Annotated in this window: 56 protein-coding genes and 4 tRNA genes (1 of these 60 cut by a window edge); 50 read left to right on the top strand and 10 right to left on the bottom strand. The window is 73.5% G+C overall.

The window, feature by feature from the left end; genetic code table 11:
• Positions 1-131 precede the first annotated feature (131 nt).
• Positions 132-1,628 carry a 30S ribosomal protein S1 gene (gene rpsA / locus LFA75_RS01005; protein WP_225231914.1) on the top strand — a complete coding sequence of 499 codons (1,497 nt, stop codon included), beginning with the start codon at positions 132-134 and terminating at the stop codon, positions 1,626-1,628.
• Between the two features lie 12 nt (positions 1,629-1,640).
• Positions 1,641-2,369, top strand: a complete 729-nt coding sequence (locus tag LFA75_RS01000; RefSeq protein WP_225231913.1) for a hypothetical protein — start codon at positions 1,641-1,643, stop codon at positions 2,367-2,369.
• 16 nt (positions 2,370-2,385) lie between these two features.
• On the opposite strand, the gene LFA75_RS00995 is transcribed toward LFA75_RS01000, so the two are convergent.
• Positions 2,386-2,658: a hypothetical protein gene (locus tag LFA75_RS00995; RefSeq protein ID WP_225231912.1), complete on the bottom strand. Its 273-nt coding sequence runs from the start codon at positions 2,656-2,658 to the stop codon at positions 2,386-2,388.
• A gap of 191 nt (positions 2,659-2,849) precedes the next feature.
• Between LFA75_RS00995 and coaE the strand changes: the two genes are divergently transcribed.
• Positions 2,850-3,443, top strand: a complete 594-nt coding sequence (gene coaE / locus LFA75_RS00990) for a dephospho-CoA kinase (protein WP_225231911.1) — start codon at positions 2,850-2,852, stop codon at positions 3,441-3,443.
• Between the two features lie 46 nt (positions 3,444-3,489).
• On the opposite strand, the gene LFA75_RS00985 is transcribed toward coaE, so the two are convergent.
• The 4 genes from LFA75_RS00985 to LFA75_RS00970 all read right to left on the bottom strand — a co-directional run bounded on the left by LFA75_RS00985 (position 3,490) and on the right by LFA75_RS00970 (position 4,343).
• Positions 3,490-3,561: transfer RNA gene (locus LFA75_RS00985), tRNA-Val, on the bottom strand.
• A gap of 44 nt (positions 3,562-3,605) precedes the next feature.
• A tRNA-Cys gene (locus LFA75_RS00980) sits at positions 3,606-3,676 on the bottom strand.
• A 39-nt stretch (positions 3,677-3,715) separates the two neighbouring features.
• Positions 3,716-3,787, bottom strand: a tRNA-Gly gene (locus LFA75_RS00975).
• A gap of 91 nt (positions 3,788-3,878) precedes the next feature.
• Positions 3,879-4,343 (bottom strand): SsgA family sporulation/cell division regulator, encoded by a 465-nt coding sequence (locus tag LFA75_RS00970; RefSeq protein WP_225231910.1) that lies wholly within the window; start codon positions 4,341-4,343, stop codon positions 3,879-3,881.
• A 127-nt stretch (positions 4,344-4,470) separates the two neighbouring features.
• Between LFA75_RS00970 and LFA75_RS00965 the strand changes: the two genes are divergently transcribed.
• The 8 genes from LFA75_RS00965 (at position 4,471) to LFA75_RS00930 (ending at position 9,605) form a co-directional block, all read left to right on the top strand.
• Positions 4,471-5,106, top strand: coding sequence for a sigma-70 family RNA polymerase sigma factor (locus tag LFA75_RS00965; protein WP_225231909.1), 636 nt, complete (start codon positions 4,471-4,473; stop codon positions 5,104-5,106).
• Positions 5,103-5,969 (top strand): anti-sigma factor, encoded by an 867-nt coding sequence (locus LFA75_RS00960; protein ID WP_225231908.1) that lies wholly within the window; start codon positions 5,103-5,105, stop codon positions 5,967-5,969. The genes LFA75_RS00965 and LFA75_RS00960 overlap by 4 nt, the downstream gene beginning before the upstream one ends.
• A complete protein-coding gene (locus LFA75_RS00955) occupies positions 5,966-6,460 on the top strand; it encodes a TIGR02611 family protein (protein ID WP_225231907.1) in 495 nt (164 codons plus the stop codon). Before LFA75_RS00960 ends, LFA75_RS00955 begins: the two co-directional genes overlap by 4 nt.
• A 32-nt stretch (positions 6,461-6,492) precedes the next feature.
• Positions 6,493-6,564, top strand: a tRNA-Val gene (locus LFA75_RS00950).
• A gap of 165 nt (positions 6,565-6,729) precedes the next feature.
• Complete coding sequence (locus LFA75_RS00945; protein ID WP_225231906.1) at positions 6,730-7,179, top strand: hypothetical protein; 450 nt, start codon at positions 6,730-6,732, stop codon at positions 7,177-7,179.
• Positions 7,180-7,349: 170 nt separating this feature from the next.
• Complete coding sequence (locus LFA75_RS00940; protein WP_225231905.1) at positions 7,350-7,523, top strand: hypothetical protein; 174 nt, start codon at positions 7,350-7,352, stop codon at positions 7,521-7,523.
• Between the two features lie 409 nt (positions 7,524-7,932).
• Positions 7,933-8,544, top strand: a complete 612-nt coding sequence (locus LFA75_RS00935) for a hypothetical protein (RefSeq protein WP_225231904.1) — start codon at positions 7,933-7,935, stop codon at positions 8,542-8,544.
• Positions 8,541-9,605 (top strand): helix-turn-helix domain-containing protein, encoded by a 1,065-nt coding sequence (locus LFA75_RS00930; RefSeq protein WP_225231903.1) that lies wholly within the window; start codon positions 8,541-8,543, stop codon positions 9,603-9,605. The genes LFA75_RS00935 and LFA75_RS00930 overlap by 4 nt, the downstream gene beginning before the upstream one ends.
• Positions 9,606-9,771: 166 nt before the next feature.
• On the opposite strand, the gene LFA75_RS00925 is transcribed toward LFA75_RS00930, so the two are convergent.
• Positions 9,772-9,915 (bottom strand): hypothetical protein, encoded by a 144-nt coding sequence (locus tag LFA75_RS00925; protein ID WP_225231902.1) that lies wholly within the window; start codon positions 9,913-9,915, stop codon positions 9,772-9,774.
• Between the two features lie 487 nt (positions 9,916-10,402).
• Here LFA75_RS00925 and LFA75_RS00920 point away from each other — a divergent pair, with 487 nt between their 5' ends.
• The 3 genes from LFA75_RS00920 to LFA75_RS00910 all read left to right on the top strand — a co-directional run bounded on the left by LFA75_RS00920 (position 10,403) and on the right by LFA75_RS00910 (position 12,328).
• On the top strand, positions 10,403-11,023 hold the full coding sequence (locus LFA75_RS00920; protein WP_225231901.1) for an SEC-C metal-binding domain-containing protein: 621 nt from the start codon (positions 10,403-10,405) through the stop codon (positions 11,021-11,023).
• Between the two features lie 160 nt (positions 11,024-11,183).
• Positions 11,184-11,858, top strand: coding sequence for a hypothetical protein (locus LFA75_RS00915; protein WP_225231900.1), 675 nt, complete (start codon positions 11,184-11,186; stop codon positions 11,856-11,858).
• Positions 11,859-12,031: 173 nt separating this feature from the next.
• Positions 12,032-12,328, top strand: a complete 297-nt coding sequence (locus LFA75_RS00910; protein WP_225231899.1) for a hypothetical protein — start codon at positions 12,032-12,034, stop codon at positions 12,326-12,328.
• 207 nt (positions 12,329-12,535) lie between these two features.
• Here the strand turns inward: LFA75_RS00910 and LFA75_RS00905 are convergent, their stop codons facing one another.
• Positions 12,536-13,075: a dihydrofolate reductase family protein gene (locus LFA75_RS00905; RefSeq protein WP_225231898.1), complete on the bottom strand. Its 540-nt coding sequence runs from the start codon at positions 13,073-13,075 to the stop codon at positions 12,536-12,538.
• Positions 13,076-13,175: 100 nt separating this feature from the next.
• Here LFA75_RS00905 and LFA75_RS00900 point away from each other — a divergent pair, with 100 nt between their 5' ends.
• The 18 genes from LFA75_RS00900 (at position 13,176) to LFA75_RS00815 (ending at position 31,086) form a co-directional block, all read left to right on the top strand.
• Positions 13,176-13,556, top strand: coding sequence for an HNH endonuclease (locus tag LFA75_RS00900; RefSeq protein WP_225231897.1), 381 nt, complete (start codon positions 13,176-13,178; stop codon positions 13,554-13,556).
• 88 nt (positions 13,557-13,644) lie between these two features.
• The gene (gene thrS / locus LFA75_RS00895; protein WP_225231896.1) at positions 13,645-15,711 is read left to right on the top strand and encodes a threonine--tRNA ligase; all 2,067 of its coding nucleotides are present in this window, start codon (positions 13,645-13,647) and stop codon (positions 15,709-15,711) included.
• Positions 15,708-16,241: an HIT family protein gene (locus LFA75_RS00890; protein WP_225231895.1), complete on the top strand. Its 534-nt coding sequence runs from the start codon at positions 15,708-15,710 to the stop codon at positions 16,239-16,241. Before thrS ends, LFA75_RS00890 begins: the two co-directional genes overlap by 4 nt.
• Positions 16,241-16,873 carry a phosphatidylinositol phosphate synthase gene (gene pgsA / locus LFA75_RS00885; RefSeq protein ID WP_225231894.1) on the top strand — a complete coding sequence of 211 codons (633 nt, stop codon included), beginning with the start codon at positions 16,241-16,243 and terminating at the stop codon, positions 16,871-16,873. The genes LFA75_RS00890 and pgsA overlap by 1 nt, the downstream gene beginning before the upstream one ends.
• Positions 16,870-17,784 (top strand): phosphatidylinositol mannoside acyltransferase, encoded by a 915-nt coding sequence (locus LFA75_RS00880; RefSeq protein WP_225231893.1) that lies wholly within the window; start codon positions 16,870-16,872, stop codon positions 17,782-17,784. Before pgsA ends, LFA75_RS00880 begins: the two co-directional genes overlap by 4 nt.
• Positions 17,781-19,004: a glycosyltransferase family 4 protein gene (locus tag LFA75_RS00875; RefSeq protein ID WP_225231892.1), complete on the top strand. Its 1,224-nt coding sequence runs from the start codon at positions 17,781-17,783 to the stop codon at positions 19,002-19,004. The genes LFA75_RS00880 and LFA75_RS00875 overlap by 4 nt, the downstream gene beginning before the upstream one ends.
• Before the next feature lie 23 nt (positions 19,005-19,027).
• Positions 19,028-19,552: a LemA family protein gene (locus tag LFA75_RS00870; RefSeq protein ID WP_225231891.1), complete on the top strand. Its 525-nt coding sequence runs from the start codon at positions 19,028-19,030 to the stop codon at positions 19,550-19,552.
• Positions 19,553-19,607: 55 nt separating this feature from the next.
• Complete coding sequence (pdxS, locus tag LFA75_RS00865; RefSeq protein WP_225231890.1) at positions 19,608-20,507, top strand: pyridoxal 5'-phosphate synthase lyase subunit PdxS; 900 nt, start codon at positions 19,608-19,610, stop codon at positions 20,505-20,507.
• Positions 20,504-21,109, top strand: coding sequence for a pyridoxal 5'-phosphate synthase glutaminase subunit PdxT (gene pdxT, locus LFA75_RS00860; RefSeq protein WP_225231889.1), 606 nt, complete (start codon positions 20,504-20,506; stop codon positions 21,107-21,109). Before pdxS ends, pdxT begins: the two co-directional genes overlap by 4 nt.
• A 55-nt stretch (positions 21,110-21,164) precedes the next feature.
• A complete protein-coding gene (locus LFA75_RS00855; protein ID WP_056299502.1) occupies positions 21,165-21,923 on the top strand; it encodes a YebC/PmpR family DNA-binding transcriptional regulator in 759 nt (252 codons plus the stop codon).
• A gap of 75 nt (positions 21,924-21,998) precedes the next feature.
• Positions 21,999-22,589 carry a crossover junction endodeoxyribonuclease RuvC gene (gene ruvC, locus LFA75_RS00850; RefSeq protein ID WP_225231888.1) on the top strand — a complete coding sequence of 197 codons (591 nt, stop codon included), beginning with the start codon at positions 21,999-22,001 and terminating at the stop codon, positions 22,587-22,589.
• Between the two features lie 7 nt (positions 22,590-22,596).
• Positions 22,597-23,244, top strand: coding sequence for a Holliday junction branch migration protein RuvA (gene ruvA, locus LFA75_RS00845; protein ID WP_225231887.1), 648 nt, complete (start codon positions 22,597-22,599; stop codon positions 23,242-23,244).
• Positions 23,241-24,320 carry a Holliday junction branch migration DNA helicase RuvB gene (gene ruvB, locus LFA75_RS00840; RefSeq protein WP_225231886.1) on the top strand — a complete coding sequence of 360 codons (1,080 nt, stop codon included), beginning with the start codon at positions 23,241-23,243 and terminating at the stop codon, positions 24,318-24,320. The genes ruvA and ruvB overlap by 4 nt, the downstream gene beginning before the upstream one ends.
• Before the next feature lie 152 nt (positions 24,321-24,472).
• Positions 24,473-24,841: a preprotein translocase subunit YajC gene (yajC, locus tag LFA75_RS00835; protein ID WP_225231885.1), complete on the top strand. Its 369-nt coding sequence runs from the start codon at positions 24,473-24,475 to the stop codon at positions 24,839-24,841.
• A gap of 1 nt (position 24,842) precedes the next feature.
• Positions 24,843-26,600, top strand: coding sequence for a protein translocase subunit SecD (gene secD / locus LFA75_RS00830; RefSeq protein WP_225231884.1), 1,758 nt, complete (start codon positions 24,843-24,845; stop codon positions 26,598-26,600).
• Positions 26,597-28,000, top strand: coding sequence for a protein translocase subunit SecF (gene secF / locus LFA75_RS00825; protein ID WP_225231883.1), 1,404 nt, complete (start codon positions 26,597-26,599; stop codon positions 27,998-28,000). Before secD ends, secF begins: the two co-directional genes overlap by 4 nt.
• Positions 27,997-28,569 carry an adenine phosphoribosyltransferase gene (locus LFA75_RS00820; RefSeq protein ID WP_318249949.1) on the top strand — a complete coding sequence of 191 codons (573 nt, stop codon included), beginning with the start codon at positions 27,997-27,999 and terminating at the stop codon, positions 28,567-28,569. Before secF ends, LFA75_RS00820 begins: the two co-directional genes overlap by 4 nt.
• An 87-nt stretch (positions 28,570-28,656) precedes the next feature.
• Positions 28,657-31,086, top strand: coding sequence for a RelA/SpoT family protein (locus LFA75_RS00815; protein ID WP_225231882.1), 2,430 nt, complete (start codon positions 28,657-28,659; stop codon positions 31,084-31,086).
• Positions 31,087-31,297: 211 nt separating this feature from the next.
• On the opposite strand, the gene LFA75_RS00810 is transcribed toward LFA75_RS00815, so the two are convergent.
• Positions 31,298-31,921 carry a peptidylprolyl isomerase gene (locus LFA75_RS00810; RefSeq protein WP_225231881.1) on the bottom strand — a complete coding sequence of 208 codons (624 nt, stop codon included), beginning with the start codon at positions 31,919-31,921 and terminating at the stop codon, positions 31,298-31,300.
• A 482-nt stretch (positions 31,922-32,403) separates the two neighbouring features.
• Here LFA75_RS00810 and LFA75_RS00805 point away from each other — a divergent pair, with 482 nt between their 5' ends.
• From LFA75_RS00805 to LFA75_RS00785, 5 genes are read left to right on the top strand one after another with little or no spacing between them, the layout of a single operon-like run.
• On the top strand, positions 32,404-33,087 hold the full coding sequence (locus LFA75_RS00805) for an MBL fold metallo-hydrolase (protein ID WP_225231880.1): 684 nt from the start codon (positions 32,404-32,406) through the stop codon (positions 33,085-33,087).
• Positions 33,084-34,346, top strand: a complete 1,263-nt coding sequence (gene hisS, locus LFA75_RS00800) for a histidine--tRNA ligase (RefSeq protein ID WP_225231879.1) — start codon at positions 33,084-33,086, stop codon at positions 34,344-34,346. Before LFA75_RS00805 ends, hisS begins: the two co-directional genes overlap by 4 nt.
• Entirely contained in the window at positions 34,343-35,332 is a 990-nt protein-coding gene (locus tag LFA75_RS00795) for an aldo/keto reductase (protein ID WP_225231878.1), read from the top strand. The genes hisS and LFA75_RS00795 overlap by 4 nt, the downstream gene beginning before the upstream one ends.
• Positions 35,333-35,383: 51 nt before the next feature.
• Positions 35,384-37,132, top strand: coding sequence for an aspartate--tRNA ligase (aspS, locus tag LFA75_RS00790; protein ID WP_225231877.1), 1,749 nt, complete (start codon positions 35,384-35,386; stop codon positions 37,130-37,132).
• Between the two features lie 36 nt (positions 37,133-37,168).
• Positions 37,169-38,254 carry a pyridoxal-phosphate-dependent aminotransferase family protein gene (locus tag LFA75_RS00785; protein ID WP_225231876.1) on the top strand — a complete coding sequence of 362 codons (1,086 nt, stop codon included), beginning with the start codon at positions 37,169-37,171 and terminating at the stop codon, positions 38,252-38,254.
• Positions 38,255-38,329: 75 nt separating this feature from the next.
• Here the strand turns inward: LFA75_RS00785 and LFA75_RS00780 are convergent, their stop codons facing one another.
• Together LFA75_RS00780 and LFA75_RS00775 are read right to left on the bottom strand one after the other, a co-directional pair.
• Positions 38,330-39,199 carry a hypothetical protein gene (locus LFA75_RS00780; RefSeq protein ID WP_225231875.1) on the bottom strand — a complete coding sequence of 290 codons (870 nt, stop codon included), beginning with the start codon at positions 39,197-39,199 and terminating at the stop codon, positions 38,330-38,332.
• 217 nt (positions 39,200-39,416) lie between these two features.
• Positions 39,417-40,292: an aldo/keto reductase gene (locus tag LFA75_RS00775; protein ID WP_225231874.1), complete on the bottom strand. Its 876-nt coding sequence runs from the start codon at positions 40,290-40,292 to the stop codon at positions 39,417-39,419.
• Positions 40,293-40,355: 63 nt separating this feature from the next.
• Here LFA75_RS00775 and LFA75_RS00770 point away from each other — a divergent pair, with 63 nt between their 5' ends.
• From LFA75_RS00770 to LFA75_RS00710, 13 genes are all read left to right on the top strand, one after another.
• Positions 40,356-41,690 carry a replication-associated recombination protein A gene (locus tag LFA75_RS00770; protein WP_225231873.1) on the top strand — a complete coding sequence of 445 codons (1,335 nt, stop codon included), beginning with the start codon at positions 40,356-40,358 and terminating at the stop codon, positions 41,688-41,690.
• A gap of 97 nt (positions 41,691-41,787) precedes the next feature.
• Positions 41,788-42,213 carry a DUF948 domain-containing protein gene (locus LFA75_RS00765; protein WP_225231872.1) on the top strand — a complete coding sequence of 142 codons (426 nt, stop codon included), beginning with the start codon at positions 41,788-41,790 and terminating at the stop codon, positions 42,211-42,213.
• Positions 42,213-42,518: a hypothetical protein gene (locus LFA75_RS00760; RefSeq protein ID WP_225231871.1), complete on the top strand. Its 306-nt coding sequence runs from the start codon at positions 42,213-42,215 to the stop codon at positions 42,516-42,518. The genes LFA75_RS00765 and LFA75_RS00760 overlap by 1 nt, the downstream gene beginning before the upstream one ends.
• A gap of 54 nt (positions 42,519-42,572) precedes the next feature.
• Complete coding sequence (gene alaS, locus LFA75_RS00755; protein WP_225231870.1) at positions 42,573-45,221, top strand: alanine--tRNA ligase; 2,649 nt, start codon at positions 42,573-42,575, stop codon at positions 45,219-45,221.
• Positions 45,218-45,679 (top strand): Holliday junction resolvase RuvX, encoded by a 462-nt coding sequence (gene ruvX / locus LFA75_RS00750; RefSeq protein ID WP_225231869.1) that lies wholly within the window; start codon positions 45,218-45,220, stop codon positions 45,677-45,679. The genes alaS and ruvX overlap by 4 nt, the downstream gene beginning before the upstream one ends.
• A gap of 4 nt (positions 45,680-45,683) precedes the next feature.
• The gene (gene mltG / locus LFA75_RS00745; RefSeq protein ID WP_225231868.1) at positions 45,684-47,450 is read left to right on the top strand and encodes an endolytic transglycosylase MltG; all 1,767 of its coding nucleotides are present in this window, start codon (positions 45,684-45,686) and stop codon (positions 47,448-47,450) included.
• Positions 47,443-48,252, top strand: a complete 810-nt coding sequence (locus tag LFA75_RS00740; protein ID WP_225231867.1) for a shikimate dehydrogenase — start codon at positions 47,443-47,445, stop codon at positions 48,250-48,252. The genes mltG and LFA75_RS00740 overlap by 8 nt, the downstream gene beginning before the upstream one ends.
• 2 nt (positions 48,253-48,254) lie before the next feature.
• Positions 48,255-48,911, top strand: coding sequence for a prepilin peptidase (locus tag LFA75_RS00735; RefSeq protein ID WP_225231866.1), 657 nt, complete (start codon positions 48,255-48,257; stop codon positions 48,909-48,911).
• 36 nt (positions 48,912-48,947) lie between these two features.
• Complete coding sequence (gene aroC, locus LFA75_RS00730; RefSeq protein ID WP_225231865.1) at positions 48,948-50,129, top strand: chorismate synthase; 1,182 nt, start codon at positions 48,948-48,950, stop codon at positions 50,127-50,129.
• Entirely contained in the window at positions 50,126-50,662 is a 537-nt protein-coding gene (locus LFA75_RS00725) for a shikimate kinase (protein ID WP_225231864.1), read from the top strand. The genes aroC and LFA75_RS00725 overlap by 4 nt, the downstream gene beginning before the upstream one ends.
• A complete protein-coding gene (aroB, locus tag LFA75_RS00720; RefSeq protein WP_225231863.1) occupies positions 50,659-51,762 on the top strand; it encodes a 3-dehydroquinate synthase in 1,104 nt (367 codons plus the stop codon). Before LFA75_RS00725 ends, aroB begins: the two co-directional genes overlap by 4 nt.
• Positions 51,759-52,193, top strand: coding sequence for a type II 3-dehydroquinate dehydratase (gene aroQ / locus LFA75_RS00715; RefSeq protein ID WP_225231862.1), 435 nt, complete (start codon positions 51,759-51,761; stop codon positions 52,191-52,193). Before aroB ends, aroQ begins: the two co-directional genes overlap by 4 nt.
• A protein-coding gene (locus LFA75_RS00710; RefSeq protein WP_225231861.1) for a M24 family metallopeptidase crosses the window boundary here: on the top strand, positions 52,193-52,475 show its 5' portion. Its footprint extends 785 nt past the window's final position; 283 of the gene's 1,068 nt are visible here — the first part of the coding sequence; the start codon lies at positions 52,193-52,195; its stop codon lies beyond the right edge, outside the window. Before aroQ ends, LFA75_RS00710 begins: the two co-directional genes overlap by 1 nt.

Below are 52,475 nucleotides of genomic sequence, written 5' to 3'. Positions count from 1 at the left end.
GTGCGCCAGAGGTCTGTGGTGCCGGCGGCCCCCGGGTCGCCCTCCCACCTCTCCCGTGAACCCCACCCCGGTCATCGCGGCCGGGGCACGTCCCTGTCCCTCCACACCCCCCGTCCGGAGCACTCGACCACATGACCTCCACCCAGGTCCGTCCCGACAGCACCACCACCCCGCAGGTCGCCATCAACGACATCGGCTCCGAGGCGGACTTCCTCGCAGCCATCGACCTGACGATCAAGTACTTCAACGACGGAGACATCGTCGAGGGAGTCATCGTCAAGGTCGACCGCGACGAGGTGCTGCTGGACATCGGCTACAAGACCGAGGGCGTCATCCCCTCGCGCGAGCTCTCCATCAAGCACGACGTCGACCCCAACGAGGTCGTCAAGGTCGGCGACGAGGTGGAAGCCCTCGTCCTCCAGAAGGAGGACAAGGAAGGCCGGCTGATCCTCTCCAAGAAGCGCGCGCAGTACGAGCGCGCCTGGGGCACGATCGAGGCGAAGAAGGAAGCCGACGAGGTCGTCACCGGCACCGTCATCGAGGTCGTCAAGGGCGGCCTGATCCTCGACATCGGCCTGCGCGGGTTCCTCCCCGCCTCGCTGGTCGAGATGCGTCGCGTCCGCGACCTGCAGCCCTACGTGGGCCGCGAGCTCGAGGCCAAGATCATCGAGCTCGACAAGAACCGCAACAACGTGGTCCTGTCCCGCCGCCAGTGGCTGGAGCAGACCCAGTCCGAGGTGCGCAGCGAGTTCCTCAACAAGCTCGCCAAGGGCCAGGTCCGCACCGGTCAGGTCTCCTCGATCGTCAACTTCGGTGCCTTCGTGGACCTGGGCGGCGTCGACGGCCTGGTGCACGTCTCCGAGCTGTCCTGGAAGCACATCGACCACCCGTCCGAGGTCGTCGAGGTCGGCCAGGAGGTCACCGTCGAGGTCCTCGACGTCGACCTGGACCGCGAGCGCGTCTCCCTGTCGCTGAAGGCGACCCAGGAGGACCCGTGGCGTCAGTTCGCCCGGACCCACCAGATCGGGCAGGTCGTGCCCGGCAAGGTCACCAAGCTCGTCCCCTTCGGTGCGTTCGTGCGCGTCGACGAGGGCATCGAGGGCCTGGTGCACATCTCCGAGCTGGCCGAGCGCCACGTCGAGATCCCGGAGCAGGTCGCGCAGGTCGGCGACGAGATCCTGGTCAAGGTCATCGACATCGACCTCGACCGTCGTCGCATCTCGCTGTCGCTGAAGCAGGCCAACGAGGGCGTCATCGCCGAGGACGACCAGTTCGACCCGGCCGCCTACGGCATGGCCGCGTCGTACGACGAGCAGGGGAACTACGTGTACCCCGAGGGCTTCGACTCCGACACCGGCGAGTGGCGCGAGGGCTTCGACACCCAGCGCGAGGAGTGGGAGCGGCAGTACGCCGAGGCCCAGGCCCGCTTCGAGGCGCACCAGAAGCAGATCGTCGCGGCCCGCGAGGCCGACGCCGAGGCTGCGGCCGGTGGCAGCTACTCCAGCGACGCTCCCGAGTCGGACTCCGGTCCGGCCGCGAGCACCGGTGCTCCGTCCTCGGGCGGCGGCACCCTGGCCTCCGACGAGGCGCTGGCCGCGCTGCGGGCCAAGCTCGCCGGCGGCGAGTGACCCGCTGATCGCATGACCGTGCGCCGTCCACCCCACCGGGTGGGCGGCGCACTGTCGTCCCTGGGGCTGGTGGGCCTGCTGGGGACGGCGGGGTGCGCCGGGTTCGCCGGGGCGGCACCGGACCCCGCGCCGACGACCAGCACCGCCCCCACCACCTCGGCCGCCCCCGTGGCGACCACGGCGGCGGCCCCGGCCTTCCAGCTGCCTGCCACCTGCGCCGACCTGCTCACCGTCAGCGAGGTGAACGAGGCGCTCGGGGTGCGGCTGCCGGGCACGTCGACCTACCTGCTCGGGCAGGCCGAGCCCGGGGTCGGCCGCACCGGTCGGGTCACCTGCGGGTACGGCGTCACCCCGGCCACCGGCACTGCCGGGGCCAGTGACCCGCTGCTGCAGGTCACCGTGGCGACCTACACCGACACCGCGTCGGCGGCGGCCCGGCTCGAGCTGGCCGCCGAGTCGGGGCGGGCTGCCGGAGCGGTGGTCGAGGACGCCGTCGTGCCGGGTACCGACGCCGTCCTGGTCGCCGGTCCGGCCGACACCACCCTGGTCGCCGTGGTGGCCGCCCGGACCTACGTGGTCACCCTCGTGCCGGGCCTGCTCGACGCGCCCGGGACCCGGACGGCCCTGACGGCCCTCGCCGTCGCCGCTGCCGGGCCCGCTGCCGAACCCGCTGCGGGGACGACGACGTCCCCGCCGACCGGGCGGCCAGCGGGGACGTCGACGAGCGCACCGACCGGCTGAGCGCCGGCCGTCGCGGTCAGAGGCTGAGGATGATCGCGAACGCCGAGCGCGGTCGGCCACCGGCGTTGCTCAGGAAGTCCCACGTGTGGCGCCCGGTGGGCACCGACGGCAGCAGGGCACGCAGCCAGGCCACCAGGCCCGTGCGCGGCGTCGCGGAGCGCTCCAGGCGGGCGGCCACGGCGGGCAGCTCCGAGCAGCGGACGCCGCCGGCGACGTCGAGCCGGTGCCGACCCGGAGCGCGGCGGTCGGCGACGGCCGACGGGGACTCCAGCGTCGTGGAACGGGACATGGTCGTGCCTACCTCTCTCGGCGGCGCCCTCGGTCGGGGGAGGGAAGGCGTCAGGGAGGAACGTAGGTCGTGTGACGCGTGGGACTGGTGCGACGCGCCGGACTCCTGGGGCTGCAGGGCCCGTCGTCATCGGATCGTGACCTCGACGGCGTGCGGGTGAGGTCCGGGCCGGGGTGTGCGAGGGTCGCGGCATGCTGAGGATCGGGTTGACCGGGGGCATCGGGTCGGGCAAGAGCACCGTGGCCGCGTTGCTCGTGGAGCGCGGGGCCCGGTTGGTCGACGCCGACCGCTTAGCCCGCGAGGTGGTGGCACCGGGCACCCCGGGGTTGGCCGCGGTCGTCGAGGCGTTCGGGGACGGCGTGCTGGGCCCGGACGGCGGCCTGGACCGTCCTGCCCTGGCGGCGGTGGTCTTCGCCGACCCCGAGCAGCGCGCCCGGTTGGACGCCGTCGTGCACCCGCTGGTCCGGGCCCGGGCCGCCGAGCTGGTCGCCGCCGCGCCCGAGGGCGCCGTGGTGGTGCAGGACGTGCCGCTGCTGGTCGAGACCGGCCAGGCCGGCTCCTTCGACGTCGTCCTGGTCGTGCAGGCCGACCTGGAGGTCCGGCTGACCCGGCTGGTGGAGCGCGGGATGACCCGGGAGGACGCCCAGGCGCGGATCCGCGGCCAGGCGACCGACGAGCAGCGGGCCGCGGTCGCCGACGTGGTGCTGGTCAACGACGGCACCAGGGACGAGCTCGCCGACCAGGTGGCCGCCTTCTGGGCGCAGCGGGTCGCCGGCCGGGTCTGAGGACGACGAAGGCCCCGGAGCAGCTGCTCCGGGGCCTTGCGTTCTGTGGGCGATACTGGGATCGAACCAGTGACCTCTTCCGTGTCAGGGAAGCGCGCTACCGCTGCGCCAATCGCCCGTGCTGTTCCCGACCCCCGCCTCGATCACGCCCGGGGGCCGTCGAGGTGGAGACGGGATTTGAACCCGTGTAGACGGCTTTGCAGGCCGTTGCCTCGCCTCTCGGCCACTCCACCGCACACGAGCCCCGATCGTGAGATCGGGGCCCGGTTCCGAGCGGATGACGGGATTCGAACCCGCGACCCTCACCTTGGCAAGGTGATGCTCTACCACTGAGCCACATCCGCAGTGCATCGACAACTCTAGACGACCCCTCAGACGCCTCTGCACAGGGGGGTCACCGGGGGGTGTCCGCCGGGTGAACCCGCAGGTCAGCGGTCAGCGGCCGTCCGCGTCGGGCCGTTCGCAGCGCAGCAGCGCGACGAGCTCGGGCTCGACGTCGACGACCTCGGACTCCTGACCGCGGGGGACCAGCCGCTCGGTGTCGGCCACGAACCCGGCCAGCACGGCGCGGGACAGCTCGAACAGCGCGTGCCCGGAGGGGGCGCGCAGCTCCAGGAAGAGCACGTCGCCGGGGGTGCGGGCCGGCCACAGCCGGATGTCCCCGTCGCCCGAGGGCCGGCTCAGCCCGGCGTGCAGCAGGTCGCGGGCGACCAGCCACTCCACGCCGCTGCCTGCGTCGTCGCCGTCGACGGCCTCGGCGCGGCCGCCGAAGCGGATCCGGACGGCGAAGGGGTCACCGGAGTCGTAGCGCAGGGCCGCCGACACCTCCGTCCACGAGGTGGGGCCGACCAGCTGCAGCGTCGTGCGGGTCGAGCAACCCGGCATCACAGGACTCGCCATGCCCGCACAACGACCGGGCGGCGGGGAGGTGACGGATCGGGCGGCGTGTCCGGCGACCACCCGCACGGGTGGCCCGGGCCGCGCGCTGAACCGGAAAGCGCCCCCGTGGCGAATGCGACGTGTGACCATGGGACTCGTGACCCGACCCCCGAGGCGTGCGGAGGACGCGGCCGCCGATGCAGAGCTGGTGCGCCGCGTGCAGGCGGGGGACCGCGGTGCGATCGACGACCTCTACGACCGGTTCCGCCGTCCGGCCTTCGCGCTGGCCCGCCGCGTGCTCGCCGACGACACCCTGGCCGAGGACGTGCTGCAGGACGTGTTCCTCGCGGTGTGGAAGGACCCGGGTGCCTTCGACGGTGCGCGGGGCAGCTTCGCGTCCTGGTTGTTGGCGATGGTCCACCACAAGGCCGTCGACGCCGTCCGGCGCGAGGAGTCCCACCGGCGGCGGCAGACCCGGGCCGAGGACGACCTGCGGCTGACCGAGCCCACCGCGCACGGCGACGTCGAGGACGAGGCCGCCGACCGGGTGGTCGCCGAGCGCGTGCGGAAGGCGCTGCAGGGGCTGCCCGCCGCCCAGCGCGAGGCGCTGACGCTGGCCTACTACGGCGGCTACACCCAGCGCGAGGTCGCGGCGCTGACCGACACCCCGCTGGGCACGGTGAAGACCAGGATGCTGGCCGGCATGCGCCGGCTGAAGGAGAACATGGGCAGCTCGCTGGGCGGGGCGCTCGGCGCGGCTGCGATCGAGGGGGGTACCCGATGAGCGGGCGGCAGGCACGTCGCGAGGACGCCGACCACCAGCTGTTCGACGAGCTGGCCGTGGGCTGGGCCCTCCACGCGCTCGAGCCCGAGGACGAGGCCGGCTTCGAGGCCCACCTCGCCGGCTGCGCCCGCTGCACCGCGACCGTCGCCGACACCACCGAGGCCATGGCCGCGATGGCGTCCGACCTGCCGGCCGCCGAGCCCTCGCCGGGCCTGCGCGACCGTCTGCGCGCCGCGGTGGCCGAGACGGAGCAGGTGCACCGCCCCGAGGACGACCGGGACGCCGTGGTCGACCGCGGGTTCGCACCCGAGGTGCCCGCGACCGTCGTGGCGTTCCCCGGCCCGGCCGCCCGCGCGGCCCGGCACCGCCCTTCCCGCACCGGGTGGCGGCACGCGCTGCCCAACGCCCTGGTGGCCGCCGGGGTGGCGGCGATCCTCGCCCTGGGTGCGTGGAACGTCGTCCTGACCCAGGACCGCGACTCCGCGCAGGCCACCGCTGACTCCCAGGCCTCGGTGATGTCCTCGCTGCTCTCGCCCGGTGAGGTCACGGTCGCCCCGATGCAGCACGACGGCCGCACCGTGGCCACCGTCCTCGCCCGCGACGGGCAGGCCCAGGTCGTGGTGGACGGCATGACCGCCAACGACCGGACCGACAGCACCTACGTGCTGTGGGGGATGACCCAGGGCACCCCGGTGGCGCTGGGCACGTTCGACGTGGTGGCCGACGGGGTCGACCTGCGGACCGTAGGGTCCGACGCGACCGGGTTGGACGACTACACCGCCTACGGCATCAGCATCGAGCCCGGTCGCACCGCTCCGGCGTCCCCGTCGGAGATCGTCGCGAACGGGCAGGTGACCAGTTGAGCAGCAGCGGGTCGGACACGGCGACCGCACCCGGGGGACGTCGTCCCCGGGAGTCCGCCGACGAGCGCCGGGCGCGCTACGACGGCGACGACACGGTCAGCCTGCGCGAGCGGATCGGCCGCCGGCCGTGGCGGAAGCGGTTGGCCGCCAACCGGACCTCGGACACCGCCTACCGCGCCGGGGTGGGCGTCGTCGGCGGGCTGCTGCTGGCCTTCGGCCTGGTCACCATCCCGCTGCCCGGCCCGGGCTGGCTGACGGTCATCGCCGCGCTGTTCGTGCTGGCCACGGAGTTCACCTGGGCCGAGCGGCTGCTGGAGTTCACCAAGCGCAACGTGAAGGTCTGGACCGACTGGCTCGGCCGGCAGCCGATCTGGGTGCGCGGGCTGGTCGCGCTGGTGACGGCGGCGTTCGTGTACGGCGTCATCGTGGTCGTGCTGCACCTGCTCGGCGTCCCGTCCTGGGTCCCGGGGTGGGTGCCGCTCTGGCGGTAGCCGTCTGGCACACTGTTGCGAGCACCGCAGCCGGGCGATTGGCTCAGCGGTAGAGCGCTTCGTTCACACCGAAGAGGTCACTGGTTCGATCCCAGTATCGCCCACAGCAAGAACCCCCAGGTCAGGGGCCGCATCCACTAGGGTGCGGCCCCTGCTGCGTTCCTGGGCGTGCGCCGCTGGTGCGCCAGGCTCATTAGCGTCGTGCTGGCGGATGGCGTTCCAGGTCGCACGCGGCGAGTCGACCTTGTGGACGAGGCAGTGTCGGTACCGTGCGGGACACCACGACCACGGGGGACTCGATGCGCCGCGCTGCCCTGCTCTGCCTGCCAGCTCTTCTCCTCGCAGCGTGCGGGGGGACCGACAACGATTCCTCCAGCACTGGCCCAACGGTTACGTCCAGCAGCTCGTCGGCCACCACCAGCGCGGCTCCGGAGCCGGTTGAGCCCTATGAGGCCTACACCGACGCCGTCTCGGCTCGCGGCATCTCCCCGGGCATCACCGAGCAGGAGGCCGTCAGCGTCGCAGGCAACACCTGCGACAACACCGTCGCGGACATGTCTGGCCTGGTGACCGGGATGCAGTCGCTCTACACCGAGAGCGAGCTGGCTGAGGTGTTGGTGGACCGGGCCTATTTCATTGACGCCTACTGCCCGGACGCTCGAGTGGTCTACGACGCGGGCACTCAGGCCGCGCTCGGAGTCGTGGTCCCTCCTGCGTGATCACCCGGCCACCCCCGGACAGGAACATGGCGATGCGGTCGACCTGATGCGCTGGCCGCTCAGCCGCTGCTCGTGCGACGGCTGCGCGGCAGCCGGATGCGCGGCCGAGCCGCGCGCTAGCGTCTCGGAACGACCATGACCACGGGGGAACCATGACCAACCCAGCTGGGATGCCCCAGACGTTCGAGCAGTACCAGGCTAGCCACCTGGAGCGGCAGACGAGGGCCATCGAGGCCCAGGCCCGGGACGTGTCGACGATCAAGTTGATCCTGCAGGTCTTCTTCTGGGTGACCGTCGTCGGCGTGCTGCTGGTATTGATCCAGATCGCCGACGCCAACCGGTAGTACCCGGACGATGAGTAAGCCCTACCGACCACCCATGCGGGTGGTCAGTGGGGCTTCGTTCTGTCGGTGACCGGGCATACCGTGGAAGCTGCTCCCGCCGGTTACCCCCGTGGCCGGCGGGAGCCATATGCGAGGTGGTCGTGCAGCAGCTCGAGGCGACGGTGTCCTTCCCGTCCCCGGGCCGGGCCCGAGCCGAGGCCGCGCTTCGGGGCCGGCTGCGCCTGGCCGCCGCCGACGCCGGCGCGCACCCCGATTGGACGTCATGGTCGTCACCGACCTGGACGACGACGTCGACGACCACGGGCGCACTTGGTGGCGGTGGTCAGCGACGGTTGGCCTCCTGCCGCAGGCCTGACGGCTGCCGACGTGGTGGGCGCGGTCGACCGGGAAGAGTGGTATATTTCGCGGTATGATCTACACGGCCTCGCCCGACAACGTGGTGATGCTCCTCGGCGATAAGTCGATGGAGCTCTTCCGGACGGCGGTGGACGGAGCACGCGAGGACTACAACCGGTACGTCGGCGCCTTCCCCGTCTGGGCAGCGCAGGACTGCGGACGGATGACGTTCAACCTGATCCACGAGCGCATCTGGCACCGGGTCGTCGACCTGAGTGAGGACCTCGACGGTCTGCACGCTGTGGAGAAGGGCACCACGCGAAATCTGCACATCGGCAGCCAGTTCCAGGTGCGGTTCAAGCTGCACGACAGCGCCGGAGGGGTGGTCAGCTACCCGACCCAGACCGCGCTCGACTTCTGGGCCGAGCCGCCAGCCACCCTGCCGTCGATGGAATGCGTCAACCTCGCGGTCGGCTACGAGTGGGACAAGAACCTGGGCAGTATGGGCCGGGCCGTTATGAGCTTGCACGTCAGCATGGACAAGCCGCTGTGGGTGATCGAGCTGCCCAGGATCGGCGGCGAGGGCAGCGGCGACATTTCGGTGATCCAGGGCCCGGTCGACGGGCCGCAGCTGCCCACCATCGTGATGCCGAGCGCACCCGCGCGGGAGATTGGCCGAGGATGAGCACGCTCGGAGCGGCCATCGAGATGGCCCGCCGGGCCGGAGGATGGACACAGGGCGAGATCGCAGAGCGCGCTGGCGTGACTCAGGCGACGTTGTCTCGGTGGGAGCACGACCTCCGCACTCCGAGCGACGAAGACCTTCGGTCAATCGCGGCGGCGGTGGGCGTGACCCCCGACATCCTTCTTCGCGGTCGAGACATTGAGGGCGCGCTGGGCGTCGACGTGCATATGCGCAAGTCGAAGACCGCCCCACCTACCAAATGGCGGATGCTAGAGGCGCGCCTGAACCTTCACCGGCTCCGCGCGGGCAAGCTGCTCGAGCAGGTGCAGATGCAGGCGCGAAATACCGTGCCGACCTTCGATCCGTTCGAGACTGCGCCTGACGACGCGGCGCGCATGGTGCGGATGCAGTGGCGGATGCCTGCTGGACCGGTCCGGCAGCTGATGGGGTGGATGGAGTCAGCTGGCTGCGTTGTGGTCGAGGAGGACTTCGGCACCCGTCGGGTCGAGGGCTTGTCGCAGTGGATCGCCGGGCACCCTGTTGCGCTGATCAACAGCACCGCGCCGACCGACCGGAAGCGACTCACCCTGGCGCACGAGCTGGGGCATCTGTGCCTGCACCGCAACGAACCCACCGACGACATCGAGCGCGACGCGTTCGCGTTCGCAGCCGAGTTCCTGATGCCCTCGCAGGCCATCAAGTCACAGCTTCGGAACCCCGAACTGGGCCGACTGCTCCACCTAAAGCGTGAGTGGGGGGTGTCCGTGCAGGCATTAATCGAGAGGGCGGCGAGTCTGGGCACGATCACAGGGCAGAGGCGTTCGGCTCTCTACCGGCAGATCTCAGCTCTGGGGTGGAAGACCAGCGAGCCAGGCAGCGAGGAGGTTGCTGTTGAGCACCCGACGCTGGCCGCCAGCATCGGCGACGCGATGCGCGCGAGTGGGCTGACCACGCAGGACATCGCGGTGATGGTCGGCTACGCGACGGGGGACGACCTCGGCCCTTACACAGGAACGCAGCACCACGGCCTGCGTGTGATCGGCGGCAACACGGTCCGTTAGGTGTCGACCGTGCGCCACCACCACGACGCCAGCGCCCCCGCCCGGCCGTAGCCGAGTGGGGGCGCTGGCGTTGTCCTCACTTCTGTTGTGGCCGGTAGTGGCGCTGGTCTGCCGGCGGCGGGCGGGCTGCCGCCGGCCCGAGGGTCTGGCGGCAGCACTGCCTGGTCTATTCCCCGTTGCCGTCGCGGACGTGCTGTTCGATCTGCGCGGAAGGCACCCGGTCGCCGCAAATGCAGTCGACGCTCTCCGTTGCTTTCTGCGGGTCGTAGGTGGTGTTGGGCTTAATGGCGTGGCGTGCGGTCTCAGTCATGGCCGCAGTCCTACCCCCGGACCCCTATGGGTGTGCAACCCGCGACGGGCGCGTCGTGTCGGGCACAGCCGACCGGAACTGGGCACCAACGGTCGGGCGCAGGATGCCGGAGATAGACGACAAAGCGTCAGCGCAGCAAGATGGTTCCGCGACCGCTCCCCCCTGCGGCTAACTCCCGGTCCTCTCAACCAGAAAGGCCAGTAGGGGGAGGTGGAGGGTGGAGCTCATAGTGCTCTGCTTGATCATTCTGCGGTTTCTGCTTCGCGAGACGAAGTAGGGCAGACGGCGCGGGCGGGGTGGGAGTGCTACGAGGTTCCCACCCCGTCCTAATGGGCAATACTGGACGGCCCAGAAACCTCCGTGCAGGTAGCGTCCGCCCGACAGCAAGGGCCCCGGCGTCGACTGGCATCGACCCGGGGCGTGGCCGATCTGGGGGATCGACATGGGCAAGCTTAGCTCTGAGGGCGTGCCGCCAGAGGATCAGCCGATGATCACGGTCAAGCCCATCCCCGAGGGAGAGCGCACCGACTGGCTGCCGGCGTGGTGCACCAAGTGTGGGCTGCCCTGGGAGACTCAGTTCGCCGTGGACGGCGACGGATCGTTCTCCGAGATGACGATCGGACCCTGTCCTCGCTGCGGCGGAGATGGCGTCGTCTCCGACGGCTACCTGAAGATGACCCAGTTCGCCGCGAAGACCCTGCGGGGCCTCGATCGGTCTCAGCTGGAGGGTCTGCAGTCGGAGCTGCGATCCATGCGGGGGACCGGGGTGAGTCAGGCGGAGCTTGCCAACCGGTTGACGACTACCGACCCGGCTCTCGCCCCGGTGGCCATGTGGCTGTCCAACCAGAACAACCGGATGGAGGTCGGCATGTGGATCAGCGCGGTCATTGCGCTGATTGCGCTGATCATCGCCGCACGATCGCCGGCACCCATCTCGGAGAGGCAAATCGAGCAGATGGTTCGGTCGGTGGTCGAGCAGACCACCGGATCTACCGCGAGCCCGGGACGCAACCAGACTTGCCCGTGCTGGAGCGGGCTGAAGTGGAAGCACTGCCACGGGTCCCCGGTCGTCCGATCCATGCCCAGTACGCCACCTGGACCAGCGTGACCGCGAGCAGGATGACCCACAAGCCCGGCCACCTGTCGGTGTAGACCAAACCCACGAGCGACAGCGCAGCAGTGAGCGCCGCGGCCGTCAGCGCCCGGTGACGCTGCTGGTCTGTACTGGTCACGCAACCCATCCTCTCGGACCGTCCTACGGTTGCACCATGGATGCTGATGACCTGTTCATCGACACCCTCGAAGATCTCCGTCGAAGGACTGATCTGCGGGCGTCCGAGTACGACATGGTCCAGGCCTCCGGGCTCATCCGCCGCCTGGTGATGGATGGTCGGCCGCTGTACGCCGAAGTCAACAGGCAGTTTTGTCTTCGTCTCAGCTTTAGGTGGGGGCGCCTGCGTGTAGCGACCGGAGCCGAAGGGGGAGTCGCGTGGGTGCCGGGTAGCTGGCTTGACCCAATTCTCCTGGATCTGCACCCGGAGATGCAGTCGGAAGAACTTCGTCGCGTCAATGCCGACTCCCCACCCTGGGAGGGGACGCTCCAGCAGTTCCTGAGCCACGACACCCTTGTTCGGGGTGACGAGAAGGTCACCATCCGGGAGTTGATCAAGCACTACGCCAACCGAGAAGGCGGCGTGCACTACGACGCAGCACCACCTGAGAAGGAGCTGCTGGCGCACCTGCGGGCGGAGTCCGAGAGCGCGCTACGGCTGACTGTGCTGGCGGCTGGCCGGATCATCTATCGCGGTCTTGAGCCACTGGCGGCCGCGGTCATGTTGGCCGAGCGGCCCGGCCCGTTTGGATTGAGGACAGACAGCGAAGCGGTGACGCCTTATGTGGCGGAGACCCAGCCACGGTCGCGCTCGACACCAAGCGCCGGCTGAGGCTATGGGACTGAGCGGAGAGCACCCCAGGTCGCCAGCAGCGTGAGATTAGCGTTGTCCCAGCGGGTGTCGGCGTTGGCGTTGCTGCCGGCGTCGCTGGGCTGCTGGCCATCGGGCTCGTCGTCTCCGTACTGATCAGCACCGGCGCGTTCCGCGGCGGCCAGGACGTCGACGTGTCGTTCTCGCTCACCGACTCCGACCTGGGAAAGAGCTGCAACGGCACCGGCGGGTACAGCGACATTGGCTCCGGGACGCCGGTCCGGGTGACCGATGGGGACGGCGCTCTGCTCGGAGCGGCCAGCCTCGGGGACGGCGCGTACATCGGCGGCGGCTGCCTTCGGTCGGTGACGGTCTCTGACCTCGGTGACGCGGCCTTCTACTCCGTCGAGGTCGGCGACCAAGGCCAGATCAGCAAGAGCGCCGCCGAGCTCGAGGCGGATGGCTGGAGCTTCGACGTCTCGCTCGGCTGACCCGGCCCGTGCACCGCTGGTGCGCCAGGACGACGGACAGCGCCTGCATCCCTGACACCCTCGACACCTGAACCGCCAGGTCAGCAGCTCTCGCCCAGGTCAGCGCGGAGGTCCACCAGCGTTCACACCGAAGAGGTCACTGGTTCGATCCCAGTATCGCCCACCGCACACGGCCCCCTCCCGCGCCGGGAGGGGGCCGTCGTCGTCTCAGGCCGGTCCGTAGACCAGGTGCGCGACGCCGTTGCTGAGCCGGTCGGCCGACAGCAGCGACAGCGCGGTCTGCGGCGTGCCCGGCGGGAAGAGCGTGATCCCGGTGCCGACGGCGACCGGGTAGACGAAGAGGTGCAGCTCGTCGACCAGGCCGTCGGCGACCAGGGCCCGCACCAGCGTGGCGCTGCCGCTGACGTACAGGTCGTGCTCGGCGCGCAGTGCCCGGATGCGGTCGGCGTCGTAGCCGCCCAGGACCGTCGCCGGGCCCCAGGACGGGTCGGTCAGGGTCCCGGAGACGACGAACTTCTCGGTGTCGTTGAAGAACGGCGCGCCGGGGTCATCGGCGGCCGTGCGGGTGGACCAGGCCGGGCCGAACATCTCGTAGGTCGTGCGGCCCAGCAGGATGCCCGTCGCGCCGGCGGTGAGGCCGCCGACCGCGGCGGCCAGGTCCTCGGGGAACCCGTAGGGCATCGTCCACATCGGGGCGTCGACCACCCCGTCGACGGTGGTGAACAGGTGGACCTTGATGCTGCCCATGGCGTGCGCTCCCGGGGTCGGTGGGTGGTTCGTCGTCGTCAGGACCGGCACGGGCCCCAGGACTCATCGTCCCCGGCACGCGGCCGCGTCCGGGGGGAGCATGGACCCCGTGTCCGCCCAGCCCGACCGCGCCGCGCGCCTGTCCGCGGCGCTGGACCGGGACGGCCCGACCTGCGTGTGGTGCGGGCGCACGTTCGACCGCTGGGTGCACCCGACCACCGAGCACCTGGTGCCGCGGGTGCGGGGCGGTCCGTCGTGGGCCGAGAACGAGGTCGCCGCGTGCAGCCGCTGCAACGCCGAGCGCGGCCACCGCGGGGCCGTCGAGTGGCTGACCGAGTGCCGGGCCCGGGGCTGGCAGCCCGACGCCGAGCGGGTGGCCCGGGCGCTGGATGCCCTGGCCGCGGCGGTCGCCGAGCGGGGCGGTCAGCGCCGGGCCCGCCCGCACCTGGACGCCCAGCTCCGCCGGCTGCGGGCCGGGTAGGCCGGGGCACCGTCGCGCCGGTCGGGGTGCTGGCGCCCGGCCACTACGCTCGCAGGAGCCCGAACACCCCGATCGTCAGGAGCCCCCTGTGTCTGCCGCGCCCGCCGAATCCGCCGTCGTCACCGTCCTGGTGCCGGCCGGGACCACGGCCACCCAGGCGCTCAAGGACGCCGGGGTCCCGCTCAAGGGTCCCGACGGCGCGGTCGTCGTGCGGGTCGCCGGTGAGCTCAAGGACCTCGCCTGGGTCCCCGACGCCGACACCGAGGTCGAGCCCGTCCCGGCCGCGAGCCCGGACGGCCGCGCGGTGATCCGGCACTCCACCGCCCACGTGCTCGCCCAGGCCGTGCAGGACCTGTTTCCCGGCACCCGGCTGGGCATCGGCCCGCCGGTGGAGAACGGCTTCTACTACGACGTCGACCCCGAGCGGCCCTTCACCCCCGAGGACCTGCAGGCGATCGAGAAGCGCATGCAGGCCATCGTCAAGGAGGGCCAGTTCTTCGCCCGCCGCGAGATCAGCGACGACGACGCCCGGGCCGAGCTGGCGCACGAGCCGTACAAGCTCGAGCTGATCGGCCTCAAGGGCGGGGCCGGTGAGGCAGCCGAGGGTGCCGACGTCGAGGTGGGCGGCGCGCAGCTGACCATGTACGACAACCTCGACCCGAGGTCGAAGGAACGGGTCTGGACCGACCTGTGCCGCGGCCCGCACCTGCCGCGCACCTCGACCATCCCGGCGTTCGCGCTGACCCGGGCGGCCGCCGCCTACTGGCGCGGCAGCGAGAAGAACCCGCAGCTGCAGCGGGTGTACGGCACCGCGTGGGAGTCCAAGGACGCCCTGAAGGCCCACCAGGAGCAGCAGGCCGAGGCCGAGCGCCGCGACCACCGCAAGCTGGGCGCCGAGCTGGACCTCTTCAGCTTCCCCGACCAGGTCGGGTCCGGGCTGGCGGTCTTCCACCCCAAGGGCGGGATCATCCGGCGCGAGCTGGAGAAGTACAGCCAGCGGCGGCACGAGGAGGCCGGCTACTCCTTCGTCAACACCCCGCACATCACCAAGGGCCAGCTGTTCGAGACCTCGGGCCACCTGGACTGGTACGCCGAGGGCATGTACCCGGCGATGCAGCTCGACGAGGAGCGCGACAGCGAGGGCGTCGTCCGCCGGCAGGGGCAGGACTACTACCTCAAGCCGATGAACTGCCCGATGCACAACCTGGTCTTCGACTCCCGCGGCCGGTCCTACCGCGAGCTGCCGCTGCGGCTGTTCGAGTTCGGCACCGTCTACCGGTACGAGAAGTCCGGTGTGGTGCACGGCCTGACCCGGGCCCGCGGGTTCACCCAGGACGACGCGCACATCTACTGCACCCCCGAGCAGATGGCCGGCGAGCTCAAGGCCCTGCTGGACTTCGTGCTGGGCCTGCTGGCCGACTACGGCCTCAGCGACTTCTACCTGGAGCTGTCCACCCGCAACCCGGAGAAGTCCGTGGGCACCGACGAGAGCTGGGAGCGGGCCACCGAGGCGCTGCGCCAGGCCGCCGTCGACTCCGGCCTCGAGCTCTTCCCGGACCCGGGCGGCGCGGCGTTCTACGGCCCGAAGATCTCCGTGCAGGCCAAGGACGCCATCGGGCGCACCTGGCAGATGTCGACCATCCAGGTCGACTTCAACCTGCCCGAGCGCTTCGGTCTGGAGTACACCGCCGCCGACGGGTCCCGGCAGCGGCCGGTGATGCTGCACCGGGCGCTGTTCGGCTCCATCGAGCGGTTCTTCGGCGTGCTCACCGAGCACTACGCCGGCGCCTTCCCGGCGTGGCTGGCCCCGGTGCAGGTGGTCGGCATCCCGATCACCGACGACCAGATCCCGTACCTGGAGGACGTCGCCCGGCAGCTGCGGGCCCGCGGCCTGCGGGTCGAGGTCGACGACTCCGACGACCGGATGCAGAAGAAGATCCGCAACGCCTCCAAGCAGAAGGTGCCCTTCGTGCTCATCGCCGGGGCCACCGACGCCGAGGCCGGCGCGGTGTCCTTCCGCTACCGGGACGGCAGCCAGCGCAACGGGGTGCCCGTCGCCGAGGCCGTCGAGGCGGTCGCCGACTGGGTCGCCCAGCGCCGCAACGACGACCCGACGGCCCCGGCCGAGGTCGCCGCCGCCGAGACCACCGCGTGAACCCGGACGACGGAGGGCCGACGACGGTCTTCGAGCGGCTCTGGACCCCGTACCGGATGGCCTACATCCAGGGCGAGGGCAAGCCGACCGACGCCCACGACTGCCCGTTCTGCCTGATCCCGGCGATGAGCGACGTCGACGGGTTGGTCGTGGCCCGCGGCGAGACCGTCTACGCCGTGCTGAACAAGTTCCCGTACAACCCCGGGCACCTGATGGTCGTCCCGTACCGGCACGTCGCCGACTACACCGACCTCACCGTCGCCGAGGTCGCCGAGCTCGGGGCCTGCACCCAGACCGCGATGGCCGTGGTGCGCGAGGTCAGCGGCGCGCACGGGTTCAACATCGGGATGAACCAGGGCTCGGTGGCCGGGGCCGGCATCGCCGACCACCTGCACCAGCACGCCGTCCCGCGCTGGGGCGGGGACACCAACTTCATGCCGGTGCTCGGGCTGACCCGGGTGCTGCCGCAGGTGCTCACCGACACCCGGCAGCTGCTCGCCGACGCCTGGCCCGCCCCCGAGGCCGGCTGATGCTCGGGGTCAACCTGCGGCCGGCCGTGGCCAAGGTGTGGGCGCCCGTCGTCCGCACCCTGCTGCGGCTCGGGGTCACCGCCGACGCGATCACCCTCCTCGGCACGGTCGGGGCGGTGGTCTCCGCGGTGTTCGTCATCGGCAACGGCGTGCTGTTCTGGGGCGCCTTCGCGGTCACCGTGTTCGTGCTGCTGGACATGCTCGACGGCGCGCTGGCCCGGGCCCGCGGCGGCGGCTCGGTCTTCGGCGCGGTGCTGGACTCCACCGGCGACCGGGCCGCCGACGCGGCGATCTTCGCCGGGCTGGTCTGGTGGTTCTCCGGCGAGGGCGACAACCGCATGGTCGTGTGGCTGTCGCTGACCTGCCTGGTGCTGGGCGTGCTGACCTCCTACGTCAAGGCCCGCGCCGAGGGAATGGGCCTGACCTGCGACGTCGGCCTGGTCGAGCGCACCGAGCGGCTGATCCTGATCCTGGTCGGCACCGGCTTCACCGGCCTGGGCATCCCGTACGCGCTGCAGGTCTGCCTCTGGCTGCTGCTGGTGGGCTCCACGATCACGGTCGGGCAGCGGTTCGCCACGGTCTACCAGCAGTCCCGCGGGCAGGCGCTGCCGGTGACGCCCCCGACCCCGTGAGCCGGGTCGAGGCCCTGCGGGACCGCCTGGTCGACGCCGGGTACGCCGCTGGCTGGGGCGCGGTCAAGGCGCTGCCCGAGCCGGTGGCCCGCGCGGCGTTCGACCGGGCCGGCGGCTGGGCCGCCGGCCGGCAGGGGAAGGGCGTCCGCCAGCTGCGGGCCAACCTCGCCGTCGTCACCGGGCTGACCGGGGACGACCTCGACGCCCTGACCGCCGACGCGCTGCGCTCCTACGCCCGGTACTGGATGGAGGCCTTCCGGCTGCCCACGCTGGGGGTGCCCCGGCTGCTGGCCGGCACCACCGTCGTCGGCACCGAGCACCTGGACGCCGCCCGCGCCGCCGGCCGGCCCGTCGTCCTCGCGCTGCCGCACAGCGGCAACTGGGACGCCGCCGGGGTCTGGCTCGTCGACTGGCTCGGCGGGCCGTTCATGACCGTCGCCGAGCGGCTGCGGCCCGAGGCGCTGTACGAGCGCTTCCTGGCCTACCGGGAGTCCCTGGGCTTCCGCGTCGTGCCGCTCACCGGGGGAGCCCGGCCGAGTTCCGCGCTGCTCAAGGAGTGGCTGGGCGCGGGCCGGTCGGCGTGCCTGCTGGTGGACCGCGACCTGACCGCGGCCGGCATCCCGGTCACCTTCTTCGACCGGCCCACCACGATGCCCGGCGGCCCGGCCCTGCTGGCCGCGCAGACCGGTGCCGCGCTGATGCCGGTGGTCTCGCACTTCGACGGCACGGGCTGGCGGCACACCGTCCACGCCGAGGTCGACGTGCACGGCGCGGGCCGGCTGCGCGAGCGGGTGCACGCCGGCATGCAGGGGGTGGCCGACGCCTTCGCGGTCAGCATCGCCCAGCGGCCCGTGGACTGGCACCAGCTCGGCCGGATCTGGGCCGACGTCACCCCGGACCCGGCCCGGTGAGGATCGGCCTGGTCTGCCCGTACCAGTGGGACGTGCCCGGCGGGGTGCAGTACCACGTGCGCGACCTCGCCGACACGCTGCGCGGGCTGGGCCACCACGTCGAGATCCTCACCCCGGCCCTGCACGAGGAGAACCTGCCCGCCGAGCACGTCACCTGGGCCGGCCGGGCCAACGCGGTGCCCTACAACGGGTCCATGGCCAGCTGGCAGTTCGGCCCCGTGTCGGCCACCCGGGTCCGCCGCTGGCTGCGCGACGGGCACTTCGACGTCGTCCACGTGCACGAGCCGGCGCCGCCGTCGGTGTCGCTGCTGGTCTGCATGCTGGCCCGCGGGCCGATCGTGGCCACCTTCCACGCCGCCGCCATCCGCTCGCTGTTCCTCTCCGCCTGGGGCCCGGTCGTGCGCCCGTGGCTGGAGCGGATCGCCGGCCGGATCGCGGTGTCGGACTTCGCCCGCCGGCTGCAGGTCGAGCACCTGGGCGGGGACGCCGTCGTCATCCCCAACGGCGTGCACGTGCACGCCTTCGCCGAGGGCCCGGTGCTGCCCGGGTACCAGCGGGGGAGCAGCACGCCGACGGTGGGCTTCCTGGGCCGCTACGACGAGCCGCGCAAGGGCCTGCCGGTGCTGCTGGAGGCGATGCGCACCGTCGTCCGGGAGTGCCCCGGTGCCCGGTTGCTGGTCGCCGGCCGCGGCGACCCCGACGAGCTGCGCGCCCTGCTGGGGCCGGACCTGGAACCGGCCGTGACGTTGCTCGGCGAGCTGTCCGAGCCGGACAAGGCCGCCTTCCTGCGGTCGGTCGACGTGTACTGCGCCCCCAACCTGATGGGGGAGAGCTTCGGCATCGTGCTGGTCGAGGCCATGGCCGCCGGTGCCCCCGTGGTCGCCGCCGACCTCGACGCGTTCGCCCGCGTGCTCGAGGACGGCGACGCCGGCGTGCTGGTCCGCCGCGGCGACGCCAGCGCCCTGGCCCGGGTGCTGGTCGACCTGCTGGCCTCCCCGGCGCGGCGGGCGGAGCTGACCGCCGCCGGGCACCGCCGGGCCGCGGACTTCGACTGGGCCACGCTGGCCCAGCAGGTGCTCGCCGTCTACGAGACCGTCGCGCCGCCGGGCGGCGGCGAGGTCACCGCGGCCGACGACGACCCGCCCGACGTCGAGCCCGCGGAGACCCCGGCCGCCGACCGGTTCCTGCCCCGCTGGCTGCGCCGCGGACCGGGGGCCTGAGGACGGCGGTAGCGTCCTCCGGCGTGGCACCGACCAGCTGGACCCTCCTCGTCGCCGGGGTGCTGCTCGTCCTGCTGCTGGTCTGGGTCACGTTCACCCTCACCCGCCTGCGCCGGCTGGAGAGCCGGGTGACCCGCGCCTGGGACGTGCTGGACGTCGCGCTGGCCCGGCGGGCCGACCTGCTGGCCGCGGTGGGCCGGGAGCGTTCGGCCGAGCTGGGCCCCGACCGGGGCGCCGCGCTCACCGGCGCCGTCGAGGTGTCCCGCCGTCCCCCGGGCGGGGACCGGGAGGCCGCGGAGAACGCGCTGGGCCGCGTGCTGCGGGAGCTGCCCGGGTCCTTGCGCGGACCCGAGCTGGACGACGCCGGCTGGCGCGTCGGGCTGGCCCGCCGGTTCTACAACGACGCGGTCCGGGACACCCGGGCCCTGCGCCGCCGGCCGCTGGCGCGGGTGCTGCGGCTGCCCGGCCGTCGTCCGCTGCCCCGGTTCTTCGACATCGACGACGGCCTGGACGCGGTGGTCGGTGCCGGGCGGTCGGAGGGCCGCTGACACGGACCTAGGATGGGTCGTCCGCAACCGACCCGACTCCGAGGCAGGCACCACCATGTCCGAGACCACCCCGAGCACCACCGGCACCGACCGCGTCAAGCGCGGCATGGCCGAGCAGCTCAAGGGCGGCGTGATCATGGACGTCGTCGACGCCGCGCAGGCCCGGATCGCCGAGGACGCCGGCGCCGTCGCCGTGATGGCCCTCGAGCGGGTCCCCGCCGACATCCGCGCCCAGGGCGGCATCGCCCGCATGAGCGACCCGGACATGATCGACGGCATCATCGCCGCGGTCTCCATCCCGGTGATGGCCAAGGCCCGGATCGGGCACTTCGTCGAGGCCCGCGTGCTGCAGAGCCTGGGCGTGGACTACATCGACGAGTCCGAGGTGCTGACCCCGGCCGACGAGGCGCACCACATCGTCAAGACCGACTTCACCGTGCCCTTCGTCTGCGGTGCCACCGACCTGGGCGAGGCGCTGCGGCGGATCTCCGAGGGCGCGGCGATGATCCGCTCCAAGGGCGAGGCCGGCACCGGCAACGTCGTGGAGGCCACCCGGCACATGCGCTCGATCCGTGCGGGCATCCGCCGGCTGTCGACCCTGGACGAGACCGAGCTCTACGTGGCGGCCAAGGAGCTGCGCGCGCCCTACGACCTGGTCCTCGAGGTCGCCCGCACCGGGAAGCTCCCGACCGTGCTGTTCACCGCCGGCGGCATCGCCACCCCCGCGGACGCGGCGATGATGATGCAGCTGGGCGCCGACGGCGTCTTCGTCGGCTCGGGCATCTTCAAGTCCGGCGACCCGGCGCAGCGCGCGGCCGCCATCGTGCAGGCCACCACCTTCCACGACGACCCGTCGGTGATCGCCAAGGTCAGCCGCGGTCTCGGCGAGGCCATGGTCGGGATCAACATCGACCAGATCCCGGCCGAGCAGCGGTACGCGAACCGCGGCTGGTGAGCGCGCCCCGCATCGGGGTGCTCGCGCTGCAGGGCGACGTCCGGGAGCACCGCGCCGTGCTCGAGGCGCAGGGCGCCCGTACGTCGGCCGTCCGGCGGCCCGAGGAGCTCGACGGCCTCGACGGCCTCGTGCTCCCGGGCGGGGAGTCCACGACCATCGCCAAGCTCGCCCACCGCTGGGGGCTGCTGGAGCCGCTGCGCGCTGCCGTCCGCGGCGGGCTGCCCGCCTACGGGTCCTGCGCCGGGATGATCCTGCTGGCCGACCGGCTGCTGGACGCCCCGGCCGACCAGCAGACCATCGGCGGGCTGGACGTCACCGTGCGGCGCAACGCCTTCGGCCGGCAGGTCGACAGCTTCGAGTCCGAGGTCGACGTAGCCGGGGTCCCGGGTGGCCCGGTGCACGCGGTCTTCATCCGCGCGCCGTGGGTCGAGGAGGCCGGCGAGCAGGTGCAGGTCCTCGGCCGGGTCTCCGGCGGACCGGCCGACGGTAGGATCGTCGCGGTCCGCCAGGGCAGCGTCGTCGCCACCAGCTTCCACCCGGAGCTCACCGGCGACACCCGGCTGCACCGGCTCTTCGTCGAGTTGGTGCGCGCCGCCGCCTGAGCGGAGGAGACGTGCGGACGGCGCCGACGACGGCGCCACCAGGTGAGGAGCAGCGATGAGCGGCCATTCCAAGTGGGCGACGACCAAGCACAAGAAGGCTGGCATCGACGCCAAGCGGAGCAAGCTCTTCGCGAAGCTGATCAAGAACATCGAGGTCGCGGCGCGCACCGGCGGCGGTGACGTGCAGGGCAACCCGACGCTGTTCGACGCCGTCCAGCGCGCCAAGAAGTCCTCGGTGCCGATCGACAACATCAACCGCGCGGTCAAGCGCGGTGCGGGCCTGGAGGCCGGCGGTGTCGAGTACCAGGGCATCACCTACGAGGGCTACGCCGCCGGCGGTGTCGCGGTGCTCATCGAGTGCCTCACCGACAACAAGAACCGCTCGGCCATGGAGGTCCGCACCGCCATGACCCGCAACGGCGGTTCGATGGCCGATCCCGGCTCGGTGTCCTACATGTTCAGCCGCAAGGGCGTCGTGGTCGTGCCCTCGACCGGCACCAGCGAGGACGCCGTCATGGAGGCCGTGCTGGACGCCGGCGCCGAGGAGGTGCGCGACCTCGGCGACACCTTCGAGGTGGTCAGCGAGCCCACCGACCTGGTCGCCGTCCGCACCGCGCTGCAGGACGCCGGGATCGACTACGACTCCGCCGAGGCCGCCTTCGTGCCCAGCGTGCAGGTCGAGCTGGACGAGGACGCCGCGGGCAAGGTCTTCCGGCTGATCGACGCCCTCGAGGACTGCGACGACGTGCAGAACGTGTACGCCAACTACGACGTGTCCGACGACGTCATGGAGAAGATCGCCGCTGACGCCTGACGTGTCGCGCCCGGGTCGGGCCTCGGTGGCCCGTACCCTGTCGAACACTTGTTCGTCCGAGGGGGAGCCGTGCGCGTGCTGGGGATCGACCCGGGGTTGACCCGGTGCGGGTGGGGCGTCGTCGACGGTCGGCCCGGGGCCCGTCCGGCGGCCGTCGGGGTCGGGGTGGTCCGCAGCGACCACACCCTGGCCCTGGAGCTGCGCCTGCTCGAGCTGCACACCGCGGTCACCGCGCTGGTCCGCGAGCACCAGCCCGACGTGGTGGCCATCGAGCGGGTCTTCCAGCAGAACAACAAGGGGACGGCGATCGGCACCGCGCAGGCCGCCGGGGTCGCCGCCCTCGCCGCCGCCCAGGCCAGCCGGCCGGTGCACTGGCACACCCCGAGCGAGGTCAAGGCCGCCATCTCCGGCAGCGGCCGCGCCGGCAAGGAGCAGGTCACGCTGATGGTCACCCGGATCCTCGGGCTGGACACCCCACCCCGGCCCGCCGACGCCGCCGACGCGCTGGCGCTGGCGGTCTGCCACGTCTGGCGCGGCCCCACCCAGGACCGGCTGCGGGTCGCCGCGCTGGCCACCGGCGCCGGCATCGCGCAGGGCCCGCTGACCACCGCACCGCGGCCGGCCGTGCGGGCCAGCCGCTGGCAGGGCATCGGGAGCGTGTCGTGATGGCCTCGTGATCGCCAGCGTCGCGGGACGGGTGGCCGCGGTCTCCCCGGACGGCGCCGTCGTCGAGGTCGGCGGCATCGGCCTGTCCGTGCAGTGCACCCCGGGCACGATCGCCCGCCTGCAGGTCGGCGAGGACGCCCGGCTGGCGACCAGCCTGGTGGTGCGCGAGGACTCGCTGACCCTCTACGGCTTCGCCGACGACGACGAGCGCCAGCTGTTCGAGCTGCTGCAGACCGCCAACGGCGTCGGCCCCCGGCTGGCCCAGGCGGTGCTGGCGATCCACCCGCCGCGCGACGTGCGCCGGGCGGTGGCCACCGCCGACCTCAAGGCGCTCATGCAGGTGCCCGGCATCGGCAAGAAGGGCGCCGAGCGGCTGGTCCTGGAGCTGCGCGACCGGTTGGGCTCGCCCACCGGGGACACCAGCCTGGACGCCGCCAGCGCCGCGGCCGGTGCCACCGGTCGCCAGGTCGCCCCGGTCGCCCCCTGGCGCGACCAGCTCACCACCGCCCTGGTCGGGCTGGGCTGGAGCGTGCGCGAGGCCGAGGGCGCGCTGGCCCAGCTCGCCCCGGTCGTCGACGAGCAGATCGCGGAGAACGGCAGCGTCGACGTCGCCGTCCTGCTCCGGCAGGCGCTGCGGCTGCTGGGCCGCGCATGACCTCGCCCGAGTCCGAGCCCGGCTCCGCGGCGAGCCCGTGGGCCGGTGACGAGGAGCGCGTCGTGGAGTCCGCGCTGCGCCCGCACTCGCTGGGGGAGTTCGTCGGCCAGCCGAAGGTCGCCCGGCAGCTGGACCTGGTGCTCGAGGGCGCCAAGCGCCGCGGTCGGCCGCCGGACCACGTGCTGCTGTCCGGACCGCCCGGCCTGGGCAAGACGTCGCTGGCGCTGATCATCGGGGCCGAGCTCGGCACCACCGTGAAGATCACCTCGGGCCCGGCGATCGAGCGGTCCGGGGACCTCGCCGCGATGCTGTCCAACCTCGGCGAGGGCGACGTGCTCTTCATCGACGAGATCCACCGGATCGCCCGGCCCGCCGAGGAACTGCTCTACATGGCGATGGAGGACTTCCGGGTCGACGTCGTGGTCGGCAAGGGGCCCGGTGCCACCGCGATCCCGCTGGAGATCTCGCCGTTCACGCTGGTCGGGGCCACCACCCGCGCCGGCCTGCTGACCGGTCCGCTGCGCGACCGGTTCGGCTTCGTGGGCCAGATGGAGTTCTACTCGACCGAGGACCTGCAGCTGGTGCTGCGCCGCAGCGCTGACCTGCTGGGGGTGGCCATCGACGCCGAGGGCGCTGCCGAGATCGCCGGCCGCTCCCGCGGCACCCCGCGGATCGCCAACCGGCTGCTGCGCCGGGTGCGCGACTACGCCGAGGTGCGCGCCGACGGCCGGGTGACCCGGGCGGTGGCCCGGGCCGCGCTGGCGCTCTACGACGTCGACGAGCTGGGCCTGGACCGGCTGGACCGCGAGGTGCTGCATGCCCTGGTCGCCAAGTTCAACGGCGGGCCGGTCGGCGTGGCCACCCTGGCGGTGGCCGTGGGGGAGGAGCCGCACACCGTCGAGGAGGTGTGCGAACCGTTCCTGGTACGGGCCGGGCTGCTGGCCCGGACCCCCCGCGGGCGGGTCGCCACGGAGGCCGCCTGGACCCACCTGGGGCTGCCCGTGCCCGACGGCGTGTGGCTGCGCGGGGGCACGCCGGGTGACCAGCCTGCGTCGCCCACCTTGTTCGACGCCTAGACTCCTCGGCGCCGGAGCGCCCGCCCCTGGGTGAGGTGCGCCCTGGCCCGGTCACGCCTGCGGGCGTACCGCAGCCGACGTCCCCGACGTGGCCGCCCCCCGGTGGCCACAACGACCGCGCGAACCCTGCGCGGTGGAGAGGCACGACAACCGTGGAGTTCTTCCCGCTGATCCTGCTGGTGCTCGCCTTCGCACTGCTGATCGTCCTGCCTGCCCGGCAGCGCAAGAAGATGGCCGCCAACGCCCAGGCGCTGCAGGAGTCCCTGACCGTCGGCACGCCGGTCATGCTGACCAGCGGCCTGCACGGCACGGTCGCCGCGATCGGCGAGGGCACCGTCGACATCGAGATCGCCCCCGGCGTCGTCGCCACCTTCGCCCGCCCGGCCGTGATGGAGGTGCGCACGAAGGACGGCGCCGTCCTCGACGCGCAGGCCGGCGAGGTCGTCCCGCCGACGGCCGAGCGCACCGGGTACGTGGACGGCGACGGCGACCCGGGCTCGACCACCGACCGCAAGGACTGACATGGCCTCCCGCCAGCTCCCGGCGTCCCGGTACTTCGGGGCGTTCATCCTGATCGTGGCCCTCATGTACGGCCTGATCTTCCTCACCGGTTCGCAGCGGACCCCGCAGCTGGGTCTGGACCTGCAGGGCGGCACCACGGTGACGCTCACCGCCGCGGTCCCCGGTGGCGGCACCCCCAGCCGCGAGGACCTGGAGCTGGCGCGCCAGATCATCGAGCAGCGCGTCAACGGTCTCGGCGTCGCCGAGGCCGAGGTGGTCACCGAGGGTGACTCCAACATCATCATCTCGGTGCCCGGCGAGGACGGCGACCAGGCCCGCGAGCTGGGCCAGACCGCCCAGCTGCGCTTCCGGCCGGTCGTCGGCGGACCCGAGGCGGCCACCACGGCCACCGATCCGGCGGCAACGGACCCGGCCGCACCCACGACCGACCCGGCAGCGCCCACGACCGACCCGGCAGCGCCGACGACGGACCCCGCAGCGCCGACGACGGACCCGGCCGCGACCAGCTCGGTCGCCCCGGACTCGCTGGCCGCGGAGGACACCACCGCCCCGGCCACGGACGCGACGCCGACCACCGACCCGGCCGCGGCGACCACTGCCCCCGCCGCGACGGACGGGTCGACCGACGGGACCACGGACGGCGCGGCCGCGACCCCGCTGACCCAGGAGCAGGCCGCCGCCGAGTACGCCACCCTGATCTGCTCGGCCGACGACACCTCCACCGGCGACGTCGACCTGGCCGAGTCCTACCTCGCCGCCTGCTCGGAGGACGGCACCGCCAAGTACCTGCTGGGCCCGGCCGTCGTCGAGGGCACCGAGGTCTCCTCGGCCAGCGCCGGCACCACGGCGCAGACCGGCGAGTGGGTCGTGAACGTCGACTTCTCCTCGCAGGGCTCCTCAACCTGGGCGGCCTACACCACCGCCAGCGTCGGCAGCGCGGTCGGCATCGTGCTCGACGGCCGGGTCGTGTCCGCCCCGACCATCAACAGCGCGATCACCGGCGGCACCACCCAGATCACCGGCTCGTTCAGCCAGACCGAGGCGCAGACGCTGGCCAACCAGCTGGAGTACGGCGCGCTGCCGCTGACCTTCACCCAGGCCACCGCGCAGACGATCACCACCGAGCTGGGCGGCGAGCAGCTGCGCGCCGGCCTGATCGCCGGGGCCGTGGGCATCGCCCTGGTGTTCCTCTACGCCCTGCTCTACTACCGCGCGCTCGGCCTGGTCATGATCGCCAGCCTGCTGCTGTCCGCGGTCGTGGTCTACGCCAGCCTGGTCCTGCTGGGCCGGGAGATCGGCTTCACGCTGAGCCTGGCCGGCATCGCCGGGTTCATCGTGAGCATCGGCATCACCGCGGACTCCTTCGTCGTCTACTTCGAGAGACTCAAGGACGAGATCCGCGAGGGACGGACGCTGCGCAGCGCCGTCCCGCGGGCCTGGGTCCGCGCCCGGCGCACGATCCTGAGCGCCGACTCGGTCAGCTTCCTGGCCGCCGCGATCCTCTACCTGCTCGCGATCGGCGACGTGAAGGGCTTCGCGTTCACCCTCGGCCTGTCCACGGTGCTCGACCTGCTCGTGGTCTTCCTCTTCACCCACCCGCTGATGGCGGTGCTCAGCCGGTTCCGCTCGTTCGGCTCGAGCCGGTTCTCCGGCCTCGGTGCCGTCGACGTCACCCGCCGCGCGACGACCGCGCCGCGGCCGGGTCAGCGGCCCACGGCCAGCACGGCCAGCACGGCCAGCGACAGGAGCGACCGATGACCGGCACCCCCCGCGACGGCGGCAGCGACCCCGCCGAGGAGCCCGTCGACGGGCCCGACGTCCCGGTCGGGACCGACGCCGACGAGACGCCGGACGAGTCCGACGCCGACATCCGGGAGGACGCCGCGCGGGACGCCGACGACGGCGCCCTGGCGGACGCCGGGCTGCCCACCGAGGGGGACACCCCGGCCGACTCCGCCGCGGTGCGGACGGCGCCGCGGAAGGCGTCGCTGGCCCACCGGCTCTACAACGGCGAGGCCGGGCTGGACGTCGTGGGGCGCAGCCGGTTCTGGTACAAGGTCACCGCCGTCGTGGTGCTGGTCTGCGTCGCGTCGATGATCTTCCGCGGGTTCAACTTCGGCATCGACTTCGAGGGCGGCAACAGCTTCCGGGTGCCGGCCTCGACGTCCCAGCTGGCCGACATCCGCGAGGCGGCCGAGGAGGCCGGCGCGCAGGTCTCCACCGCGCAGATCGTCGGCGGCAACACCGTGCTGCTGCGCACCGGCACGCTGGACAACGCCGCCGAGGCGACCGTGGTGTCGGCCATCGCCGATGCCGCCGGCGTCACCGACGCCCAGGTGAGCCCGGAGTCGGTCAGCGCCGACTGGGGCCGGGACATCACCGACCAGGCCCTGATCGCCCTGCTGGTCTTCCTGGCCGCGGTGGTCGTGTTCCTGGCCATCCGCTTCCAGCCCAAGATGGCCGTGGGCGCGATCGTCGCCCTGGCGCACGACATCATCCTGACCGCCGGCGTGTACTCCATCGTCGGTTTCGAGGTCACGCCGTCCACCGTCATCGGCTTCCTGACCATCCTCGGGTTCAGCCTCTACGACACCGTGGTGGTCTTCGACAAGGTCGACGAGAACGTCAAGGACCTGGAGAAGGGCGCCCGCATGACCTGGGGCGAGGCGGCCAACCTCGCGGTCAACCAGACCCTGATGCGCTCGATCAACACCTCGGTCATCGCGCTGCTGCCGGTGCTGGGGCTGCTGGTCGTCGGGGTCGTCGTCCTCGGCGTCGGCACCCTGCAGGACCTGGCCCTGGTGCTCACCGTCGGCCTGGCCGCCGGCACCTACAGCTCGATCTTCCTGGCCACCCCGGTGCTGGCCGACCTCAAGGCCCGGGAGCCCGGCGTGCAGGCGCTGCGCAAGCGGGTGCTGGCCCGCCGCGCGGCCGACGCCCGCGCGGCCGGCGGGGCGACCGCGGCCGGCCCGGTGGCCAGCGCCCGGCGGGCCCGGCCGGCCCGCTCGGCGACCGCCCTGGTCGACCGGGACGAGCTGCCCGAGCGCCCGGAGTCCTTCGAGCAGGTCGAGTCGCCGGCCTCGGTGACCCGGACGGCGACGGCCCCCAAGCCGGGCGCCCGGCCGCAGCGGCCCGGCGGCGGCAAGAAGCGTCGGTGAGCACCACCCCGCTCGCGGAGCTGATCGCCTCCATCGCGGTCGACATCCCGGACTTCCCGGAGCCCGGGGTGGTGTTCCGCGACCTGACGCCGGTGTTCGCCGACGCCTCGGCGTTCCGGCAGGTCGCCGAGGCTCTGGCCGGGTCGGTGCTGGAGGACCCGCGGGGCGCGGCGCTGCGGACCGGGCCGGACGACCCGGGGTTCGACGTCGTGGTCGGGGTGGAGGCCCGCGGCTTCCTGCTCGCGGCCGCCGTCGCGGTGGTCGCCGGCACCGGCGTCGTGCCGGTCCGCAAGGCCGGCAAGCTCCCGCGGTCCACGGTCTCGGCGGACTACACGCTCGAGTACGGGACGGCGACCCTCGAGCTGCACACCGACTCGATCACCCCGGGCCAGCGGGTGCTGGTCGTCGACGACGTGCTGGCCACCGGCGGCACGCTGGAGGCCGCCATCGGGCTGGTCGAGCGGGTCGGCGGGGTGGTCACCTCCGTCTCGGTGGTGATCGAGCTCCCGGCGCTCGGCGGCCGGCAGCGGGTGGCGCCGCACACCGTGCACGCCCTCTGGACCACCTGACGCAGGTCACCCTCCCGAGCGGTCCGCCGCCGGGAGGGCGTGGCTAGCATGGTGTGGGTCCAGTCCCCCCAGGACCCAGGAGTGGCCATGGCATCCGAGGTGGCTTCCCCTGCCGCGTCCGGGGCTGCACCGGCCGACCCGACGCCGCGGGCCGCGCTGCCCGACCGGCCGGCCGTGCAGCTGCCCGACGCCCGGCCGACCGACGTCCCGAGCGACGCCCCGCTCGAGGTCGTCGACGAGGGCACCGCGCTGGAGTCGGTCCCGCGTCGGCGGGTCCGCGACCGGCTGGCCCGCCGGATCGTCGCCGGCCAGCGCTCGACCGTCGTCCGGCCCGTCCTGGAGCCGTTGGCGGCCCTGCACCGCTCCAGCCACCCCAAGGCCGACCTGGCCCTGCTGCAGCGGGCCTACGACGTGGCCGAGGCCGCGCACGCCAGCCAGAAGCGCAAGTCCGGCGACCCCTACATCACCCACCCGCTCGCGGTGGCCACGGTGCTGGCCGGGCTGGGCATGGACACCACCACGCTGGTGGCCGCGCTGCTGCACGACACGGTGGAGGACACCGGGGTCGCCCTGGACACCATCACCGCGGACTTCGGGCCCGAGGTGGCCCACCTCGTCGACGGCGTCACCAAGATCGACAAGGTCAGCTTCGGGGACGGCGCCCAGGCCGAGACCATCCGCAAGATGATCGTGGCGATGGCCAAGGACCCCCGGGTGCTGGTCATCAAGCTGGCCGACCGGCTGCACAACATGCGCACCCTGCGCTTCCTCCCGCCGGAGAAGCAGGAGAAGAAGGCCCGCGAGACGCTGGAGATCCTCGCGCCGCTGGCCCACCGGCTGGGCATGAACACCATCAAGTGGGAGCTGGAGGACCTCGCGTTCGCCACGCTGTACCCCAAGCGCTACGACGAGATCGTGCGGCTGGTCGCCGAGCGGGCGCCGTCCCGGGACACCTACCTGTCCGAGGTGACCAGCGCGGTCACCGAGCAGCTCAAGGCAGCCAAGGTCGAGGCCGCCGTCACCGGCCGGCCCAAGCACTACTACTCGATCTACCAGAAGATGATCGTCCGCGGCCGTGACTTCACCGACATCTGGGACCTCGTCGGCATCCGGATCCTGGTGGACTCCGTCCGCGACGTCTACGCGGCGCTGGGGATCATGCACGCCCACTGGCAGCCGGTCCCCGGCCGCTTCAAGGACTTCGTGGCCATGCCGAAGTTCAACATGTACCAGTCGCTGCACACGACGGTGATCGGCCCGCAGGGCAAGCCGGTCGAGCTGCAGATCCGCACCCACGACATGCACCGCACGGCCGAGTACGGCATCGCCGCGCACTGGAAGTACAAGGAGAAGGCGCGCGGCGGCGGCCCGGTCACGCCGATGAAGCCCGGGTCCACCGGCGACGACATGCTGTGGCTGCGCCAGCTGCTGGACTGGCAGCGCGAGGCGCAGGAGCCCGGCGAGTTCCTGGAGACCCTGCGCTACGACCTGGGCCCGCAGGAGGTCTTCGTCTTCACGCCCAAGGGCGACGTGATCAGCCTGCCCGAGCAGTCCACGCCGGTGGACTTCGCCTTCGCGGTGCACACCGAGGTCGGCTACCGCTGCATCGGCGCCCGGGTCAACGGCTCGCTGGTGTCCCTGGACAGCAAGCTCGCCAACGGCGACGTCGTCGAGGTCTTCACCTCCCGGTCGCCCACCGCCGGCCCCAGCCGCGACTGGCTGGAGTTCGTCGGGTCCTCCCGGGCGCGCACCAAGATCCGGCAGTGGTTCACCAAGGAGCGCCGCGAGGACGCCGTCGACGCCGGCAAGGACGCGCTCACCAAGGCGATGCGCAAGGCCGGCCTGCCGCTGCAGCGGCTCATGGGCGGCGACGCGCTCAGCACGCTGGCCGCTGACCTGCACCACGCCGACGTCAGCGCGCTCTACGCCGCGGTGGGGGAGAACCACCTCTCGGCGTCCTCGGTCGTGGAGAAGCTGCTGGTCGCCCTGGGCGGCTCCGAGGGCGCCGCGGAGGACATCGCCGAGACCGCCATCCCCACCCGCCGCTCGGTGGCCCGCACCGCCAGCGGCGACCCCGGCATCGAGGTCACCGGCCGCACCGACGTGTGGGCCAAGCTCGCCAAGTGCTGCACCCCGGTGCCCGGCGACGACATCCTGGGCTTCGTCACCCGCGGCGGCGGCGTCAGCGTGCACCGCACCGACTGCACCAACGCCGACGACCTGCAGCGCAAGCCCGAGCGGCTGGTCGAGGTGGCCTGGGCCGCGCAGCCCGGCGCGGTGTTCCTGGTCGCCATCCAGGTCGAGGCCCTCGACCGGCACCGGCTGCTCTCCGACGTCACGAAGGCCCTGGCCGACGAGCGGGTCAACATCCTCTCGGCGTCGGTGCAGACCAGCCGCGACCGGGTGGCCATCAGCCGGTTCACCTTCGAGCTGGCCGACCCGGCCCACCTCGGCGCGGTGCTGCAGACGGTGCGCAACGTGGAAGGCGTCTTCGACGTGGAGCGCGTCACGGCGTGAATTGCGATCCTCCGGATCGCACCGCGGCCAGGAGCCGTGCCCCGGGGGCGACGAGCGACGCTGCTCCCGCCTCGGGTCAGGGGCGCTCGTGCCTCGGCCCCTGACCGTCGGCGGGACGGGGACGAGTCCCTCCTCGGGGAGGACGCCTCGTTCCTCGGCGCCCTCCCGTCGTCGGGACGGCCGCGGTGCGATCCGGAGGATCGCGATGAGCTCAGCCGGCGGGGGTCACTCCGGCGATCGTCACCGCGGTGGCGGGCTGGCCGTCCTGGCTGCCGTCGGCGGTGCCGAGCGCGGCGACCTGGTCGAGGACGCCGAGGCCGGCCTCGTCGATGGTGCCGAAGACGGTGTAGGCCGGGTCGAGCTGGCTGTCGCCGTAGACCAGGAAGAACTGGCTGCCGTCGGTGCCGTCACCGGCGTTGGCCATCGCCAGCACGCCGCGGCCGTAGGTCTCCGAGCCGGCCACGGCGGTCGGGAACGAGTACCCGGGGCCACCGGAGCCGGTCGCCGACGGGTCGCCGCACTGCAGCACCTTCAGGCCGTCGGAGGTGGTCAGCCGGTGGCACAGCGTCGAGTCGAAGAAGCTCTGCGAGGCCAGCGTGGCGAAGCTGTCCGCGGCGCAGGCGCCGGGGCCGGTGTAGTCCAGCGTGATGCCGATGTCGCCGGCGCTGGTCGAGATCGTCTCGGCCTGGGTGCCGGTGGGCAGGTCACCGGTGGGCGCGTCGACGGCGAAGGTGCCGGAGCTGCCCTGCGCGTCGTAGGTGTAGGTGCACGCCCCGGCGGTGGTGGTCTGGCCGGCCCGCTCGGCGCCCGGGCCGGCCAAGAAACATATACACATCTGACGCTGCCGACGATACTCCTTGTGGAGATCTCGGGGGGCGCCGTGTCATTTAAAAAAAAAAAATAATGCAGCTCTCGTGTCCGGTGGCGTTCCTACATAACATATCCATAAACGCCCCTGTACCTAACATCGCGTAGTTGTCTCACTATGCGCTGCACGTTCCATTNGGGGCGGCCGGGGCGGAGGTGGCCGCGCTCGAGCTGGCCGAGGCGGTGGAGCTGTCGTCGTCCCCGCCCAGGCCGGTGACCAGCAGGGCGGCACCGACGACCACCACGACGGCGGCGACGGTGACCCCGATCAGGACGTTGCGCCGACGGCGACGCTGCTGGGCCGCCCGCCGCTCCAGCTGCCGCTGCAGGTGACGTTGGGCGTTCTGACGGCGCTGCTTGTTGCTGACCACGGGTGCCGAGTCTAGGCAACCCTTCCTGGCGGTCTGCTGTGACGCCGGTCGTGTCGGGGGTGGCACGTACCCTGCGCAGGTGCTCATCCGCTCCTTCCCCGCCGGCGCGTTCGGCACCAACTGCTACGCCGTGGCGTCCGGCCCGCGGTCGGAGTGCGTCGTCGTCGACCCCGGCATGGAGGCCGTCGAGCCCCTCGCGGAGATGCTCGCCGCCGACGGCCTGAAGCCGGTCGCCGTCGTGCTGACCCACGGCCACCTCGACCACACGTTCTCGGTCCTGCCGGTCTGCGACGGGTACGGCATCCCGGCCTACCTGCACCCCGCCGACTCCGGGATGCTCTCGGACCCCGCGCGCTGGCACGGCCCGGCCCTGGCCCCGTTGATCTCCGGGGTGCGGCTGCCCGACCCGGCCGACGTGCTCGCCCTGGACGACGGCGCCACCCTGTCGCTGGCCGGCGTCGACCTCACCGTCCGGCACGCCCCGGGCCACACCCAGGGCTCGGTGATGTTCTCCCTGGACCTCGACGACTCCCCGGGTCTGCTGGCCGGCGACGTGCTGTTCGCCGGGTCGGTCGGCCGGGTCGACCTGCCCGGCGGGTCGTGGGAGTCGATGCTGGGCTCGCTGCGCGACGTCGTCCTGCCGCTGGACGACGCCACCGTCGTCCTCCCCGGGCACGGCCCGGCCACCACGATCGGGCGCGAGCGGGCCACGAACCCCTACCTGGCCGAGGCCTCGGCCGCGCCGAAGGGCCGCGGGCTGTGAGCGACCTCGTCGCCCCGAAGGGCACCTTCGACGTCCTGCCCCCGGACTCCGCGCGGTTCCTCGCCGTCCGCGAGACGCTGACCGCGCCGCTGCGCCGGGCCGGCTACGGCTACGTGGAGACCCCGGTCTTCGAGGACACCGCGGTGTTCGCCCGCGGCGTGGGGGAGTCCACCGACGTCGTCAGCAAGGAGATGTACACCTTCACCGACAAGGGCGGCCGCTCGCTGACCCTGCGGCCCGAGCTGACCGCCGGGCTGATGCGGTCCTTCATCGAGCACCGCCTCTACTCCGGCCCGCTGCCGGTGAAGCTGTGGAGCGTGGGCTCGGCGTTCCGCTACGAGCGCCCGCAGGCCGGCCGCTACCGGCACTTCACCCAGGTCGACGTCGAGGCCCTGGGCATCGACGACCCGGCGCTGGACGCCGAGGTGGTCGCCCTGGCCGACCAGGGCTACCGCGACCTGGGCCTCACCGGGTACGAGCTCCAGCTGACGTCGCTGGGCGACAGCACCTGCCGGCCGCAGTACCGCGAGCTGCTGACGGCGTTCCTGGCCAAGCTGGACCTCGACGAGGACACCCGGCGCCGGGCGGGGATCAACCCGCTGCGGGTGCTGGACGACAAGCGCCCCGAGGTGCAGGCCCAGCTGGTCGACGCCCCACTGATGGTCGACCACCTCTCCGACGCCACGAAGGCGCACTACGACGCCGTCCGGCAGCACCTGGCCGACCTCGGCGTGGCCTGGGTCGAGGCGCCCCGGCTGGTCCGCGGGCTGGACTACTACACGAAGACCACCTTCGAGTTCGTGCACGGCGGCCTGGGCTCCCAGTCCGGGATCGGCGGCGGCGGCCGGTACGACGGGCTGTCCGCCGCGCTGGGCGGGCCCGACGTGTCGGGCATCGGCTACGCCGTCGGGGTCGACCGCACCATCCTCGCGGTGCAGGCCGAGGGCCTGGACATCGCCGTCGAGTCCGGCGTGCAGGCCTTCGTGGTGCCGCTGGGCGCCGAGGCGAAGAAGCTCGCCGTCCGGTGGGTGGGCCAGCTGCGCGCCGCCGGGGTGTCCGCCGACACCGTGTACGGCGACCGCGGGCTCAAGGGCGCCATGAAGGCCGCCGACCGATCGGGTGCGGCCCAGGTCGTCGTGGTCGGGGACCGGGACCTGGCCGACGGCGTCGCGCAGCTGAAGACGATGGCCACCGGCGAGCAGGTGGCCGTGCCCCTGGGCGAGCTGGTCGACCGGGTGCGTGCGACGGTGGGGGCATGAGCATGGAGCAGCGCCCCCTGGGTCGTACCGGTGCCGATGTGTCCGTCGTGGGTCTTGGGACCTGGCAGCTCGGCGGGGACTGGGGCGACGTCAGCTCCGAGGGCGCCGCCGAGGTCCTGGACGCCGCCCTCGACGCCGGCGTCACCCTGCTGGACACCGCCGACGTGTACGGCGACGGCCGCTCCGAGGAGCGGATCCGGCAGGCCCTGGCACCCCGGTCGGACCGCCCGTTCGTGGCCACCAAGGCCGGCCGCCGCGCGGACCCGTTCGAGGCCGCCACCTACACGCCGGAGAACCTGCGGGCCTGGGTCGACCGGTCCCGCCGCAACCTGGGCGTGGACACCCTCGACCTGGTCCAGCTGCACTGCCCGCCCCCGGCCGTCTACTCCGACCAGCGGGTCTACGACACCCTCGACGGGTTCGTCGCCGACGGCTCGATCGCTGCCTACGGCGTCTCGGTCGAGACGGTCGAGGAGGGCCTGACCGCGCTCCAGCACGAGGGCGTGCAGTCCATCCAGGTGATCCTCAACGTCTTCCGGCGCAAGCCGCTGGAGCAGCTGCTGCCCGCCGCGGCCCGCGCCGGCGTCGGCATCCTGGCCCGGGTGCCGCTGGCCAGCGGTCTGCTGACCGGCAAGTACGACGAGTCGACGACGTTCGCCGCCGACGACCACCGCAACTTCAACCGCAACGGCGAGGCCTTCGACGTCGGCGAGACGTTCTCCGGCGTGCCCTACGACGTCGGCCTGGCCGCCGCCCGCGAGGTCGCCGCGATCGCCCCCGAGGGGGCCACCACCGCGGCGTTCGCGCTGCGCTGGGTGATCGACCAGCCCGGCGTCACCAGCGTCATCCCCGGGGCGCGCAACGTCGAGCAGGTGCTCGGCAACGTCGCCGCCGCCTCGCTCGCCCCGCTGACCGACGGCCAGCTCGCCGACCTCGAGCGGGTGTACGACGAGCGCATCCGCGCCCACGTGCACGCCCGCTGGTAGGTCCCACCTCTCTGCGTCCTGTCCCACCCCGCCGCCCCGAAAGGCACTCCCGTGCTCCGCACCCACGACGCCGGCACCCTCCGCGCTGCCGACGCCGGCACCACCGTCACCCTCGCCGGCTGGATCGCCCGCCGCCGCGACCACGGCGGGGTGGTCTTCCTGGACCTGCGCGACGGCTCCGGCTACGCCCAGGTCGTCGTCCGGGAGTCCGACGCGCACGCGCTGCGCAACGAGTTCTGCGTGCTGGTGACCGGGCAGGTGCAGGCCCGCCCGGACGGCAACGAGAACCCGGAGCTGCCCTCGGGCGAGATCGAGGTCGTCGCCTCGACCCTGCAGGTGCTGTCGACGTCGGCGCCGCTGCCGTTCCCGATCGAGACCGCGCAGGCCGCCGGGGACGACGTCCGCTACACCTACCGCTACCTCGACCTGCGGCGGCAGGGCCCGGCATCGGTCATGAAGCTGCGCAGCGAGATCAACCGGGTGGCCCGCGGCGTCATGGCCGGCAAGGGGTTCACCGAGGTCGAGACGCCGTCGCTGACCCGCTCCACCCCCGAGGGCGCCCGCGACTTCGTCGTCCCGGTGCGCCTGCAGCCCGGCTCCTGGTACGCGCTGCCGCAGTCGCCGCAGCTGTTCAAGCAGCTGCTGATGATCGGCGGGCTCGAGCGGTACTACCAGATCGCCCGGTGCTTCCGGGACGAGGACTTCCGCGCCGACCGGCAGCCGGAGTTCACCCAGCTGGACTTCGAGATGAGCTTCGTCGACCGGGACGACGTCCTGGACGTGGCCTCCTCCGTGGTCACCGCGCTGTGGAAGGAGCTCGCCGCCCACGACGTCGGCGAGATCCCGCGGATGACCTACCGCGAGGCGATGGACCGCTTCGGGTCCGACAAGCCCGACCTGCGGTTCGGCCTCGAGCTCACCGAGCTGACCGAGTTCTTCGCCGACACCCCGTTCCGGGTGTTCCAGTCGCCCTACGTCGGCGCCGTCGTCATGCCCGGCGGTGGCTCGCAGCCCCGCCGCACGTTCGACGCCTGGCAGGACTGGGCCCGCTCGCGCGGGGCCAAGGGCCTGGCCTACGTCACCGTCGCCGAGGACGGCACGCTGGGCGGCCCGGTCACCAAGAACATCTCCGACACCGAGCGGGCCGGCCTGGTCGAGGCCGTGGGCGCGAAGCCCGGCGACTGCATCTTCTTCGCCGCCGGCCAGCGCCGGACCTCCCAGGAGCTGCTGGGCGCCGCCCGCAACGAGATCGCCAAGCGGCTGGAGCTCATCGAGCCCGGGTCCTGGTCGTTCCTGTTCGTCGTGGACTTCCCGATGTTCGAGGAGACCGAGGAGGGGGGGTGGACCTTCATGCACCACCCCTTCACCTCGCCCACCCCGGAGTGGCGGGAGCGGTTCGCCGACGACAAGGGTGCGGCGCTGTCCGACGCCTACGACCTGGTGATCAACGGCAACGAGTGCATGTCCGGCTCGGTCCGCATCCACGACGCCGCGCTGCAGGAGCGGGTGTTCGAGACCCTCGGCATGTCCCGCGAGGAGGCCCGCGACCGGTTCGGGTTCTTCCTGGAGGCCTTCGCCTACGGCCCGCCGCCGCACGCCGGCGCCGCGCTGGGCTGGGACCGGCTGACCGCGCTGCTGGCCGGCGTGGACTCCATCCGCGAGGTCATCGCCTTCCCGAAGACCGGGGCCGGCTACGACCCGCTGACCGGTGCCCCGACGCCGATCAGCGACGCGCAGCGCAAGGAGGCCGGCATCGACTGGGTCGAGCCCCCCGCGAAGCCGGCCGCCGCGGAGGCCTGACCCGGACGTCCAGGGGTGCTGGGTAGCGTGGCTCACATGCTGCGCGCCCGCACCCTGCTCGGACCCGGACCCTGCAACCCCTACCCGGAGGCGACGGTCGCCCTCGGGCAGCCGCTGCTGGGTCACCTCGACCCGCTCTTCCTCCAGGTGCTGGACGAGACGTCCGACCGTCTGCGCACCGTCTTCGGCACGCAGAACCGGCGCACGCTGCCGCTGTCGGCCACCGGGTCCGCGGGCATGGAGGCGGCGTTCGTCAACACGCTGGGCCCCGGCGACGTCGCCGTCGTCGCGGTCAACGGGCTCTTCGGCCAACGGATGGCCGAGGTCGCCTCCCGCACCGGCGCCGAGGTGGTCACCGTCGACCACGAGTGGGGGCAGCCGGTCGACGCCGACCGGGTGCTGGCCGCGCACCCCTCGCCCAAGGTCATCGCCGCGGTGCACGCCGAGACCTCCACCGGCGTGGAGTCCGACATGGCCGCGCTGGGCGCCGGCAAGGGCGATGCGCTGCTGGTCGCCGACTGCGTGACGTCGCTGGGCGGCATCCCGGTCGCCCTGGACGAGTGGGGCGTGGACATCGCCTACTCGGGCTCGCAGAAGTGCCTGGGCGTCGCGCCCGGCCTGGCGCCGTTCACCATCAGCGACCGGGCGTGGGAGCGGCGGATCACCCGGCCGCAGTCCTGGTACCTCGACCTCGGTCTGCTCGGCGGGTACGCCGGCGAGGCCGGCGGCTCGGGTGGGCGGACCTACCACCACACCGCGCCGACCGGCATGGTCGTCTCGCTGCACGCCGGCCTGGGCCGGGTGCTCGAGGAGGGCCTGGACGCCGTCCACGCCCGGCACGCCGCCGCCGGTGCTGCGCTGCAGTCCGGCCTCGAGGCCCGCGGCATGCGGCTGTTCGCCGCGGCCGGCCACCGGCTGCCGGAGCTGACCACCGTGTGGGTGCCCGACGGCGTCGACTCCGCCGCCGTGCGCAAGCGCCTGCTGGACGAGTACGGCATCGAGATCGGCGGCGGCGTCGGCGAGTTCGCCGCCACCGTCTGGCGGATCGGCCTGATGGGCCACAACGCCCGCCCGGACTCGGTCGCCCTCGTCCTGGCCGCCCTGGACGCCGTCCTCGCCTGAGGGGCCTGTTGATCATCGTCAGCTGCAGGTGGGACACGCCCTCCGACGGCGTGTCCCACCTGCACGAGGCGATGATCAACGACGGGGTGGGCGCCAGCCGCGGGTGAGCAGCGCACGGCGGCTGCGGTCCACGACCGTGCGGGCGTTGCGGTGCCGGGCGGCGAAGCGCAGCAGCAGGTAGCCGTCGGCGGCCATCAGCGAGTACCGGTCGACGTCCCGCTCGAACTGGTCGCGCTCGGCGTGCTGGCGTCCCTCGTACTCCTCCAGCACGCGCCACTCCTCCCACCCGAGGTCGCCGTGGGCGACGACCGTGCCCCACCGGTCGCGGACGGGCACCTGCGGCTGGACCGGCGGCAGGTCGCTGTCGACCAGCCACCAGCGGATCTGGCTCTCCGGCCGGGACATCGCCCGGGCGTCCAGGTGCGGCGCCACCGCCCGGGCCCGGACCACGCCGCGGGCCCGCCCGGCCCGGGCCAGGCGGTCGGCCAGCTCCTCGGCGGTCACGGCTCCCGAGCGCAGCAGCGCGTCGCCGACGGCGCACAGCTCGTCGGCGGACATCACGGCAGCGCAGTCCAGGAAGGTCTGCGCTCCGCTGGTCACCCGCATCCCGTCGCGCTCGACGACGTCCTCGTGGGCCAGCGTGCGGATCCGGGTGACCACCTCGGCCCGCTGGGGGAGCACGCGGCGCGGGGTGAGCGCGACGGTGGGCCGCGCCGGCAGGTCGACGTGGGCGCCCAGCAGGTGCGCGGCGGTGAGGTGGCTGAAGGCGGCGTCGTCCGGCAGTCCCTGGGCGAGCAGCGCGAGCTGCTCCCTGCCGTCGAGCGCGTCGTCGAGCTGGACCCAGCGGTCGTGCGCCAGGTGCAGCCAGTCGGCGCCCTGCCGCCGACCCCGGCCGGCACCGGCGGCGGTCGCTGCGGCGGAGGTCAGCACCCGGGGGACGTCCATGCCGGCGACCGTGGACCGCCGCAGACATCCGTGGAGGCCGGTCGGGCGACCGGTGGACAACACCCCCTGATGTGCACGCCCACGAACGCCCGGCCGTGCAGCCTGCTAGGCCAACCCCCAGGGAGTTGATCATCGTCAGGTGCAGCCAGGGCGCGCCGGGGGACGGCGTGTCCGACCTGCAGCTGACGATGATCAACTCCGCCGGGCGGGGGCGGGGTCAGGCGTTGTTCAGCCTGGCCAGGTGCTCGGCGGTCAGCTGCACGTGGGTGGCGGCGGCCGAGTCCTGGATGCTCCGCGGCTTGCTCGCGCCGGGGATGGGGATGACCACGTCGGCCTGGGCGAGGTGCCAGGCCAGCGTCACCTGGTACACCGAGACACCCAGCTCCTCGGCGACCGCGCCGAACTCGGCGGCGGTGGTCGCCAGCGAGCCGGCGTCGCCCATCCCGCCGAACGGGCTCCAGGGGAACCAGGCGATGCCGTTGGCCGCGCAGTGCGCCAGCTCGCCGGCCGACGAGCGGTAGCCGGGGGAGAACTGGTTCTGCACGCTGACGAAGGCGTCGCCGCAGATGGCCCGGGCCTCGTCGATCTGGCCGATGTCGGCGTTGGACACCCCGACCATCCGCACCTTGCCGGCGTCGTAGAGGTCCTTGAGCGCGCCCATCGAGTCCGCCCACGGGGTCTGCGGGTCGGGCCGGTGGAACTGGTAGAGCCCGATGGCGTCCACGCCGAGGGCCTGCAGCGAGGCGTCGCACGCCCGCTCCAGGTACTCAGGTGAGCCGTCCAGGCCCCACTCGGTGCCGCCGGGCCGGGTGTGCCCGCCCTTGGTCGCGATGAGGACGTCGTCCGTCCCGCCCCACGACCGGACGGCGGCCGCCACCGTGCGCTCGTTGTGGCCCACCTCGGTGTCGTCGAGGCAGTAGGCGTCCGCGGTGTCGATGAGGGTGACCCCGGCGTCCAGCGCCGCGTGGACGACGGCCTCGGCCGCCTCCGCCGACGGGCGCTGGGGGGTGATGGACAGGGGCATGGCGCCCAGGCCGATGGCCGACACGGTGACCCGGCCGACGACGTCGTTGCCGATGGTGCGGTGCTGCACGAGGGGGTCCTCTCGGTCTGGAGATCCGTCGGGTGTGACTGCCCACGCAGGTAGCGTCGAACCGTGAGCACGCTGTTCGACCCCGACCCGGAGGAACGGTCGACCGTCGTGGACCCCGGGTCCCCGCTCGCCGTCCGGATGCGCCCGCGCGCGCTGGACGAGGTGGTCGGCCAGAAGCACCTGCTCGGCCCGCGCGCCCCGCTGCGCCGCCTGGTCGAGGCCGACGAGCCCATGTCGCTGGTCCTCTACGGCCCGCCGGGCACCGGCAAGACCACCCTCGCGCACGTCATCTCGCTGGCCACCAAGCGCAAGTTCGTGCAGCTGTCGGCCCTGGACGCCGGGGTCAAGGAGGTCCGCGCGGTCATCGCGGCCGCCAAGAGCGAGCTGGTGCACGGCAACCGGCGCACGGTGCTCTTCATCGACGAGGTGCACCGGTTCTCCAAGACCCAGCAGGACTCCCTGCTGTCCGCGGTGGAGGACCGGATCGTCAGCCTGATCGCCGCCACCACGGAGAACCCGTTCTTCTCGGTGGTCAGCCCGCTGCTGTCCCGGTCGCTGGTGCTCGCCCTGCAGTCGCTGTCCGACGACGACGTCCGGGAGGTGCTGCACCGGGCGATCGCCTCCGAGCGCGGCCTGGCCGGCGCGATCACGCTGGCGCAGGACGCCGAGGACCACCTGCTGCGGGTGGCCGGGGGCGATGCCCGCAAGGCGCTCACCGCGCTGGAGTCCGGTGCCGGGGCGGCGACGGCGGCCGGGGTCGACGTGCTGGACCTGGCCACCCTGGAGACCGCGGTCGCCCAGGCCGCCGTGCGCTACGACCGCCAGGGCGACCAGCACTACGACGTCGCCAGCGCGCTGATCAAGAGCATCCGCGGGTCCGACGTCGACGCCGCGATGCACTACCTGGCCCGGATGGTGGAGGCGGGGGAGGACCCCCGCTTCATCGCCCGCCGGCTGGTGATCAGCGCCAGCGAGGACATCGGCATGGCCGACCCGACCGCCCTGCAGGTGGCCGTCGCCGCGGCCGACGCGGTGGCGTTCATCGGCATGCCCGAGGGCCACTTCGCCCTCGCCCAGGCCACCGTCCACCTGGCGACCGCGCCGAAGTCCAACGCGCTGACCGTGGCGATCGGGGAGTCCGTGGGCGACGTCCGGGCGGGGCTGGCCGGGCCGGTGCCGCCGGGCCTGCGCGACGCGCACTACGCCGGGGCGAAGAAGCTGGGCCACGGGTCGACCTACAGCTACCCGCACGACCACCCCGACGGCGTGCTGGCCCAGCAGTACCCACCCGACGCCCTGGTGGGCCGGGACTACTACCGCCCGACCGGCCGCGGCGCCGAGGCCGCGATCGGCGCCCGGCTGGCCAAGCTGCGCGCGATCGTCCGGCGCCGACGCTGACCGTCGGGGCCCGCGGCTAGGGTGACCCGAGCCTGGAGACACCCGGGCCCGCAGACCGATCGACGAACACCCATCGACGAGTACAGGGAGACACCACGTGTCCGCAGGAGAGATCGCCGGGCTGGTCGCCGCCGGCGCGTTGGTGCTGCTGGTGGTGCTGCTCGCCGTGCCGCTGCTCAAGCTGGGCCGCACGCTCGACGAGACCACGCTGACCATCCGCCAGGTCCGCGAGCAGAGCCAGCCCATCCTCAGCCAGGCCTCCACGACGGTCACCCACGTGAACGCCAACCTGGAGCGGGTCGACGACATCACCGGCAACGCCGCCAACGTCTCCAGCAACGTCGCAGCCCTGACCAGCGTGTTCGCCGCCACCCTGGGCAGCCCGCTGATCAAGGCCGCCGCCTTCAGCTACGGCGTGCGCAGCGCGGTCAGCAAGAAGCGCGAGGGGCAGGCCCTCGCCTCCAGCCAGCGTGACCAGAAGGCCGAGCGCCGAGCTCGCCGGGCAGCACGGCGGGCCGCCTGATGCGCCGCATCTTCTGGCTGGCCATGGGCGCCACGATCGGCGTGCTCGTCGTCCGCAAGATGTCCGCCGCCGCCGAGCGGCTGACCCCGCAGTCGATCGCCGGTCAGCTCGCCGACGGCCTGCGCGACCTGGGCGACGCCATCGCCGACTTCGGCGCCGACGTCCGGGCCGCGGCCGCCTCGCGCGAGGACGAGCTGCGCGAGGGCACCGGCCTGGACGCCCCGCTCCCCACCCGCGACGAGGCCACCGCCGGCGGCCAGGCCGCGATCAACGCCCGCCGCGGCGCGCACGCCGCCGACTCCTGACCCACCCCACCGCACCCCGGGCGCCCCGCCGGGCCCGACCGAGAACGAGCTGAGATGCAGACCGCCGAGATCCGCCGTCGTTTCCTGGAGCACTTCGAGGCGCGCGGGCACACCGTCGTCGCCAGCGCCTCGCTGGTGTCCCCGGACCCGTCACTGCTGTTCACCGTCGCCGGCATGGTGCCGTTCATCCCGTACCTGACCGGTCGCGAGCCGGCCCCGTACCCGCGGGCCACCAGCGTGCAGAAGTGCGTGCGCACCCTCGACATCGAGGAGGTCGGCAAGACCACGCGGCACGGCACGTTCTTCCAGATGAACGGCAACTTCTCCTTCGGCGACTACTTCAAGGCCGAGGCCATCCGGTTCGCCTGGGAGCTGGTCACCGGCAGCGTGGACGACGGCGGGCTGGGTCTGGCGGCCGACCGCATCTGGCCGACGGTCTACCTGGACGACGACGAGGCGTTCGAGGCGTGGCAGGCCTACGTCCCGGCCGAGCGCATCCAGCGCCGGGGCATGGACGACAACTACTGGTCCACCGGTGCCTCGGGCCCGGCCGGACCCTGCTCGGAGATCCACTACGACCGCGGGCCGGCCTACGGCCCCGACGGCGGGCCGGAGAACGACCCGACCGGTGACCGGTTCCTGGAGATCTGGAACCTCGTCTTCATGCAGTTCGAGCGGGGCGACGGGGAGGGCAAGGACTTCCCGATCCTCGGCGAGCTGCCCCGCAAGAACATCGACACCGGCATGGGCCTGGAGCGGGTCGCGTTCCTGCTGCAGGGCGTGGACAACATGTACGAGATCGACGAGGTCGCCCCGGTCCTGCGCAGGGCCGCCGAGCTCGCCGGGGTCACCTACGGCGCCGACCACGACACCGACGTCCGGCTGCGGGTGGTCGCCGACCACGTCCGCTCCGGGCTGATGATCATCGGCGATGGCGTCACGCCCGGCAACGAGGGCCGCGGCTACATCCTGCGCCGCCTGCTGCGCCGCGCGGTCCGCTCGATGCGGCTGCTCGGGGTGGAGGGCGCGGTGCTGCCCACCCTGCTGCCGGTCAGCCGGGACGCCATGAGCCCGAGCTACCCCGACCTGGCCACCGACTTCGAACGGATCAGCTCGGTCGCCTACGCCGAGGAGGAGGCGTTCGCGCGCACCCTCGTCGCCGGCACCGCGCTGCTGGACACCGCGGTCACCCAGCTCAAGGACGCCGGCACCCCGCAGCTGCCCGGGGCGCAGGCCTTCCAGCTGCACGACACCTACGGCTTCCCGATCGACCTGACCCTGGAGATGGCCGCCGAGCAGGGCGTCACCGTCGACGAGGCGGGGTTCCGCGCCCTCATGGCCGAGCAGCGGGACCGCGCCCGGGCCGACGCCCGGTCCAAGCGCACCGGCGGGGTCGACGTCTCCCGGTTCTCCGAGCTGCTGGCCCAGCACGGTCCGACCGACTGGCTGGCCTACGAGACGCTGCGCACCGAGAGCCGGGTGCTCGGCGTGGTCGGCGACGCCGACGTCGCCGGCCCGGGCGAGCTGACCCGCGTCGTCCTGGACGCCACGCCCTTCTACGCCGAGTCCGGCGGGCAGGTGGCCGACGCCGGGCACCTGGTCTGGGACGGCGGCCGGGCCGAGGTCGTCGACGTGCAGCGCCCGGTCAAGGGCCTGGTGGCCCACCAGGTGCGGGTGCTGGAGGGCGAGCTGCGCGGTGGCGTGGAGCTGGCCGCCGAGGTCGACCTGGAGTGGCGCCGGTCGGCCTGCCAGGCGCACTCGGGCACCCACGTGGTGCACGCGGCGCTGCGCCGGGTGCTCGGCCCCCAGGCGCTGCAGGCCGGGTCCTACAACCGCCCCGGCTACCTCCGGCTGGACTTCGCCTGGCAGGGGGCGCTGACCGCGCAGCAGCGCAGCGACATCGAGGACGTCGCCAACGCCGCCGTGCGGGAGGACCAGGCGGTCCGCGCGCTGTGGATGTCGCTGCCCGAGGCCCGCGAGTTCGGCGCGCTGGCGCTGTTCGGCGAGACCTACGGCGAGCAGGTCCGCGTCGTCGAGATCGGCGGCGAGTGGTCCCGCGAGCTGTGCGGTGGCACCCACGTCCGCGGCAGCGCGCAGATCGGCCCGCTGGCGCTGACCGGCGAGAGCTCGGTCGGCTCGGGCTCCCGCCGCGTGGAGGCCGTCGTCAGCCTGGAGGGCTTCCGCTACCTGGCCCGCGAGCGCGACCTGGTGCGCCAGCTCGCCGACCTGCTCAAGACCCCGCAGGACGGCCTGGTCGAGCGGGTGTCGGGCATGCTGGCCCGCCAGCGCGAGGCCGAGCGGGAGCTGGCCGAGCTGCGCGGCGCGCAGACGCTCGCCGCCGCCGGTGACCTGGCCGCGGCGGCCCGCGAGGTGGGCGGCGTCCAGCTGGTCACCGGGTCGCCGGCCGGCCTGTCCGGCGGCGACCTGCGCGGGCTCGTGCTCGACGTCCGCGGCCGGCTGGGCACCGAGCGGCCGGCCGCCGTCGTCCTGGCGTCGGAGTCCGAGGGCAAGGTCGCGCTGGTCGCCGCGGTCAACCCGGTCGCCCAGGAGCGCGGGCTGTCGGCCAACGACCTGCTCAAGGCCGCGGCCGGCCCGGTGGGTGGGCGTGGCGGCGGCAAGGCCGACGTCGCCCAGGGCGGTGGCACCGACCCGGCCGGCATCCCGGCCGCGCTGGCTGCCGTCGAGCAGGCGCTGCAGGCGTGACCTCCCCGGAGCCGCCGGTGTGGGTACCCGGCCGGCGGCTCGGGGTGGACGTCGGCACCGTCCGGGTCGGCGTGGCGATGTCCGACGCCACCGGATTTCTGGCCTCGCCGCTGGTGACCCTGCGGCGCTCGGGCAAGGGCACCGATCTCGACCGGTTGGCCGCGCTCGTGGTGGAACACGAGGTGGTGGAGGTGGTGGTGGGGGACCCGAGGCACCTCTCGGGTGCGTCCGGGGCCTCTGCCGCCGATGCGGGCGCCTACGCTGGTTCACTGGCCACTCGGATCGGGGACGTCCCGGTGCGTCTCGTCGACGAAAGGCTCTCCACCGTGACCGCAGCCAGTCACCTGCGTGCGCGCGGCATCGACGCCCGTCGGCAGCGCTCCGTGATCGACCAGGAGGCCGCCGTGGTGATCCTGCAGAGCCACCTGGATCGCAGCCGCACAGCGGGCGGTCGGTGACCGCGTGAGCGACGAGGGCACCGGACGACGGCGCAGGCACGGCGGCGAGGGCGAGGGCGAGGGCCGACCCGCCGCGGACATCCTGCGCGAGTGGCAGACCGGGGAGATCCCGGTGGTCACCGACGACCCGACCGGTCCGCTGACCAGCGGTCGCCGGGCCCGGCGCCGGGCGGCCGAGGAGGCCGCCCGCGAGGTGCGGCCCGCCGCCCCCGCCGAGCCCGACGACGACGCCACCCGGCGCACCCCGCTGGCGCCCGGCGCCCGCCCGTCCGCCCGCGGTCCGCTGCCGCGACCCCCGGTGTCGGCCCTGTCCGGCCTGGTCCTCGGGTCCACCGGCGAGCGCCCCGCGGTGCGCGCCCCCGAGCCGCTGGCCCGCTGGGACGACGAGGACGCCACCGACCGGCACGCCCCCGTGGCCACCGGCACCGCCCGGGACGACCACCCGGTCACCGACGAGCACCCGTACACCGATGAGCACGCCTACACCGACGAGCACCCGGTCGCCGACGGACACCCGTACACCGACGAGCACCCGGTCGCGGACCAGCACGCCTACACCGACGAGCACCCCTACGCCGACGAGCACCCGGTCGCCGAGCGGCACCCGGCCACCGGGGAGCACCCGGCGTGGGACCAGACCGGCGGCCTGGAGGTCATCGGCGGCGACGACGAGGACGAGCGGGGTCGCCGGGGCCGGCGCGGCCGCGGCGGGTCGGCGTCCCGCGGACCGCGCCGCAAGCGCCGTCCGGTGACGATCCTGCTGTCCCTGCTGGTCCTGGCCGGCCTGGTCGTGGGCATCGTGGTCGGCGGCCAGTGGCTGATCGACAAGGTCAACCCGACCGCCGCGGACTACACCGGCTCCGGCAGCGGCGAGGTGCAGATCCGGGTGGAGAGCGGCGACTCGCTCACCGCGATCGGCAACACCCTGGTGTCCGCCGACGTCGTCGCGTCCTCCGGCCCGTTCGTGGACGCCGCCTCGGCCAACCCGGCCGCCGCCGGCATCCAGCCCGGGGTATACAGCATGGCGCTGCAGATGAGCGGGCAGGCGGCGCTGGACCGGCTGCTGGACCCCGCGTCCCGCCTGTTCGCCCGGGTGACCGTGCCCGAGGGCCTGCGGGTGGACGCGGTGCTGCAGCGGATCGCCGACAACTCCGAGATCCCGCTCGCCGACCTGCAGGCCGCCGCCGCGGACCCCGCCGCGCTGGGCCTGCCGGCGTGGGCCAACGGCATGCTCGAGGGCCACCTGTTCCCGGCCACCTACGACATCGAGCCCGACCAGACCGCCGTGCAGGTGCTCAGCGGCATGGTGTCCCGGGCGGAGCAGACGTTCGACTCGCTGCAGATCCCCGAGGCCGACCGGCTCCGCGTGCTGACCGAGGCCAGCCTGGTGCAGGCCGAGGCCGCCACCACCGAGGACATGGCCATGGTCGCCACCGTCATCGACAACCGGATCGCCGACGGCATGCCGCTGCAGTTCGACACCACGGTGAACTACGCGACCGGCAAGTCCGGCATCACCACGACCTCGGACGACCGGGCGACGGACTCGCCGTACAACACCTACCGGTACGCCGGCCTGCCGCCGGGGGCGATCGACAGCCCCGGCGAGGAGGCCCTGCAGGCGGTGCTCAACCCCACGCCGGGTGACTGGATCTACTTCGTGGTGGTCAACCCGGACACCGGCGAGACCCGGTTCGCCGTCACCGCGGAGGAGCACGCCGCCAACGTGGCGCTGTTCCAGCAGTGGCTGCGCGAGAACCCGGGTGACTGAGCGGGCCGCCGTCCTCGGTCGCCCGATCGCGCACTCGCTGAGCCCGGTGCTGCACCGGGCCGCCTACGCCGCCCTCGGGCTCGAGGACTGGACCTACGAGGCGCTGGACATCGGCGCCGAGGAGCTCCCCGTCCTGCTGGCCGGCCTCGACGAGGAGTGGCGCGGCTTCTCGGTGACCATGCCCTGCAAGCAGGCGGCGCTGCTGGCCGCGACCGAGCACGACGCGCTGCCGCTGCTGCTCGGCGCGGCCAACACCCTGGTCCGGGTGCCCGGTGGGTGGCGCGCGGAGAACACCGACGTCACCGGGGTCGGCATGGCACTCCAGCTGGGCGGGGTGGAGCGGGTCGAGCACGCCGCGATCCTCGGCGCCGGCGGGACGGCGAGCGCCGCCGCGGTCGCCCTGGCCAGCCTGGGTGCGCAGACGGTGGACGTCGTGGTCCGCGACCCCGCCCGGGCGGCCGGGGTCGTCGCCGTGCTGGACGCCCTGGACGTCACCGCCCGGGTGGCCACCTTCGCCCAGACGCCCGAGGTCGCCGCCCCGGTCGTGGTGAGCACCGTGCCCGCCGACGGCCAGACCACGGTCGCCGGCCTGCACTGGCAGCCCGGCCAGACCGTCCTCGACGTGCTCTACGCCGGCTGGCCGACCCCGCTGGCGGCCGCGGTCACCGAGGCCGGCGGCACCACGGTGCACGGCCTGGACGTGCTGTTCTGGCAGGCGACCGTCCAGGTCGAGCTGATCACCGGCCGGCCGGCGCCGATCGAGGCCATGCGCGCCGCGCTGGACGCCGCCGTCCCCCGCTGACCGTGCTGCCCGCGACCGTGCTGCCCCTCGCCGCCGGCCTGCTGGGTGCCGCACTGGGTCCGTGGCTGGCCCGGGCCACCGTCCGGTTCGCCACCCGCACGCCCGACGCCGCGCCCGGGCGGCTCCGGGTCGGGGTCACCGCCGTCCTCACCGCCGGGCTGCTGGCCGGTGCCGCCGCGCTGACCGGACCACGGCCGCTGCTGGTCGGCGTGCTCTGGCTGACCGCGGCGGCCGTCGTCCTGGCCGGGGTCGACCTGGCCAGCCACCGCCTGCCCGACGTGGTCACCCTCCCCGCGTTGGTCGTGCTGCTGGCCTCGGTCGTGGTCGACGCCGCCGTCGAGGGCACGGTGCAGCGCGCGCTGGACGGCGTGGTGCTGGGCGCGGCCGCGTTCGCGGTCGCCGCCGTGGCCCGGCTGCTCGCCCCCGCCGGGCTGGGGTTCGGCGACGTCAAGCTGATGGCGCCGCTCGGGCTGCTGCTGGGCTGGCGGGACGGCGGGTCGCTGGTGGTCACCGGGGTGTTCCTCGGCCTGCTGCTCGGCGCGGTGGGCAGCCTCGTGCTGCTGGCCCTGCGGCGGGCCGGCTGGCGGTCCGCGGTGCCCTTCGGGCCGCCCCTGCTGGTCGGCGCCGGGCTCGCCCTCGCGCTGGCCGGGCCGGTCTGAGCAGGGCTGTCGGACCCGGCTGGCACACTCCACCCCATGTTGCGCTGGCTGACCGCCGGTGAGTCGCACGGCCCACAGCTCACCGCCATCCTCGAAGGACTCCCCGCCGGCGTGGAGGTGCAGACCTCCGACCTCGACGCCCAGCTCGCCCGGCGCCGGCTGGGCCATGGTCGGGGCGCCCGCATGGCGTTCGAGCAGGACGTCGTCACCCTCACCGGCGGGGTGCGGCACGGCCGCACCCAGGGCGGCCCGATCGCCGTCCAGGTGGGCAACACCGAGTGGCCCAAGTGGACGACGGTCATGGCGGCCGACCCGGTCGACCCGGAGCTGATCGCCAACCGGGCCCGCAACGCACCGCTCACCCGGCCGCGGCCGGGGCACGCCGACCTCGCCGGCATGCAGAAGTACGGCTTCGACGACGCCCGGCCCGTGCTCGAGCGCGCCAGCGCCCGGGAGACCGCCGCCCGGGTCGCGCTGGGCGCGATCGCCGAGGCGTTCCTGCACCAGGTCCTGGGTGTCCGCGTGGTCAGCCACGTGGTCGGCATCGGCGCGGTCACCGCCCCCGACGGCGTGCTGCCCGGCCCCGACGACTCCGACGCGCTGGACGCCGACCCGGTGCGCTGCGTCGACCCGGCCACCAGCGCCCGCATGCAGGCCGAGATCGACGACGCGCACGACAGCGGCGACACCCTGGGCGGCGTCGTCGAGGTGGTGGTGCACGGCCTGCCGCCGGGCCTGGGCAGCCACGTGCACTGGGACCGGCGGCTGGACAGCCGGCTGGCCGGTGCGCTCATGGGCGTGCAGTCGGTCAAGGCGGTCGAGGTCGGCGACGGCCTGGAGACCGCCCGCCGCCGCGGGTCGGTGGCCCACGACGAGATCGACGTGACCGGGCCGGGCACCGTCGCCCGGCGCACCGACCGCGCCGGCGGCATCGAGGGCGGCATGACCAACGGCGAGGTGCTGCGCGTGCGGGCGGCCATGAAGCCGATCAGCACCGTGCCCCGCGCCCTGGCCACGCTGGACACCACCACCGGCGAGGCCGCCGAGGCGATCCACCAGCGCAGCGACGCCTGCGCGGTGCCCCGCGGCTCGGTGGTGATGGAGGCGATGGTGGCCCTGGTGCTGGCCGACGCCGTCCTGGAGAAGTTCGGCGGTGACTCGGTGCCCGAGACCCGCCGCAACGTGACCGCCTACCTGGACGGGCTCACGTGGCGGTGACCGCCCCGCGGGTGGTGCTGGTCGGTCCGCCGGCCTCGGGCAAGACCACCGTGGGCACCCGGCTGGCCAAGGAGCTGGGCACCGCGTTCCGCGACACCGACCACGACGTCGAGGCGCAGGCCGGCACCTCGGTCGCCGACGTCTTCGTGACCCACGGCGAGGCGCACTTCCGGGCGCTGGAGGAGCGCGCCGTCGCCCGGGCCCTGGCCGAGCACGAGGGCGTCCTGGCCCTCGGCGGCGGCGCCGTGACCAGCACCCACACCCGCGCGCTGCTCGTGGAGCACGGCCGGGCCGGCGGCACCGTGGTCTGGCTGGACGTCGACCTGCCCACCGCGGCCAAGCGGGTCGGGCTGTCCCGCGACCGGCCGATCCTCGGGGTCAACCCGCGGCAGATGCTGCGCCAGATGCTCGAGACGCGGGCGCCGCTGTACGGCGAGGTGGCCACCCTGCACCTGCAGACCGGCGGCCGGCCGGTCGGTGCCGTGGTCGCCGAGGTCGTCGCGGCCCTGCCGACCGTGGGCACCGCCCCGTGACCGCCCCGCCGCCTGACCTGCGTCCCGGCGACCGGTCGACCATCACCGTGGCCGGCGACCGGCCCTACGACGTGGTGGTCGGCCCCGGCGTCCGCCAGGAGCTGGCCCTGCTCCCGCAGACCGTGCTGGCCGGGGCGACCCGGGCCGCGGTGGTGCACACCGCGTCGACCGCCGCGCTGGCCGGCGAGGCGGTGGCCCTGCTGCAGAGTTCCGGGCTGGCCGCCGAGGCGGTCGTGGTGCCCGACGGCGAGGCGGCCAAGACCGCCGAGGTCGCCGCCGGGCTGTGGACCGAGCTGGGCCGGCTGGGCCACACCCGCACCGACGCCGTCGTCGGCGTCGGCGGGGGAGCGGTCACCGACCTCGCCGGGTTCGTCGCGGCCACCTGGCTGCGCGGCGTGCGGGTCGTGCAGGTGCCCACCAGCCTGCTGGGCATGGTGGACGCCGCGGTCGGCGGCAAGACCGGGATCAACACCGAGGCCGGCAAGAACCTGGTGGGCGCGTTCCATCCACCGGTCGCCGTCCTGGTGGACACCGACACCCTCGACGGGCTGCCCGACCCGGAGTTCCGGTCGGGCCTGGCCGAGGTGGTCAAGTGCGGCTTCATCGCCGACGACGCGATCCTCGACCTGCTGGCCGCCGACCCCACCGGGCGCCGCGCCACCACCGAGCTGATCACCCGGGCGATCCAGGTCAAGGCCGACGCGGTGGGCGAGGACCTCTACGACACCGGGCGCCGGGAGTTCCTCAACTACGGCCACACCCTCGGCCACGCGATCGAGAAGGCCGAGGACTTCGGCTGGCGGCACGGCGAGGCGGTCGCGGTGGGCCTGGTGTTCGCCGCCGAGCTCGGTGTCGCCGCCGGCCGGCTTCCCCGGGCCGACGCCGACCGGCACCGTGAGCTGGTCGGTGCCATGGGCCTGCCGGTGAGCTACGCCGGCGACTTCGACCGGCTGCGCGCCGCGATGGCGGTGGACAAGAAGTCCCGGGGGGCCGCGCTGCGGTTCGTCGTCCTCGACGGGCTCGGCGCCCCCGGCATCCTGACCGATCCCGACGAGGCCTGGCTGCGGACAGCCTGGGCCGCAGTGGAGGCGACACCGTGAGCATCGTCGTGCTGAACGGCGCGAACCTCGGCCGGCTGGGCAGCCGCGAGCCCGAGAAGTACGGCACCACGACCTACGCCGACCTGGTCGCCCGGATCGAGGCGGTGGCCGCCGAGCTGGGTCAGGACGTCGCTGTCCGGCAGACCGACAGCGAGGCCGAGCTGCTCGGCTGGGTGCACGAGGCCGCCGACACCGGCACCGCCGTGGTGGTCAACGCCGCCGGGTGGACGCACACCTCGGTCGTGCTGCGCGACGCGCTGGCCCAGGTGGACGCCCCGGTCGTCGAGGTGCACATCACCAACGTGCACGCCCGCGAGCCCTTCCGGCACCACTCCTACGTGTCCGCCGTCGCCGACGGCGTGGTCGCCGGGCTCGGCGTCTTCGGCTACGAGGCGGCGCTGCGCTACCTGGCCGACCGGGGCGTCCGCTGATGGACCACGCCGGACGCCGGGAGCGGCTGCGCGCCGTGCTGGCCGAGCGCGGGCTGGACGCCGTCCTGGTCACCGAGCTGCTCAACGTGCGGTACCTGACCGGTTTCACCGGCTCCAACGGCGCGCTGCTGGTCCGGGCCGACGGGGCCGACCTGTTCGGCACCGACGGCCGGTACACCACCCAGGCCGGCACCCAGGTCCCCGACGTGGAGCTGCTGGTCGACCGGGCCACGGCCACCGCGCTGGCCCGGACGGCGACCGGCCGGCTGGGCTACGAGTCCC

The organism is Klenkia terrae (assembly GCF_900491935.1).
GTDB classification, from domain to species: Bacteria; Actinomycetota; Actinomycetes; order Mycobacteriales; family Geodermatophilaceae; genus Klenkia; species Klenkia terrae.
This window is presented reverse-complemented; position numbering and strand designations above follow the sequence as displayed.

Excerpts from the sequence above, each read along its gene's own strand:
- LFA75_RS00940 (WP_225231905.1), top strand. The coding sequence starts at position 7,350 with ATGCCCCAGACGTTCGAGCAGTACCAGGCTAGCCACCTGGAGCGGCAG.
- LFA75_RS00785 (WP_225231876.1), top strand. The coding sequence starts at position 37,169 with ATGCTGCGCGCCCGCACCCTGCTCGGACCCGGACCCTGCAACCCCTAC.
- rpsA (WP_225231914.1), top strand. The coding sequence starts at position 132 with ATGACCTCCACCCAGGTCCGTCCCGACAGCACCACCACCCCGCAGGTC.
- LFA75_RS00855 (WP_056299502.1), top strand. The coding sequence starts at position 21,165 with ATGAGCGGCCATTCCAAGTGGGCGACGACCAAGCACAAGAAGGCTGGC.
- LFA75_RS00925 (WP_225231902.1), bottom strand. The coding sequence starts at position 9,915 with ATGACTGAGACCGCACGCCACGCCATTAAGCCCAACACCACCTACGAC.
- LFA75_RS00920 (WP_225231901.1), top strand. The coding sequence starts at position 10,403 with ATGATCACGGTCAAGCCCATCCCCGAGGGAGAGCGCACCGACTGGCTG.
- LFA75_RS00995 (WP_225231912.1), bottom strand. The coding sequence starts at position 2,658 with ATGTCCCGTTCCACGACGCTGGAGTCCCCGTCGGCCGTCGCCGACCGC.
- LFA75_RS00900 (WP_225231897.1), top strand. The coding sequence starts at position 13,176 with ATGGACCCCGTGTCCGCCCAGCCCGACCGCGCCGCGCGCCTGTCCGCG.
- secF (WP_225231883.1), top strand. The coding sequence starts at position 26,597 with ATGACCGGCACCCCCCGCGACGGCGGCAGCGACCCCGCCGAGGAGCCC.
- LFA75_RS00780 (WP_225231875.1), bottom strand. The coding sequence starts at position 39,199 with ATGGACGTCCCCCGGGTGCTGACCTCCGCCGCAGCGACCGCCGCCGGT.
- LFA75_RS00930 (WP_225231903.1), top strand. The coding sequence starts at position 8,541 with ATGAGCACGCTCGGAGCGGCCATCGAGATGGCCCGCCGGGCCGGAGGA.
- pgsA (WP_225231894.1), top strand. The coding sequence starts at position 16,241 with ATGCTCGGGGTCAACCTGCGGCCGGCCGTGGCCAAGGTGTGGGCGCCC.
- LFA75_RS00965 (WP_225231909.1), top strand. The coding sequence starts at position 4,471 with ATGGGACTCGTGACCCGACCCCCGAGGCGTGCGGAGGACGCGGCCGCC.
- LFA75_RS00760 (WP_225231871.1), top strand. The coding sequence starts at position 42,213 with ATGCGCCGCATCTTCTGGCTGGCCATGGGCGCCACGATCGGCGTGCTC.
- coaE (WP_225231911.1), top strand. The coding sequence starts at position 2,850 with ATGCTGAGGATCGGGTTGACCGGGGGCATCGGGTCGGGCAAGAGCACC.
- alaS (WP_225231870.1), top strand. The coding sequence starts at position 42,573 with ATGCAGACCGCCGAGATCCGCCGTCGTTTCCTGGAGCACTTCGAGGCG.
- secD (WP_225231884.1), top strand. The coding sequence starts at position 24,843 with ATGGCCTCCCGCCAGCTCCCGGCGTCCCGGTACTTCGGGGCGTTCATC.
- LFA75_RS00905 (WP_225231898.1), bottom strand. The coding sequence starts at position 13,075 with ATGGGCAGCATCAAGGTCCACCTGTTCACCACCGTCGACGGGGTGGTC.
- aroC (WP_225231865.1), top strand. The coding sequence starts at position 48,948 with ATGTTGCGCTGGCTGACCGCCGGTGAGTCGCACGGCCCACAGCTCACC.
- LFA75_RS00810 (WP_225231881.1), bottom strand. The coding sequence starts at position 31,921 with ATGTGTATATGTTTCTTGGCCGGCCCGGGCGCCGAGCGGGCCGGCCAG.
- LFA75_RS00970 (WP_225231910.1), bottom strand. The coding sequence starts at position 4,343 with ATGGCGAGTCCTGTGATGCCGGGTTGCTCGACCCGCACGACGCTGCAG.
- LFA75_RS00960 (WP_225231908.1), top strand. The coding sequence starts at position 5,103 with ATGAGCGGGCGGCAGGCACGTCGCGAGGACGCCGACCACCAGCTGTTC.
- LFA75_RS00935 (WP_225231904.1), top strand. The coding sequence starts at position 7,933 with ATGATCTACACGGCCTCGCCCGACAACGTGGTGATGCTCCTCGGCGAT.
- pdxS (WP_225231890.1), top strand. The coding sequence starts at position 19,608 with ATGTCCGAGACCACCCCGAGCACCACCGGCACCGACCGCGTCAAGCGC.
- LFA75_RS01000 (WP_225231913.1), top strand. The coding sequence starts at position 1,641 with ATGACCGTGCGCCGTCCACCCCACCGGGTGGGCGGCGCACTGTCGTCC.
- LFA75_RS00815 (WP_225231882.1), top strand. The coding sequence starts at position 28,657 with ATGGCATCCGAGGTGGCTTCCCCTGCCGCGTCCGGGGCTGCACCGGCC.
- ruvB (WP_225231886.1), top strand. The coding sequence starts at position 23,241 with ATGACCTCGCCCGAGTCCGAGCCCGGCTCCGCGGCGAGCCCGTGGGCC.
- LFA75_RS00795 (WP_225231878.1), top strand. The coding sequence starts at position 34,343 with ATGAGCATGGAGCAGCGCCCCCTGGGTCGTACCGGTGCCGATGTGTCC.
- LFA75_RS00915 (WP_225231900.1), top strand. The coding sequence starts at position 11,184 with ATGGATGCTGATGACCTGTTCATCGACACCCTCGAAGATCTCCGTCGA.